The organism is Enterovibrio calviensis DSM 14347 (assembly GCF_000621165.1).
GTDB classification, from domain to species: Bacteria; Pseudomonadota; Gammaproteobacteria; order Enterobacterales; family Vibrionaceae; genus Enterovibrio; species Enterovibrio calviensis.
This window is the reverse complement of the sequence record NZ_JHZA01000020.1, coordinates 57,672-101,868: the sequence shown is the minus strand read 5'-3', so window position 1 is coordinate 101,868 and position 44,197 is coordinate 57,672. Positions and strand designations below refer to the sequence as shown.

Below are 44,197 nucleotides of genomic sequence, written 5' to 3'. Positions count from 1 at the left end.
CCACACAGATTGTATAGGTCAAATTGTTAAAGAACGTTGACTGTAGAAGCGTTTGCTTATCATCGTCAGGGCTGCGAATTGTACGCTGCCGGGCGATGAAGTCAAGAAGAAATTTTGAGATTTTTCAACGTTGCTTTCGCAACCTTCAAAACGTCTTATTGACTCCCTTCAACCGCGATAAGCACTGGGCTTTTCCGTTGAAGCAGGCGGGCATTCTACTGATTGAGTCGTTAACGTCAAGCGTTTATTTTCAATCAAGTTTGAAGCCGTTTTCGCCGTACTGATTGGGTGAGTAACACCTGAATGATGTGCCGCTCTCCGTGTCAGTGAGGCGGCATTATAGAGACTGAGATCACATAGGCAAGGCTTTTTATCTGTTTTTATTTCGACTGAACACAATTCAACCTAAACTTTAAAAAACACAACAAATTGCAACATTAGATAGGCGTCACATTCACTTACTGGCAATAACATCTCAATAACCGTAATATCGAACCGACAATTGTATTTATTTTAGTCAGCATTGATTTCGATCCTTCATGCTATATCTTCTAACCGACTTTTAAATTTAATGATTATGAAAACATCTATTAGTTTGTTAATTACCGCTGCCATTGCTTTGATTGGCTTTTTTATCCTAAACAGTTCACAAACCGTGATTACGAGCAACGGAGCGTCGTTTGCTTTAGGCGCTATTTCTGTTGGTATTGCCCTTTCTCTTCTTTCTACTAAGTCTGCGGGCGAGAGTTCATCTGAACTACCTACATCTACAAATAGTAAAACCATCTATGTCGGCAATTTGCCGTACCGTGCAAATGAAAACGACGTAAAAGAACTCTTTGCCAAGCATGGTGAAGTATTTGCTGTTCGCTTAATGAAAGACAAGCGCACGGGTAAACGTCGAGGTTTTGGCTTTGTTGTAATGGCAGCAGCCGATTCACCTGAAGCTATAGAAGCACTTAACAATGCAGAATATGGCGACCGAACTTTGAAGGTACGAGAAGCTAACGACCCTAGAAAGTCGGAGCGCGCTTAATCGGTGAGAAGCCAAGTTTCTGCATTTCTTGATTCAGAGCGATTTCACTTTCAACAACAGCACTACTAAAAACAGAATGCTGTAACTGACGATTCAAGGAGGTCTTTTGGCCTCCTTCTTCATTTAGTAAACCACTCACTCTGCTCGCAATGGCATGCCCCGAATCAATAACGGTACAATCGTTCCCCATCACCTGCTCGATCTCGCGTTTTAACAATGGAAAATGCGTACACCCCAAAACGATGCAATCCACTTGGCTAATGAACGGTGCCAGTATTGTTGAAAGTGAAGATTGATTAACTGGAACTCCTCTAAGTTTTGCTTCTCCCATTTGTACAAGCTCTGTTGAGCCAACCATAGTTACATGGCAGTCAGGGGCAAAATCTCTTACGAGCTGCTGGGTATAGTCGCGCTTAACGGTTGCGGGGGTTGCCAGTAGGCCAATGCGTTTGCGTTTACTGATCGCTGCCGCAGGCTTGATGGCTGGAACAACGCCCACCACAGGAATGGATAACCTTTCACGCAATGGCGGAAGAACAATGGTGCTTGCGGTATTACAAGCAATCACGACCAACGCAATATCATGTTCCGCGCACAACGCTGATACCATGCCACAAACACGGCTAACTAAAACATCGTCAGCCAATTCTCCATAGGGGAACGCTGCGTTATCGAATGCATAGATGATGTGCTGCTCAGGCATCGCTTTCGCTATTTCCTTAAAGACGGACAGCCCTCCGACGCCAGAATCAAATATCAGCACACTTTTCACTATCATTACCTTTTCTATGGTTTTCGTCGCAATGATACTTGGTGAAGGCGGTCTTTTAAATCTCCGGCTCACTCAGCCGGTAAATCTGATGATGAAAACGCCCTTCCAGTACCAACTTATCTACCTCTATCGCCAAAGGCCAAGAAAAGCACGGTGCATCGGTAACTAATGTATGAAATTCGCCGTCCTCCCCACAAGGATCACAGCTTTCCGGTAGAAGACCTAGGAGCGAATGATCATAACGCTTGCCTAAGAATGATGAATCAAGCTGGGTGGTATCAATTGTCGTAAGGTGAGTCACGATACCGTCTTCTATAATCTCGTGAGCTAATCGTTCACTCGACTGCCCTAACAATGGAAAAACACACTCCCACCCTTGAGGTTCTATATAGCTTCGGCGGTATGCTTCTATGCCATTGCAAAACATGTCTCCAAATGCGACTGCGTCAATTTCAAGACCACTCTCTTTTATGCCTTCAATAATAGCTTGTTGATAAACATTGTTGGGCGGGAACACTTGCTCTAATTCGATAAGTACTAAAGGTAAACCAATGCTCTTGGCTTGTGCCTTTACAATATCAATCGGTGTGGCTTGAAAAGGCACTTCCCCATCAACAAACGATGTATATAAGCCAACGACTTCATAGTCAGGATTTTGTTGAAGCCTGCAAAGAGTGAGTGTTGAGTCTTTGCCTGACGACCAACTCACGATGACACATTTTTTCATTAATGTTCTCGGATAAAAAAGCCGCCCGTGGGCGGCTTGCTCTCAACTTAAAATACAAAATCTAAGTTAACGTAGAAACTTCTTTCTAATGCAGGATATCCGCCTGCAGTTTCATATTCTTTATCAAATACGTTGGCCACCTTCCCTCGCAGCGTCACATGACTATTAACATCATATTGTGCGGTAAAATCCCAAAGGCTGTAACTTCCCAGAATATCGCCGCCAGAAAAATCTAGTCGCTCACTCTGGTATTGGTATTGCGTTCCCAATAACACATCTTTCACCCAAACAGAGGTTCGCCACTTGGCAACCTGTTTGGCACGGCGAGCTAGTTGCTCATCTTTGGAAACGTCTTTCGGATCTTTCAAATCCAACGATACTTGGTTATAAACAGGTCCAATATCGAAGTTAGCCATCAACTCGACACCACGAATTTCAGCTTCTTCAATATTTTCATTCGTACCTGTTGGCCATGAGCCAGTGTACATGATCAGGTTATCTATCTTGGTAATGTAGCCGTTTGCGCTCCAACCTACATTGTAGGTTGTCCCCTCAACACCAATCTCCAGATTTTCTGACTCTTCAGGCTTGAGTGTCGTATTACCGCCGGTTCCATAAAGAGAATCGAAGCCTGGTGCTTTGAATGCCGTACCATAGCTACTGAACACACGATAATCTGATGATATACTCCAGCCCAGTGCAATCAATCCAGTTCCGTTGCCACCGAACTGGTCGTTCTCATCGTGGCGAAGACTGCCTTCTAGCAAAACTGAATCAGAAACATTCCAGTTTGCCAGAACAAACGCGCCAATATTCTGTCTTGGGTTATCTACGATATTCTCAACCGAGATAAAGTTACCTTTTAAGTATTTTTCCCAAGATGAATCCAAGCCACCAGTTAGTGCTACATCTTCTGACACTTGAAAGCGAGTTGCTACACTGCCATACACCTGACGGATTTTGCTCGTTAGATCCGCATCTGTTTTAGATGCACCGTCGAAGTAGTCGTAATTTGACTGCTCGCCGACTTCAATACGCAATAATGTATTAGAGTTACCTGCACGAATTCCGGTGTCAGCGCCAAACGTTGTGTTTTCAATCCAACTTCGTTTCTTTGAGCCAAAACCATCGTAATCGACGTCATTTTGGAACCAGCGCGCTATCACATTTGAGGTGACGTTCTCAGTAGATTTAATGCCAACACGCGCAGAAAGGTTCTTACTTTCAAATCCATGCTCAGTACCGGGAGCCGCGTACTCAGGATGCACGTTATAACCATCGGTCTTTTCAAAACCACCAGCAAGCTGAAGGCTTACAGAGTCTGATACTTGCGTCGTCACACCTGCATTCGCCTGAACAAATCCGTCACTTCCTGCACCAAGGCCAAATCTCTTCGATTCAACATTATTACGGGTAATGATATTGATAACACCACCAATGGCATCAGAACCATAAACAGTCGCACCCGAGCCTCGAACAACTTCAATTCTTTCCACAGAGCTTAGCGGAAGCATATTGAAGTCCACCGACCCCATCATGGTTCGAGGAAGTCGAACGCCATCAACGAGCACCAATACATGATTCGATTCAGTCCCCCGAAGGAAAATTGACGCATTTTGGCCACGACCGCCATTCTGTCCAATTTCTACACCGGGCAAGGTTTTCAGAGCATCGACTAAACTTTTCGCTTGAAGCTCTTCCAAGTCAGAGCGGGTCAGTACAGAAATAGGTGCTAAAACAGTTGAGACAGGCTGTTCAAATCGAGAGGCGGTTACGACCATAGTGTCGTCGATAGAAGGGGTGGTTGTTTCGGCGTGCGCAAAGACAGCCATTGGCAGCATTCCTGCTACCCAATACTTATGAGACATATCAGATCCATTTTCGCGTGTATCTAATGATGTCAGGAAATCCTGAGACCATATTGTAACCCAGCTGATATTCGGACTTTGAGACGACCTACGATGACGACTTCCCATCCCCTATGCGACATAGGGCTACAGTGTCTGGCTTTTGCCGTGTCATTTTCGTTTCTCATTACCGCTGCGCGCCAGTTCTGGACTTACACCAGATTCCCAGCTGGAAGTAAAAAGCGCGCCGATTATAGATAAGTCAGCGCGCCTTTAATACTCGGATAATGAGATCTGTCCCTAATTAGCTTGGAAATGGCTCAGGAAAGAACATTCGGAAATTAGTAGTTGATGCTGATGTAATCCACTTCTTCGACATCCAGTTTCATCTTGATGTACACCGTCAATACAAAGAAGAAGTTAGCAAGTAAGTTAGCGAACCGAGGTAGTGTGGGTTCAAACGTCTCGCCTGACTCATCTAAACGATGAAGTAGACGGACGGTTTTCTTTGCACCAGTACGACATTGATGCAATGCCATCACAGCGACAGGGCCTCGTGGCAACACAAAACGCGAGACACGACCGCGACTTTCTTCGTTGTAATAGTCATATCGCGCATGCAGCCACTCTAAGTCTTCCTCAAATATGCCATTCTTGCCGCGGACAGAACCATTGAGATGGTAAATTTTAGGGTGAAGCGTTTCTAAATCTGCCACGACATCATCAAAACCCTCAGGCATCTGCGCCAAAACCATCCCTACCAAGCTGCAAAGCTCATCAGTATGGATTTCGTAATCACACGTGAGTGCAGATTCATAAATAAAGGGGTAACAAATCTCTTTGCGATTTTTCGACTTTTGAATACTCATTGGTCAACTCAGTCTCTTAAGGTTGTGCCAATCTTATCCTAACCGATATGTTTACGCTTCTGCTGGCGAAAAAGTCAGCGAAAAGGCTGGACAATATGGCTTGGCTACATACAATTTGCGCTCATTTTTAGTTATGCAGGTTAGGTAATATGAGCAACACCCTGATTGACACCAGCCAGTACCAGGCGCAACTGGACGAAAAGATTGCACGTATGCAATCGACATTTTCCGAGTTCAATGCCCCTGAGTTAGAGGTGTTCCCTTCACCAGACAAGCACTACCGAATGCGTGCTGAGTTCCGAGTCTGGCATGAAGGCGACGACCTTTACTACATCATGTTCAATCAGGAAACCAAGCAGAAGTACCGTGTGGATCAGTTTCCACAAGCAAGCCGCATCATCAATGATTTGATGCCACTGCTGGTTGACGCCATCAAGCCGATTGAAAGCCTGCGCCGTAAACTGTTTCAAGTAGACTTCCTGTCTACCATGAGCGGCGAAGTACTTGTTTCTATGCTTTACCACCGCCAATTGGATGAAGAGTGGGAAGCAAACGCTCGCATGCTAAAACAACGCTTAAATGATGAAGGGTTCAATCTCAACCTCATTGGTCGCGCGCGTAAGCAAAAAATCATCCTTGATCGCGATTACGTGTTGGAAAAACTGACTGTTGATGGCCGACCACTCACCTACCAGCAAATCGAAAATAGCTTTACTCAGCCTAACGGTAAAGTGGCTGAAAAAATGCTGGAGTGGGCAGTTGATTGCACCCAAGAAAGTACCGGTGACCTGCTCGAACTGTATTGCGGTAACGGTAACTTTTCATTGGCACTAGCTGACAACTTTGATCGCGTACTAGCGACCGAACTGGCTAAGCCTTCCGTTGAGTCGGCGCAGTTCAACATCGCCATCAACAACATCGAAAACGTACAAATCATTCGCATGTCTGCGGAAGAGTTTACGGAAGCGATGGAAGGGAAGCGCGAGTTTCGTCGCCTGCAACAAGCAGGTGTCGATCTCAAGAGTTACAACTGCAACACCATTTTTGTCGATCCACCGCGCTCAGGCATGGATGAAGGAACATGTCGTATGGTGCAAGCCTACGATCGCATCCTTTATATTTCGTGCAACCCAGAGACGCTAAAAGAGAACCTCGCGATCTTATCCGAAACGCACACTATTTCGCGCTTCGCATTATTTGATCAGTTCCCTTACACGCATCACATGGAAGCTGGCGTTCTACTGGAACGCAAATAAGCGAAGATGAAAGACAAAAAAAGGAGCCGATAGGCTCCTTTTTCAATTTTCGTCTTTGTGCAATGAACGCTAAACATTGAGAGGCTTTGTTTTTTCGCCCCCAACTAAGCGGATCTCTGCCTCCACTTACTCGCTAGCCGTTTCTTCTTTCTTCGTCATATTCAGCCAACCCATTTTGTGTACGACCCAGAAAGCCAGCAGCATGGTGACAATGATCGAGAAGAAATTACCGCCAAGATCCGGCACTTGCATACGAACAAATGCGGAATAACCAAATGCTCCCACAAGGAAACACGCAAACGCGATCAGCGGTGTGCCTTCTGTAAGAGGTTGATTAATGTGTTGTTGGTAAAAACAGTATACCGACAGCACGAATGCAATAACGGGGAAAATAGAGAAGGCAACGCTATCGATGAAAAACGTTGCGAGAGTCGCACTGCCGCACAAACCGGCGAGCACAGCGAGTAGAAGAAATTTACGCTCTGATTGGTGATTCTGTTCCATAATTTTTACCTGCCTGAAGACAACTTATCCTTGAGAGCATTACGTTCACGTTCTTTTCGATACCAATACGCACCTTTTGAAAGCATGCGAAGCTGAGTAACCAGTCGCTCTGCAAGCTCAGCACGGGCGCGTTTGTCCAAATCCAGTGCTTCAGCACCAGAACTGAACACCAAAGTCACACATGCTTCAGCTTGATTATAGGCCTCTTCACGCGTCAACCCTGCAGTTGCTTCGAAATATTCTGTCAGTTCCGCAACAAAATGTTGGATCTCTCGTGCGACAGCGGCACGAAATGCCGTTGACGTACCTGAACGTTCACGTAATAGCAGCCGAAGTACATTAGGGCTACTTTCAATAAATTCCATGAAGGTTTCCACCGACGTTCTTACTACACTGCCTTCAGTAGCAATACGTTGGCGAGCTTGACGCATTAATTGGCGCAGCAACAAGCCTCCCTCATCAACCATGGTCAAACCCAGTTCATCCATGTCTTTGAAATGACGATAAAACGATGTTGGCGCTATGCCAGCTTCACGCGCCACTTCACGTAAGCTGAGGTTGGAAAAGCTCCGGTCTGCGCTGAGTTGGCTAAATGCCGCATCAATCAGCGTTCGCCGAGTTTTTTCTTTCTGTTGTGCTCTTATTCCCATCGCCAGTGTTTACCTCATGAAATCTAAGAGCAAACTATACTCGCTTTTTTTCATCAGTTCAGTGCCTGTGAGTAGCACTTTTTGTAATCCTGAGTTGGATCACCCGATACCCAGCCCGAATTCCCCACAAAAGTCTGATTTTTACCGACCGTAGCGTGATCACCTACGCTGAATAGTAGAGAGTGTGTTCTCGTTACTTAACATGGACGTTACACTTGTCACCAAACAACCAGAATATAATGAAAACAAAAGGTCATACGGATATGAGCAAAGCGACCCCTACATCGTCCAGTCATTTTGATGTCATCGTGATCGGCAGCGGGCCCGGCGGCGAAGGTGCTGCAATGGGTTTAACCAAAGCAGGATTACGAGTGGCCGTTGTTGAAAAAGAAAGTACGGTAGGTGGAGGCTGTACTCACTGGGGTACCATTCCGTCCAAGGCATTAAGACACACCGTAAGCCGTATTATCGAGTTCAACCAAAGTCCGATTTATACTGGTGACAATCAGCATATCCACAGTACATTTTCTGCCATCTTAGGCCATGCGCAATCAGTGATTGGGAAGCAAACTCGCATGCGTCAGGGGTTCTACGACAGAAACCTATGTACCATTTTGCATGGCTCTGCGCGTTTTAGTAACACGCATGAAATGGAACTCACAACGGCTGACGGCACTGTCGACAAATACACTGCTGACAAGTTTGTGATTGCCACTGGCTCTCGTCCTTATCGTCCTAAAGATGTCGATTTCACCCATCCTCGCGTTTATGACAGTGACTCTATCCTGTCGCTACAGCACGACCCACGCCACGTTATCATTTATGGAGCGGGCGTTATTGGCAGTGAATATGCCTCTATTTTCCGCGGCTTGGGCATCAAGGTTGACCTCATCAATACGCGAGACCGACTGCTGTCTTTCCTTGATAACGAAATGTCAGACTCCCTCTCTTATCACTTTTGGAATAGCGGCGTGCTGATCCGAAACGACGAGACCTACGAGAAAATCGAAGGCACAAAAGAAGGCGTTATTCTTCACCTTCAATCAGGCAAGAAGATGAAGGCCGACTGCCTGTTATTTGCCAACGGTAGAACCGGTAATACCGACTCACTGAACCTAAAAGCAGTGGGGCTGAAAGCAGACTCTCGCGGGCAACTTAGCGTTAACGACAACTACGGCACCGCGGTTGAACACGTTTATGCTGTCGGTGATGTGATTGGCTACCCAAGCCTCGCTAGTGCAGCCTATGATCAAGGCCGAATTGTTGCTCAAGCGATTGTCGAAGGTCAGGCAAATGGCCGATTGATTGACCATATCCCTACTGGTATTTACACCATTCCAGAAATCAGCTCAGTGGGTAAAACCGAACAAGAACTCACTGCCGCCAAAGTGCCTTATGAAGTGGGCCGCGCTCAGTTTAAACACCTCGCTCGCGCACAAATTGCAGGCATGGATGTGGGCAGTTTGAAAATCTTGTTCCACCGCGAAACCAAAGAAATTTTGGGTATTCACTGCTTTGGTGAACGTGCTGCTGAAATCATTCACATCGGGCAGGCTATTTTTGAACAAAAAGGTGAAGGCAATACGCTCGACTACTTCATCAATACCACGTTCAACTATCCAACCATGGCGGAAGCGTATCGCGTCGCCGCATTGAATGGTTTGAACCGTTTGTTCTAACCCAAGCAAGAAACACCGCTTTAGAAACGAAAAAACGGAGCGAACGCTCCGTTTTTTTATGCCTTTAAACCGACGATCTATGGTCTCGAGTCTGGGCTTTTTAGCCTTCGAGGCGCACGATGTCACGCCATGGCAAATCTGTATCACCCATCACAATGAAGTTAGGGTTTTCTAACGAATCGCGCTCATTGTAGGAAAGCGGAGACAAGGTAGTATCGAGAATACGGCCACCCGACTCTTCCACAATGCACTGCGTTGCAGCAGTATCCCATTCACCCGTTGGACCGAGACGTAAATAGCAATCTACCGCCCCTTCAGCCACCAAGCACGATTTCAACGCGGCAGAACCCAATGGCACTAAGTTGTAGTTCAAACTTGGCGCTAAACGATCAGTAATCGCTTTGATGTTCTGACGTCGACTGATAGCTATAGACAGCGATTTTATGTCACCGTCATGTTTCATGATCGACAAACGAACCTTTTCACCATCAGGCATCACTTTCCACGCACCATGCCCTTTTGCAGCATAATACGACACACCGGAGACTGGGCCATAAACGACGCCCATGATTGGCTGATTATCTTCCACCAGCGCAATGATCGTGGCGAAATCGCCACTGCCTGCGATGAACTCTTGCGTACCATCTAGCGGATCGACCAACCAATAGCGAGTCCACGTTTCGCGTTCTTCGAGAGGGACAGACGCATCTTCTTCAGACAACACAGGGATATCCGGTGTCAGAGCACTTAAACGCTCTGTCACCAACTTATGTGCCGCCAAATCAGCACTGGTGACTGGCGTATCATCACTTTTAATGTTTTTTTCAAAATCGCCGCGCTGATAAATATCCAGGATCACTTGTCCTGATTCACGAGCAATCTCTATGACAGGTTGCAATAGCTGTGACAGCTCCATGCCTCACTCCTCTTGGGCTCTCACACTACGACTTTGCTTGGCTGACAATGGTCACGCGACAAACGTCACTGCTAGCAGTTAACGATTGTTCAGATGCCTCAATGCCAACATTAATGCAGTAATACTGCGAGCTTCCCCAAAATCGACGTGCGCTAATAATTCTTCTGCCTGCGCTAGCGGCCAGCGAACCAATTCCAATGGCTCGGGTTCATCGCCCTCGAGCTTCTCTGGATACAGGTCCTGCGCTAGTAGCAGGGTCATCTTGCTAGAAAAATACGACGGTGCAAGCACCACTTCTTTCAGCGGGATCATATGATTGGCACCAAAGCCAATTTCTTCTTTTAATTCTCGGTTGGCAGCTTCCAAAGCGGTTTCACCGGGATCAATGAGTCCTTTTGGAAAGCCTAGCTCATAACGTTCTGTGCCGGCGGCATATTCTCTGACTAACAACATATCACCATTGTCTGTCACAGGAACGACCATCACGGCGTTTCGTCCGCTTGGCTTCATACGTTCATACGTGCGCTCAACACCGTTACTAAAGCGAAGTTCTAACGCTTCAATTTGAAACAACCGCGATTTCGCGACCACTTTCGCATCAAGAATTTCTGGAGCTATTGTCTTTTGCGTCATCATTCTCTCCTGCAAAAGCCTAACCGTTGAAGCTCAATCGGTAGCGCCCTTCTCCATCTGGCGCACCCAACCAACCCAACTGGCCTTTGATACCCTGAGGCAAAGCATCACCGGGAATAAACCACCCACTTACGCTGTATTGTTGGTCCGGTGATAACGATAAATTAAATTCGGTTTCGAGTGCTTCCGAATCACTGTCTCCACTCACCAACACACTTCCGGTATCACACGTCAGTTGTGCCATTACCAAACCGGGTTCCACCGACCCCATTGGCGAGTCAACACTACCTTGCGACCAAGCCAGCGTGCCGTCAAGCACATCACAGAAAGGTTGCTGTAATTGGTAGTCACGAAGAGTGAGATCAAACTGGCCTTTTAAACTGACTGGCAGCGGGTAAGGAATAAATGATTGAACAAAATGTGCTGGCGCAGAGATCAGCAATTGGCTTGCATAGACCCCACTAAAACCATATCCAAGGTTGCCACGTGCAGAAAACCCAGGGACACCAGACACACGAACGCCAAGATCCGCTTTGCCCGTTAGCAATGCTAATGGATTAAACTCCCAATTTACTGCGCCAAGAGACTGACCTTGCCAGCGGAAGTCTGACGCCACTCCATTCCAGATGGTTCCCGAAACGCCATTCACTTCCAACCCGTTCACAGGTGGAATGTAGCGAAAAACAAAACTGGCAGGCGTATGCACCACAACGCTGGTCAACAAGACCAATACAAACACGATACTCATAAGGACTGTGCGTTTCATCTTACCCTCGTCCTAGTTGCAGGCGCTTTACTTCTACCAATCCCGATTTATCGGTCTTACCAATATCAATAAATTTCACCTGCACGCCGTGGCTAACAGACAAAAAGTCGAGCCAACTGAGAAGGGTATTGAATGGCATAGGCTTCAACCAAACTTGGATCTGCTCTTGTTGTGGCTGAAGACGCACAATTTCAAGGTTGTAGCGTTTAACACTGGTGGTCACAGACTGATTGAGCGGCAATGCACTCGCCTGTCCACGACTTCCCGCAGTAACGCGCAGTGATTGGATTTCAGCCGCTTTACCATTAACCCAAGCCAGCAGATTCTTTTCACTGTTCACACGTTGCTGAGCTTGCTCAGCTCGAGCTTGAAGTGGACTCACCACTCCCCAATACAGCCCGCCGAGAAGTAATACCGCTGTTGCAACGCCCATCAGACGTTGCTCTCGCTTAGATAGCCCTTGCCAATAAGCCAATATCGCTTTCATTTATGGCTCCTTTCGCAAGACAAATGCACCCGTGACGCTTTGCTGATCACGACTCAATTGCCCTAATTCTGTCGAATACTTCGCGGACAGCGCCTCACGCAGTTTTTCGAAATCACCAAAGTCTTTGCCGCGAGCATTCAATCGCAACTCACCACGATCACGATCGAAGCGCATGGCATCCAATTTGATGCCTGACGCGCCTTCCAAAATCGGGCCCAGTTCGGCAAGCCAAACCATGACACCTGAACTGCTTCCCGTTCCAGACAATCGTGTCACTTCGCTTTCGAGTATACGGCGCATATAACTGGTGGTAGGAATGCGTTGGTTTTGAGGCAACAGTGCACGCACTCGCGCCTCACTCTGGGCGCGATATTCATCGGCTTGCGCTTCCATTTGATAGATACCCGCCACTTGCTCAGCGCCAAGCACTGACAGTAACAAAGCAGCAGCAATGGCCACACTTCGCCAAGGCTTAAGGTGTCTATAAATTTGATTCTGAGGTTTATAGTGACCAACGAGCAGATTGTATCGGCTTGCCAACGCGCCTTGCGCAAGTAACAACATAACCAGTTCTGCTGGCTCGCTGCGCCAGTTTTCAGCAGCACCCTCTGGCAATTCAGAGTAGCTAACAACCGCTTTCATCGGTGCATCTGCGTCGTCTTGCTCGTGCAAGCTTCGCAGCCACACTGGCAGCCACAGCATTTCCGCCATACCACCAGAGGTTTCATTAACCCGCACTAGCCAACGATCATTGAGCGATGCGACGCTATAGGCGTCTTCATTCAATGGTAAACACAAGCAATCAGGGACAAGTCGACGCACCGTTAAGCCGGCGTCATCTAGTGCATCAAGCCACTGCTGCATGGTGCGCTTTTCAATCACGGCAACATGCGCGTGCTCTGCACTTTTACTGAGCAAAGTAATATGAACGTGATCCACATCCTGCGCCAAATCGTCTTCGAGCAGAAAAGGTAATACGTTTTCTAACTGACGCGCACTCCCCGATGGGATAGCCACCGTCGCTAGCGTTACGGCCGCGCTGTCAGCCAGCGCTACAACCTCTCGATCGACGGCATAGTCTGTCAACTGTGACAGACTGTCAGCTTCGCCTGACGCGATCACTTCCTGTTGGCTCGTTGACCACACCAACCAAGGTATGGGTTCCTGCGTATCGCAGTTAAGCCTTATTGTCAGGATCTCGCTCACTCATTCCTCCAAAGCGGCGACGAACTACAGTCACCGTACCATTATCATCCCTTTGCAACAGCGCTCGTAATCGTAACGACGTGCTGTCGAGGGTAATTTCCGTGTCCAACTCAAAATATCGGCTGCGCACATCAAGATTCTTTTGTAGCTTTTCTTTGTCTTCGTCACTAAGCCCTGAGAGCACAGGCTCTGCAATAAAGCTCGCGACGTCTTTCCAACCATCAACCGGATTTCGCTCGTTGATCAGCTGCTTGGCTTGATCTTCCGACAAATTCGGATGCAACAATGCGGTCAGGATCGGCGCATCATCTTCAGTGAGCGTATTGACGTTAACCACCAATTGGTTGCTAGGTATCGCACACAACAGCGGGCTCACTTTTTCATAAATCTCACGAGTCACACCGTGGATAGCTCGCCATTCAGAGATATCAGCAATCAAACCATTGGGTGCGACATGCGGTATTGACCGTGCTTCGTACTCACTGTCTTCAACGCCCAACGGCGATTGGACGTTGGTGTTAACGTCGACGTATTCCCACGTTGCTGCGGCGACTGTTTCCGCTTCGAAGCTATCAATGTCTTGCGATTCAATTAACTGCTGTAGCGCAATCACCAGAGCGGGATTCGTGCCATTCTCAGTTGGTTTAATATCTCGAAGCCCGTTGACGTTGAAACAGGCTTGGCGGTCAAAAACGTTACCTGTTGCTTGCCCGCCGTCTAGAGGATAAATCTGATCACGTACCGCCCAAGGCTGGCTTAATGTCACCGTGTCATCGTCACCAAAGCTTTCTTCAAGACCAAAGCGCGCGAGAGACTCTACCGACTGTGCATACCAATAAGCCTGCTGATAACGAATCTGGCTTTCGGCTCGGTCAAAGTTCACGAACATACGGCTTGCCATGTTCACGGACACCATGGTCATCAGCGCCATGATCAAAAGCACGACAAGCAGTGCAACACCACGTTGTGATTGTCGACTGTGCTTCTTCATCATCATTGCACGCCACCAGCGATTGGCGCAGGTAACACTTGCCCAGGCAGTAAATAAACTCGGGTCAACTCACCATAACGCTCGGTATCAAGGGTCACTCGAACAGCTTTAGGCATCTCAAGCGGCGAGTCCCAACTGGATTGCCAGCTCTCACTGCCTAGCACCTCAAATTTAATCTCTGCAACGCCTTCCATCACCGGCATCACGGCAGGGTCAACCGCCGAACTATCATCTGGGTACATCCAACGAACACGCTCTAACGTGTCATCTTGAATGCGATATCCAACCTTGACCACTTCACCGCGAGGAAACAAGGCTTGGGGGTTAATCCATCCACCACGAACAAAACGTATTCCCTGAGATTCCGATTCATTCACATCATCACCCATTTCAAGGAGTGCCTCTTGCGCTTCCTCACCACCATCACGGTATTGTCTCGCCATCATTTGGCGAAAGTCGCTGTCCATGATCAGCAGTGTGCGTTGCAAGGTTTTCAGCGCATCGCCAACTTCTTGTGTTTGCTTGTCACTGGCAATCACGTTACTGAATATTTGGTTAGCGGCAACGCTCAGCGTGGCGAATATCATTAGCGCCAATAGCACTTCAATGAGTGTAAACCCGCGAGTTCGGCGTTTAGTTTGCAGGAACATACGTTCTCACCGACACAATTGAACTGCGCTTGGTTTCGTCTTGCCAAACAATCACATCAACAGCGCGAAGCATGTTATCTGCCGTTGCCGTAGGTTTAATGGTCCAAAACCACTTTCGCCCCGCCATTTCTGAGTTGCCATTCTTTTCTGATGACAACGCTTTTCCTTCTAAGACAAACAACGCCAATTGATTATCTGCCACCATAGCGGCAAAGGTTTTCTCTTCTAGCACACCGAGTGTATTCACATGCTGTCCGGTGGCATTCAACACCGCTAGCGCAGCCACCGCAAAAACTGCCATGGCTACCAACACTTCAATCAGGGTAAAGCCGCGAAATCGCTTCACTCTTTACCCTCATTCAGCGCAGTAATTTCAAATGTTGCCACGTCATTTCCTTCCACTTGCCACAGGCGCTTCTCATTGGCTAAAAATGTCAGCGAAAATGGGATAATTTCGCCGTTACCCATTAACACCACTTGTGGCGGCTTTGGCTTGTCCTCTTCTTCGGCAAACATTTCCTCATCGAAGAGCGCTTCTCTATCAAACAGGCGATCTTCTTCTGCCACAAACCCCGTGACTTGCAAGTCAAGCTCGATGCCTTCAGGCATGGTTGCTTCAGTCACTGTGCGCCCCTTTTCAACAGGCACCCAATCTTCACGGGTTAAACGGACTAACTGGTAGCTATTGTCATTCACACGTAAACCAAAGGTTTGACCGCTCAACAATGCCTGTTCAGTCCAAAGCTGTACCAATTGATAGAAACGCTGAGCTTCCCCTTTGGCTTCATCACTTTGGTTTTGCGGAAGGTTGGGCACCACGATCACTGCACTGATAGCTAATAACAGCATCACAAGCAGGACTTCCAGCAATGTAAACCCGGACGGGCGCCCTCTCTTCATCGGTTACTTAAGATCTAACATGTTCCAGTTGCCAATATCCTGGTTCACACCTTCGCCGCCTTCTTGGTTATCAGCACCCAAGGAGAAAATATCCACGGAACCGTGTTCACCTGGATTAAGGTATTGATAATCATTGCCCCACGGGTCTTGCGGTAGACGCTTAATGTAGCCATCTTGACGATAGTTGCGTGGCTCTGGTGATGAGCTAGGCTTACTCACCAATGCATCCAAACCTTGGTCTGTTGTCGGATAAACACTGTTATCCAGACGGTACATGTCTAGCACACCTTCTAGTGAGCTGATGTCTGTGACGGCTTTTTGCTGATCCGCTTTGTCTTTGTTACCCAGCAGGTTTGGTACCACTAAACTTGCCAACACACCCAAAATAACGATGACAACCATGATTTCCAGCAGGGTGAAGCCCTGTTGACGTCGTTGCATGTTCTCTCTCCTGAAAAATTGCTGCTCCGCAGCTTATATTGAAATCAAACGCCCACAATATTGTTGAGCTGAATAATAGGCATTAATGTTGCCACCACAATGAAAAGTACGATTAACGCCATCACAATAATCAACAAAGGACCAAAAATACCAAGTGCAATATTCACTTGAGACTCAAAGTCCCTATCTTGGTTGTCTGCCGCGCGGGTCAGCATTTGTTCTAGCTCACCACTTCGTTCGCCACTGGCGATCATATGCAGCATCATCGGTGGAAACAGTTTCGATTTTTCCAACGACACACGAAGACTTGTCCCTTCACGAACTCGATCAGACGCTTCCAGTACTTTGGTTTTCACCCACGTATTGGTCATCACATCAGCTGCAACTTTCATTCCGTCCAATAACGGAATGGCGCTAGAAGTACAGATTGACAAAGTACGGGCAAAACGCGAGGTGTTGAGCCCTCGAGCTACGCGCCCTATCACTGGCATACTGAGCACATTCTTGTCCCAGCCCAGTTTCCGATTTGGATTTCGAAGCATCATCTTAGTCAGCACAAACGTCGCCACTAAGACGACTAACACTAGCCATCCCCATTGGGTAACAAAGTCACTGGCTGCAAGTAACACCTGAGTGATACCGGGCAATTCTGCGCCTGTTTTAAGAAATTGCCCGACGATATCAGGCACCACGGTCGCCAACAAAAATGCGACAATGGCGATGGCCGCCACCGTTAGCACAATGGGGTAAACCATGGCTTGAATCAGTTTGTTTTTCACCTGCTGTCGGTTTTCGACATAATCAGCCAAACGCTCCAACACCGGCCCTAAATGCCCTGACTTCTCCCCCGCAGCCACCATGGCGCGAAAAAGTTGGTCAAACACATGAGGATAATCCCCAAAGCTGTCCGACAGGGTATACCCCTCAACAACGCGAGCGCGCACTCCTGTCAGCATGTTCTTCAATCGCGGCTTTTCCGTTTGCTCCGCTACCGCCTTGATACATTCTTCAAGTGGCATGGCAGCTTGCACCAAGGTCGCGAGTTGACGGGTGATCAGTGCCAAATCATTGGTACTGATCCCACGCTTAAAACCTGCCGAGGGTTTGGCTTGGTTTTGCTGTTCTTTCTCATTGGTTTGCGCTATTTCCATCGGAACAAGCGCCTTTTCACGAAGCAGTTGGCGAGCCAATCGCGCGGTATCAGCCTCAATCACCCCTTTAACGGTGCGACCTTTGGCATTTAACGCTTTGTATTCAAACGCTGCCATTAGCCCTCCCGCGTCACACGCAGAACTTCTTCTAGCGTGGTTTGACCCTTACGCACTTTCATCAAGCCATCTGCACGGATACTTGGGGAAGATTCGCGAACATAACGCTCGATAGCTTGTTCACCCGCTTCGTTGTGAATCAATTCTTGCACGTGGGTATCCACAACCAACAGTTCATGAATACCCGTTCGGCCACGATAACCTTTGTGATTACAGGCTTTACACCCCTTAGCACGGTAGAGGGTCAAGGGCTCATGCTCTGCCAAATCAAACCACGCTTTGCTCTGTGTATCCGCCTCATAGGCTTCTTTACAATCAGGGCACAAAGTACGAACCAGACGCTGGGCTAACACGCCCAATAACGAGGAGGAAACAAGGAAAGGCTCAATCCCCATATCGCGCAAACGCGTGACAGCACCCACTGCGGTATTGGTGTGAAGGGTCGACATCACCAAGTGACCCGTCAACGAGGCTTGAACGGCAATTTGCGCGGTTTCTAAGTCACGGATCTCACCGACCATCACCACGTCAGGGTCTTGACGCAATATCGCGCGCAAACCACGGGCGAACGTCATATCAACTTTGGTGTTAACTTGTGTCTGACCAATGCCGTTGATATCAAATTCAATCGGGTCTTCAACAGTGAGTATGTTGCGCTCGGCGCTATTAAGTTCCGTCAAACCGGCATACAAAGTGGTCGACTTACCCGAACCTGTTGGACCGGTAACCAGCAATATGCCGTGAGGGCGTTTAATCAAGGTCTGGAAGTTGTCATGGACAGATCGCGTCATACCCAAACTTTCGAGATCCAACTGCGTGGCGTTTTTGTCCAAAAGACGCAATACGACGCGCTCACCATGAGATGACGGCATCGTGGATACACGAACATCAACGGCACGTCCGCCGATACGCAGCGAAATACGACCATCTTGAGGAACGCGTTTTTCAGCGATGTCCAAACGCGCCATCACCTTGATGCGAGAAACAAGCAGCGGCGCCAGCTTACGGCTCGGGCTTAACACTTCACGAAGAACACCATCGACACGGAAGCGAATCGATAAGCTTTTCTCGAATGTTTCAATGTGAATATCAGAAGCAGTTTCTTTGATTGCTTCCCCAAGCATGGCGTTAATCAATTTAATGATCGGCGCGTCATCTTCGGACTCGAGCAAATCTTCACTTTGCGGTAGCTCTTCCGCAAGCGCAAAGAAGTCATCACTGTCAGCACCGATGTCCTGCATCAGCTGCTGCGCTTCGGACGAATCACGTTGATAGAGCTGCGTGAGCTTGGGATCAAAATCTTCAGTGCGAAGTTGTATCGGCGTGAAGCTTTGCCCCAGAACCCTGCGTACTTCCATCAGTACCGCCGGTTTCGGTTGGTCACGGTAATACAATAACCAACCACTCTCGGTTCGCTCGACCACCACACCATGACGTTTTGCAAAGCCGAAGGGAAGGCGAGTTGCCGCCGTCACCACTTCCGCATCAATGCCGTCACCCATGATGTCACTATCAAACGAGTCTCGGTCAAAAGTATCGTTATCCAAAGGCTGTGTATCCATGGCGATTACCTCAACTCTGCCATGATAGCGCGGACTTCTGCAGGCATCGTCAAATCAACGCCGTATTCAGGTAACACGGGTTTTTTCACGCCTGGCATCAGCTTCACTTCTTCTTGCGAGTGATAAATTTGTTCAGCGCGAATGTAATTGTACTTACGCTGCGATATGCCATCTGCCGTCAAACCAGTACGAATAATCGTTGGCTTGATAAATAGCATCAGGTTACGTTTTGTTTTACTCGAAGAAGTCGACTTGAACAAATGACCAAGGAATGGAATGTCACCCAGCAATGGAACCTTTTGCTCACTTTCGTTGGTTTGCTCGTCAATCAAGCCGCTCAATACAATCATTTGACGGTCTGCAGCCAATACCGATGTGTTTAGCTGACGCTTACCAAAACGAATATCAACCGCGCCACTGGCACCCAATACGTTAGAGATTTCCTGCTCAATGTTCAGTTGAACAGAATCACCTTCGTTGATTTGAGGTGTAATTTTGAGCTTGATGCCCACATCTTTACGCTCAACGGTCTGGAACGGGTTGTCGTTGTTTGAACCCGTAGTAGAGCCGGTCACAACAGGGACTTCCTCACCTACGATAAACGAGGCTTCTTCGTTATCGAGAACCATCAAGCTTGGCGAAGACAGAATGTTGGAATCACTGTTCGACGATACGGCGGTAACCAATGCCGTCCAGTCACCAAACACAATACCTGCAGCAAGCCCACTCACTCCGCCGAGTACCTCTGCGATAGCGGTTGGATCACCGGATTCAGTGATTGGCACTTCGACCAAATTGTTGTTGTTATCGAAACGAGATTCCGTTGAGGTTTGATCCTTGGCTTCTTCTTGCGCCGCCAAGTAGTTGGTCACCGGCACGCCCGTATTACCAAACTGAATACCGCCACCGTCTAATGAACCCCACTGAACACCAAGATTTGCACCGTCACTTTCGGAGATTTCCACAATCATCGCTTCAATCAATACTTGCGCACGACGAATATCCAATTGAGAAATCACGCTTTCTAGCGCACGCATGATATCGGGTGGCGCAGTGATCACCAGTGAATTCGTTCCCTTGTGGGAGGAGATTTTCACGTCATTACCTGCAACCGCTCCCGCTTGGCGCTGACCGCCTTGCTTCTCAGCAATCAGGTTTTCTGATACGCCCTGCAGCACATCAACCACTTCTTCCGCTTTTGCATAGCGCAGGTAAATAACACGGTTATTGCCCGTGGTCGCCATTTCGCGGTCAAGTTGTGAAATCAGCTTACGGATGCGATCACGCACTTGCGGTTCGCCGGAGATCAATACAGAGTTGGTGCGTTCATCAGCCACAAAACTCGGCTGCAACAGTTGAGGGGTGTTCTTGCCATCGCCTTGCTTGTTCAAGCTCTCAACGATTCTCACCATCTCAGAGGCAGAGGCGAATTCGAGGTGAACCACATCCACTTCTTTGTTGCCGGCTTGGTCAACACGCTCAATGATGTCCGCCAAACGGTTAACCACGGCCGCACGGCCCGTGATCATAATGACGTTGGCTGGGTCGTAGTGAACCACGTTACCCGCACCGGCGTTATCGATAAGCTGACGCAATAACGGAGACAATTCGCGAACCGATACGTTTTTTACGGATACAACACGGGTAACAACCGCATCGCCTTGAACTTTGTCACCATCGCCAACCACAGGGATTGCCGATTGCTTGGCGTCTTTATCACGAATGACTTTAAGCACACCGTTTTCCATTTCGACCACGGCAAAGCCGTAAACGGACAATACGTTGAGGAAAAACTGGTAATACTGATCTTCATTGAGCACATCGTAACTACGCACGTTGACCTTGCCACGAACCGCAGGGTCAACAATGATCGTTTTCTCTAGGTTGCGTCCAACAATCTCGATGAACTCTTGAATATCAGTCCCTTTAAAGCTGGCGCTAAATTCTGCCGCCCATGCGCCCATGCTCTGCATGGCAAGCATGCCGGCAATCAACCACGTTTTACCTTTCATCCACGTCTTCACTGTGCTCTCCGTTTCAGTCTTACTTAGAGACCGATATAAATTTCGTGCAGTTCACCGCCGCGCTGAACGGTAATGCTGATTTCAGACGCATCAGACAAACTTTGCCAAATGCGATTCATCTCTGCTGGATTTGTTAAATCTGAACCATTAATTCCCACGGCAACATCACCGGGCTGTAGCCCTGCTTCTTTAAACAAGCGGCTATCACTCCCAGGACCAATGCGATAACCGATCAACCCTTCCTCTCCCTGCTCTTGAGAAAGCGTGATGTATTTCAATAGGGATTGAGGGTTGCTAAGAATTTCGGCTTTGACCTTCGTCAGGTCAGCACGTCCCGTATTTCTAGAGTTTGCAGCGGGACGCAACGCGGCAGGATTATTACGCTTAGGCTGTTGCGACGCTTTACTGTAATCCACACCCGCCAGCATTAACGCTTCATCATTGCCGTTATTACGCAAAATCACACGATCGTTCAACACTTGACGCAAAATAACGCGTGTTCCTTCAATTGCTTCACCCACACCGTATGTTTTTTGCGCGCCACGGTTTGCAATGACCGCCAAACCGCGTTCAGGTTCGGAACTGGCGACCAATCCAACAAGCGTAAGGTTTAAACGAGTACGAGGGGCGTCAACGACAGGTTCAGGTTTTTTCTTAACCGGCGCTGCTTTTTCACTGAAACGTCCGAAAAAGTGACGATTCGCTAAATCATTGAGCTGATAAGCGGGTGCTTGTTGCCCAGATTGCGTGATCACCGCCGCAGTCGATACTGTATCGACGGCAGGAGGCATGACCCAAGACCAAACTAGACGGCCCAATGTCCAAGCAAGCAAAATAATCAGCAGCCGTGTTGTCCACTTCGCCGCTTTTGCAGGGAATTCTTTCCCTAGCTGTGGTTGCACCCAATTGCTCAGGCGCTGTATCCCTAAATTCGCAGACATGTTCTTCCTGTCGTAGTACATCGCATTCCGTTGGCAGCCAGCAGATTGCCTTTTTTAGCGCCTAGGTGCAGGAATTATTAAATTGACTGTCCAATTTACCTTTTTTCCGCGCACTTGCCGATAAGTGAGAACCCATTTTTGTCTGAATGATTCCATTGCGGCTTGAAAGTTGGACGCTTGAACACCATATAAGAGCCATAATTGTGATGCTGATCGGATTACCTGATTGTGGTAAGTTTAGCCCGTCAAATGTAAAGGAGTGTTTAGTGGGTTCAAAACACGGAAATAATGACCAAGATTCACAGGTAAGGCTGGATAAATGGTTGTGGGCCGCACGCTTTTACAAAACTCGCTCCATCGCTCGAAATATGATCGATGGAGGCAAAGTACATTACAACGGCCAACGTGCCAAACCTAGTAAAGTGGTTGAAGTTGGAGCAGAAATTAAGCTCAGACTTGGCTTTGAAGAAAAAGTCGTGACGATTGAAAACGTCAGCGGCCAACGTCGCGGCGCTCCCGAAGCCCAGGCACTTTACAGTGAAACTCAGGAAAGTGTGGCACGCAGAGAAGCGCGAACGTTAGAGCGCAAACTTCATGCTCACAACCCAAGCCCCGAACGTCGCCCTGACAAAAAGCAGCGGCGCGATATTATCAAATTTAGAAACAGTAACGATTAACGCCGGAGAAGTTATCCCATGGCACAAGATAGTCTGCACCGTTACTTGTTCGATGGCGTGTCAGTACGCGGCGAACTGGTTCAACTTTCAGAAACGTATCAACAACTAACGGGTGGAAAAGACTACCCTGCACCGGTTAAGCAAATGCTTGGTGAGCTATTGGTTGCGACCAGCCTGCTCACGGCAACCTTGAAATTTGAAGGTAGCATCACGGTGCAAATCCAAGGTGAAGGCCCTGTGTCTCTGGTTGTGGTCAATGGTAATCACAACCAAGTCATGCGTGGCACTTCGCGCTGGCAGGACGAACTGCCTGAATCAGCAACGTTCAAAGAGCTGGTAGGCAAAGGCCAAATGGTCATCACCATTGAGCCAGAGAAAGGCGAACGCTACCAAGGTATTGTTGCGCTAGAAGCCGACACGCTGGAAGCCTGCTTGGAAGATTACTTCGCACGTTCAGAGCAGCTGAAGACCCGCCTATGGCTTCGTACTGGCGAATTTGAAGGACAAGCAAGAGCGGCAGGTATGTTGCTGCAAATCCTTCCTGGCGATGAAAGCAAAGAAGAAGAGTTTGACCACCTAGCGCAACTGACAGACACAGTGAAAAGCGAAGAGCTGTTCAGCTTGGAAGCACAAGACGTGTTATATCGTCTTTACCACCAAGAAGAAGTGAAAGTCTACGAGCCAGAAAGTGTCAGCTTCAAGTGCACGTGCTCACGTGAACGCAGTGCCTCAGCCATTGCCGCTATCGAGCGCCAAGAAGTTGAACAAATGGTTGCTGAAAGCGGAAACATCAAGCTTCACTGTGATTACTGTGGTGCAGACTATGAGTTTGATAGTGTTGATATTTCAGCCATTTTCGACCAAACCAACCCATCATCTGGCACAGTGCATTAATATTTTTCTCCGATAATTAACGGACTGAAAATAAAAAAAAACCGGCTTATTAGCCGGTTTTTTTTTATTTTTTTGCCAAATTCCCAATAAAAATACGCCCTTCTCTAACCTCTTAATTTTGTACAAATATTAACCAGTTCAATGTGGCGCAAGTACGCAACATGACGGTAATATAAATAGTACAAACTGATTAATTGTATTTTATAACCTTAAGAAGTTTGTGGTTATTATTTGAATTAACTCTCTGAATTGACTAATTCAGCTTGCTAGCATGGACGACAGTTACTTTACATCTTACCCAAGGAGCACCTATGACTGTCATGAACGTCGAAAAAAAGGTTGCACACAATATCGACTTGTCGAAACACGGCATTTTCGATGTTGAAGAAGTTGTTCGTAACCCTACCTACGAACAATTGTTTGTTGAAGAAACTAAACCGGAACTGAAAGGATATGAGAAAGGCACCGTCACTGAACTCGGAGCAGTGGCAGTCGATACTGGTATCTTTACAGGCCGTTCCCCGAAAGACAAATTCATCGTAAAAGATGACACCACGAAAGACACCCTATGGTGGTCCGATCAAGGCGCGAACGACAACAAGCCTATCGAACAACACGTATGGGATGATCTTAAAGAATTAGTGACACAGCAACTGTCAGGCAAGCGTCTGTTTGTCATTGATGGTTACTGTGGCGCAAACCCAGACACCCGTCTTAATATCCGTGTGATCACAGAAGTGGCTTGGCAAGCTCACTTCGTCAAAAACATGTTTATCCGCCCAACAGAAGAAGAGCTGGAAAACTTCGAACCTGATTTTGTCGTCATGAATGGGGCAAAATGCGTTAATGAGAAGTGGCAGGAGCACGGTCTGAATTCCGAAAACTTCACCGTCTTTAACCTGACGGAACGCATGCAACTCATTGGCGGTACATGGTACGGCGGCGAGATGAAGAAAGGCATGTTCGCCATGATGAACTACTTCCTTCCTCTGCAAAATATCGCATCTATGCACTGCTCTGCCAACAAAGGGACGGATGGTGACGTTGCCATCTTCTTTGGCTTATCCGGAACAGGAAAAACCACCCTGTCTACCGATCCTAAACGTGAACTCATCGGTGATGACGAGCACGGCTGGGATGACAACGGTGTCTTCAACTTTGAAGGTGGCTGCTACGCAAAAACCATCAAGTTGTCGAAAGAAGCAGAGCCCGATATCTACAATGCCATCCGCCGCGATGCGCTGCTAGAAAACGTCACTGTTCGTGGTGATGGCTCGATCGACTTTGATGACGGGTCAAAAACTGAAAACACCCGTGTTTCTTATCCGATCTATCACATCGAAAACATCGTCAAGCCCGTATCAAAAGGGGGTCACGCCAACAAAGTGATCTTCTTGTCTGCGGACGCATTCGGCGTATTACCTCCGGTGTCTAAACTGACTCCAGAGCAAACCAAGTACCACTTCCTGTCTGGCTTTACCGCTAAACTGGCAGGCACTGAACGTGGAATTACAGAGCCAACACCAACGTTCTCTGCGTGTTTTGGTAAAGCGTTCCTAACGCTGCATCCAACGCAATACGCGGAAGTGCTTGTTAAGCGCATGGAAGCCGTCGGTGCAGAAGCCTATCTGGTTAACACTGGCTGGAATGGCACAGGCAAACGTATCTCTATCAAAGATACACGAGGCATTATCGATGCGATCCTTGATGGTTCAATTGAGCATGCAGACACCAAAGACATTCCAATCTTTAACCTGACGGTTCCAACCAACCTACCAGGCGTCGATCCAAGCATTTTGGATCCACGAGATACCTACGTTGACCCATTGCAGTGGGAAAGCAAGGCGGAAGACTTGGCGAAGCGTTTCATCAACAACTTTGTTGAATACACCGACAACGCTGAAGGTAAAGCGCTGGTTAAAGCCGGCCCACAACTCGACTAAATCTGCACACCGATCATAGCCCCCAACATTGGGGGCTTTGTTTTTCTCAATCCCGCTTCACGTCATCTTTTATTACCGCTTGAATAACGTCACTTTTTGCGCCAACCTCAACACATCTGCGGTGTATCCCTATCTTCCGCGCGCTTAACCAAAGAGAGAACTTCGCCAAATGCGTTTGATCATCAAGCTGTTTGCTTCATTGCTGATCGTGTTTGTGGTGACATTAGCAACCAGTTTGATTGTACTCAGTACCAACTTTGGGCTGCCTATGCTGAAACAGGCGGTGAGGATCATTACGCCCTATCAGTTGAATGCCGAGTCACTCGATTACTCAGTGTTAACGCCATTTTCTGTGGCACTGTCTGCACCAAGACTGACTCACGATGCCGACCCCGCGAAGAATCGTTCCGCCGAATTTATCTCTTTCCGCTTTGCGCCTCTGTCATCACTGCTTGGTGAATGGGCATTTGCCAGTGTGGTTGTTCGCGGTGTCGATCTGGACAAATCCGTCAAACATACATGGCCAGCATCGCTTTCCATCCGCCACTTTGCCTTAGATGACGTTAGTTATCACAGTGACACCCTTTCGTTTGACCACGCAGACATCCAATTGTCAGATTGGAAAAACAGTTCAGCGACGTGGGGGGATTGGCAGGGGAAATTCCAGTTATCGTCTCCCAACATCAAGTTTGAAGGCCAAGTACTCACCCATGTCTTACTCGACAGCGAATACCGAGATGACGTTTGGGAGATATGGGGATTGTCACTCAACAGTGGCTTCGGCAATGTCACTGGCAGTGCCACCTTGCACCCTGGTCGCCATTGGACGGTCCATCAACTGACCTTATCAGATGCCCGCATTGAACCATCCAAACAGCTGCAGCGTCTCTCTGGGCAATGGGAAACCTTTAGCCAAGGCAACGATATTCACATTAAGCGACTGGATTTATTGAACGTGAGTGCAGCCTTAGAGGAGATAACGGTAGAACACCTGAATTTCTCTGCGCAATCCGTTCACCTAAAAAGAGGCGAGCTAGTGTGGGCACCCAATGCGGCTTCTTCTCTTTTGTCGTTCAACGCCAGTTTGTTCAATGTCGAACAATGGCTGCTGACTGATTTACTCGCTGAGTTGTCCTTATCTCCCAAACGCGTTGATGTCAGCGCATTTTCTGCCAAAGTGAATGATGAAGGCTTTGTGTCTTTTTCAGGGGAGATGGACGCATCATCACTGGCCCTTGAGACGCTGATCGCCAATGGCCTAGATATCGAAATCGACACAGAAGATGTTGGCCTGTTTCGCCATGAGTGGGAAAAATTTGATACGGTTTCTATCGATCAGTTATCCGTAAAACATACCAATATCGTTCTGCCCGACCCCGCGCTTCCTTTGCAAATCATCAGACTCAACCTGCGTGGTCGAGACGTGGTTCTTCGCCAAGATGCACAAGATGGAATGTGGCAAGGTTCGCTCACCGCCAGTGCGGCGGCCGCGAGTATCAATCGCATCCCTGTCTCTGCGCCCTACGCCAACATGCGAGTGGAAGAAGATGGGGAGTGGCACTTAGATCCGCTCAGCCTCAATTTCCCGCAAGGCCAACTGTCAGCAAAAGCTCAAATCCAACTCCAAAGCCCGAGCCGTCCATGGACAACCACGATCAGTGGTCTTCGCATTCCGAACTCGCTTTACCAGCATTGGTTAGGTGCGCCATTGCCTTTGCTTGGCGAGCATGATGTCGATATTCAGTTATCTGGGCTCGCCGCTAACAAAGACAGCTTCGCGTATAGTTTGAGTGGCAAAGTGATCGCAACGCCCCACCAAACGCAACTGGCCACTCAACCCGATCAGTCTCTCGCCCAAAGTTTGTTGACTCTGTTCGTACCACAGAAACACAGTGAACCTGCGGTTTCGATACCCTTGAAAGTCGGAGAGGTGAAGATAGTCGCAGACAGAGGCCGCATTGCTTTAACACCAGTTAGTGTAGAAGCAACGACGGAGGCGGCATCTCTATCAGGAAATTGGGATTTGGTGACAAAAGAAGGAGCGTTAACGAATCAGACTCGTTAAGCGGTCAACTAACCAAACAGCAAGGTTTGGTTTTGCATGTCATCGGCCGCACTTTGATTGGCTTCCGGCATTAACACAAAAGTGCCCGTGAATGTGCCGGCTTCTTCCTCACCACTGAATAGCGTCACTTCCAGCTTTACACGCGCTCGGCGTCCATTAGCGAGACGATCTAAGTCGCCACTTAGACTGTCTAAAGACACAGCAGCACGGGGACGCTCTGTGATCGGTTTACGATAGCGAATATGGCTGTCGGCCAAAACAATGCTCGCAGAAAGCTGTCGCTCTTTCATCAGCAGCCATACCATGCCCCACCCAGCCAATGTCGCCATACTGAATACGCTGCCAGCAAACATGGAATCGTGCGGGTTAAGGTTGGCATTCAGCAACGCTGATACTTCAAAGCGATAGCCGGAGAACTGAGTAATCCGAACGCCCATTTTGTCACTGATCGGAATTTGCTGCTGCCAGCGTTGCTGAAGTTCATGGCACCATTCCGGTCGACGAACAACATCCGACATGGGATCTAGCAGCTTCAGCATTTGTTGGTGCTGCACGGGACCGCGCTCTTCGCTCAATTCTCCTTGGTTGATAAAGCCATTGGTGCTGTAAAAGCCAATCGCATCTTCACGGGCATTACACACCAAACGCTTCGCACCTTCTTGGCGCGCTAATGACTCTAGTGCCATCAATACCAACGCCCCTAACCCTCGGCTGCGATATTGTGGTGCAACGGCCATATAGCGAATCTGACCGTCATTATCAGAACTAATATAAAGTCGCCCAATGGCGATAGGTTCACCTTTTGCGTCGACAATCATGCGATGATGCGCACCCACATCGTACGCATCTCGCTCCGACCCTTCAGGTTGACGCCAAGGCTCACGGAGCATCCTCCAACGAAAGTGGAAATAGGCGTTTAGCTCGCTTTCCTTCGTTGGTGTGATTAATCGAAACATGCTCGCTCCTTTCCTTGTGAACCCAATAACTGACTAGTGTTAGGCTTGCAACCAAAACGTGACAGGCCCGTCATTGGTTAGGCTAACTTTCATGTCAGCCGCAAATATGCCGTTTTCTGTTTGTACGCCGGTATCTCGGCAGTATTGAGAGAACAGTTGATACAATCTGTCTGCCTCTGCAGGTGGCGCCCCATTAAAACTAGGACGCATTCCTTTTTTCGTATCGGCGGCGAGCGTAAATTGCGACACCACCAGCACCTGACCACCTGCTTGCTGAACATTAAGGTTCATTTTGCCTTCATCGTCAGCAAAAATTCGATAGCCCAATACTTTTTCATGTAAGCGATGTGCTTTCTTGTCGTCATCGCCTTTTTCAACACCCAACAGTACCAGCAAACCTTTGCCAATAGCCCCTACCACTTGGCCATCAACAACCACATTCGCTTCACTGACTCGCTGGATTAGCGCAATCATATCAGTTCCTTTCTTATCGTCTTAACTATCAGTAATTTGATTTTGTTCTGGTTTCGATTCAACGAACCACATCGCACGCTCGCCTAATGACGCCGTTATTTCAGCGCCTAACAGCACAATACACCAACTGAGATACACCCAAACAAATAGCAGTGGCACCACGGCTAACGCGCCGTAAATGAGTTCATATGAAGGGAAATTCGTCGCATAAAAGGCAAAGCCTTTTTTACTAAATTCGAACAGCACACTGGCCGACATGGCACCGACTAATGCATGACTCACACGGATTCGGCAGTTCGGCACTAAGGTGTATAGCCCCCAAAAAGCGAGTGCGGTTAGCAAAAAGGGTAAACCGCGAAGTAGTGTCGGTGCCCACATTTCACTGCCTTCAAGATCAAGCAAGTTCAATGAGCCAAGGTAAGAACTGACACCAATGCTGCTGCCAACCAACACAGGGCCTAAGGTTAGCACCATCCAATATATGGAGAACGACACCACAGCAGCCCGCTTATGTTTCACGCGCCAGATGTAATTTAAGCTCTTATCGATGGCTGAAATAAGCATCAAGGCCACCACGAACAGGAAAGCGACGCCGACGGCGGTCATCTTGCCAGCATTGGCGACAAATTGATTGAGGTACTGTTCAAGTGCATCACTCGATGCGGGAACAAAGTTATGCAACACGAAGGTGCGTATCTCATCACCCGCTTCGGCAAAACTGGGAAAAATGGATAATGCTGAGAGCACAACCGTGATCAATGGCACTAATGACAACAAAGTCACGTAAGCCATGTAACCTGCGCTGACCGTGAGGCGGTCATGAACAATACGGCGAACAAGATGCCGTAAAAATGCGAATAAAATCTGCCCTATCCTGGGCATTAAATGCTTGAGTCGTTCCATTCCTTCAACCATAGTCTCTTGTAAAGAAGGTTTATCATAACGTAAAGGAGTATACCGTGCGTCTTCTCTCTACCCTGTTTCTGGTTTTCACGCTGGTCGGTTGCCAGTCCGCTTATTACGCCACCATGGAGCAGGTTGGTATTCACAAGCGTGACATTATGGCTGATCGTGTCGAAGCGGCATCTGAAGCACAGCAGGAGGCCAGTGACCAATTCACCAGCGCGCTTGAAGCGCTCACTGAGCTGACCCAATTCGATGGTGGTGAACTTGAAGCCATGTACAACACCATCAACGATCAGTATGAAGAAAGCGAAACCGCTGTCGACAACGTTCGAGATCGCATCCAAGGCGTCGAAGACGTGTCTGATGCGCTATTCGACGAATGGCAAGAAGAGTTAGACCTCTATTCCAGCGCCAATCTCCGCCGTGAAAGCGAGCGCAAACTCAACGCCACCAAGCAAAGTTATCGACAAATGCTCTCTGCCATGAAAAAAGCAGAAGGCAAGATGACACCAGTGCTCGACACATTGCGTGATAACACCCTGTATCTTAAACATAATCTTAATGCGGCGGCTATTGGTGCTCTGAAAGGCGAATTTTCAGGTTTAGAACAAGAAATTAACCGTGCAATCAAAGATATGCAGCTTGCTATCGATGAGTCTGAACGCTTCCTGACTACCTTGAAGAACTAAATTAGCTTTCGATGTTTCTCATACATGAAACACCTTGAGTGAGACAATTTCCCTTATCGTTTGCGCAGGCAAATTTCTGCCTGCATTCAACGGTATGAAAACCGTCTCTCAACATGGAGGAGAAACAAATGGGCATTATTTCATGGATCATTCTCGGGCTACTCGCTGGTATTTTGGCGAAGTGGATTATGCCAGGGAAAGACGGTGGTGGTTTTATTATGACCACGCTGCTAGGTATCGCGGGTGCGGTCGTGGGTGGCTGGGTCAGTTCACTGCTTGGCATTGGTACTGCGGGCGGTCTAAGCCTAGGTAGCATTGTGATGGCAACCGTTGGCGCACTGATCTTGTTGTTCCTATACAACCGATTCGCCAAGTAAGCCATCCACTCCATCGCTGTTTCTTGCGTCATATGGCGTTGATAAACTCGGGGAATAAATCGTTAGACACAAAAAAGCCTCCAATATGGAGGCTTTTTTATTCGCTACCGTTTCACGATAGCGTTAGCGTTGGTAAATGAATTACCCGCGGCTTGCGCGTTTACGCTCGTTCTCAGTAAGAAGTTTCTTACGGATACGGATGCTTTCTGGTGTTACTTCTACCAATTCATCGTCATCGATGAATTCTAGTGCTTGCTCAAGCGTGTACTTGATAGCAGGTGAAAGTGTTTGAGCTTCGTCAGTACCAGATGCACGAACGTTGGTCAGCTGCTTGCCTTTCAGACAGTTAACAGTCAGGTCGTTAGAACGGTTATGGATACCGATAACTTGACCTTCGTAAACTTCATCTGCGTGTTCAGCAAACAAACGGCCACGCTCTTGCAGGTTAAACAGTGCGTAAGTCAGTGCTTTACCTGTTGCGTTAGAAATCAATACGCCATTTTTACGCATACCGATAACGCCAGCTTTCATTGGACCGTAGTGATCAAACGTGTGGTAAATCAAACCAGAACCTGACGTCAACGTCATGAACTCAGTTTGGAAACCGATAAGACCGCGTGAAGGCATGACGAAGTCCATGCGAACACGGCCTTTGCCATCTGGAGACATGTCAGTCAGTTCGCCTTTACGAAGACCGATTTTCTCCATTACGCCGCCTTGGTTTTCTTCCAATACGTCGATGGTCACAGTTTCAAACGGTTCTTGTTTCTCGCCGTCTACGTCTTTGATGATAACTTCTGGGCGAGATACCGCCAGCTCGAAGCCTTCACGACGCATGTTTTCGATCAGGATAGACAGGTGAAGTTCACCACGGCCTGATACGCGGAAACGATCCGGGTTGTCGGTTTCTTCAACGCGCAATGCAACGTTGTGTACCAATTCTTTTTGCAGACGCTCAAGGATGTTACGTGAAGTTACGTACTTACCTTCTTTACCTGCGAAAGGAGAGGTGTTCACCTGGAACGTCATGGTTACTGTAGGTTCGTCAACTGACAAAGGTGGCAACGCTTCAACCGCGTTCACATCACAGATGGTGTCAGAGATTTTCATCTCACCAAGACCTGTGATTGCAACGATGTTACCAGCGTGTGCTTGATCGATGTCGTGACGCTCAAGACCAAGGTAACCTAGTACTGTACCGACTTTACCGTTACGGGTTTTGCCGTCAGCACCAATGATGGTGACCTGTTGGTTAGGCTTAACCGAACCACGGGTTACACGGCCTACACCGATAACACCAACGTATGAGCTGTAGTCCAACTGAGAGATTTGCATCTGCAGTGAACCGTCAGAATCAACTTCTGGCGCAGAAACGTTATCAACGATAGCTTGGAACAGTGGTTCCATGTTCTCGCCAGTTTCGCCTTCTTCCAAGGTTGCCCAGCCGTTTAGTGCTGATGCGTAAACCACTTGGAAGTCAAGTTGTTCATCGGTTGCGCCAAGGTTGTCGAACAGGTCAAATACCTGATCCATAACCCAATCAGGACGAGCGCCTGGACGGTCAATTTTGTTGATAACAACAATAGGCTTCAAACCGTGACCGAACGCTTTTTGCGTTACGAAACGGGTTTGTGGCATTGGGCCATCCACGGCATCAACGATCAGAAGAACAGAGTCAACCATCGACATGATACGCTCAACTTCACCACCGAAATCGGCGTGTCCTGGAGTATCGACGATGTTGATACGGTAGTCATTCCAGTTAATAGCGGTGTTCTTCGCCAGAATGGTAATGCCACGCTCTTTCTCGATGTCGTTCGAGTCCATGACGCGTTCTTCGTGCTCGCCACGTGTTTCTAGGGTGCCAGACTGCTGAAGCAGCTTATCAACCAGCGTAGTTTTGCCGTGGTCAACGTGCGCGATGATCGCGATATTTCTTAGTTTATCTAACTGTAAGGTAGACATGGGTACTCTTTCACTCAAAAAAGATGTGCCGCCAAAGGCAACTAGCAAACCTGCTAGGAGCACTCACCGCCACTTGATTAAAATCCGGTCGTAATTTAACAGATTTTTACTCAAAACCCACCAACAATGTGACTCAGGATCAATTTATATTCAATTCACCTTATTCATGACACACATTTAGGTGAATAAAAAAGCAGCTCAATCCCTTATTTTCCCCAGATAACGGGTGATTTTTGCGCCACAACCGCTAAACCCTCTATATTTCGATCGAGTTCACAGCTCCAACATTGCGTGTTCATTCCACGGTATCAGTGATTGACAAGGCCTTCTTCGCACTGCTGAATGATTCAATTGGTTATGCAATCCCTTCCATGCACCATAATGGTGCGGACGCGCACCAAAGTTGATCGCGGCACTGCCCGTTTTCAACGCAAACTCGCCTAATTACAGGCATTAACGGGAATTTTAAACTTGGCACGCTTTTCGCTTAAGTGTGCTCAGACCAACTTTTTGGTTGAGCGCATTAAAGCAGCTTTACCAATTTAGAGAACAATGACACCGGAGGTTTATTCACATGTCAGTAGAAAACGTACTCGCCTTAATCCAAGAGCACGAAGTGAAATTTGTTGATCTGCGCTTCACCGATACCAAAGGTAAAGAGCAACACATCTCAATCCCAGCTCACCAAGTTGATGCAGACTTCTTTGAAGACGGCAAAATGTTCGATGGCTCTTCAGTTGCAGGCTGGAAAGGCATTAACGAATCAGACATGGTGATGATGCCTGACGCGTCTACTGCAGTGTTGGATCCGTTCACAGAAGACAGCACACTGAACATTCGTTGTGACATTCTTGAGCCAGCAACCATGCAAGGCTATGACCGCGACCCTCGCTCTATCGCGAAGCGTGCGGAAGAATACATGCGTTCAACTGGCATTGCAGACACGGTACTTGTCGGTCCTGAGCCAGAGTTCTTCTTGTTTGACGACGTGAAGTTCGCAACTAACATGTCAGGTTCTTTCTTCAAGATTGATGACGTAGAAGCAGCATGGAACTCAGGTTCTGATTTCGAAGGCGGTAACAAAGGTCACCGTCCAGGCGTAAAAGGCGGTTACTTCCCAGTCGCTCCTGTTGATTCATCACAAGACATCCGTTCAGCGATGTGTCTAGTTATGGAAGAGATGGGTCTGGTTGTTGAAGCACACCACCACGAAGTAGCGACTGCGGGTCAGAATGAAATCGCAACGCGTTTCAACACGTTAACGTCAAAAGCTGATGAAATCCAAATCTACAAGTACGTTGTTCACAACGTAGCACATGCATTTGGTAAAACAGCAACCTTCATGCCTAAGCCACTTGTTGGTGATAACGGTTCTGGTATGCACGTTCACCAATCACTAGCAAAAGACGGTCAGAACCTGTTTGCGGGTGACAAGTACGGCGGCCTTTCAGAAATGGCGCTTTACTACATTGGCGGTATCATCAAGCACGCACGTGCAATCAACGCATTTGCTAACCCAGCGACTAACTCGTACAAGCGTCTTGTACCAGGCTTTGAAGCACCTGTTATGCTTGCATACTCTGCACGTAACCGTTCTGCTTCTATCCGTATCCCAGTGGTACCAAGCCCGAAAGCACGTCGTATCGAAGCTCGCTTCCCAGATCCAGCAGCAAACCCATACTTGGCGTTTGCATCATTGCTGATGGCTGGTCTTGACGGTATTAAGAACAAGATCCACCCTGGCGATGCAATGGACAAAGACTTGTACGACCTACCGGCTGAAGAAGCGGCAGAGATCCCACAAGTTGCTGAGTCTCTACAACAAGCACTTCAAGCACTTAGCGATGATCGCGAGTTCTTGACTGCTGGCGGTGTATTCTCTGATGACTTTATCGATTCTTACATCGGTCTTAAGTCTCAGGACGTTGAGAAAGTCAACATGACCACGCACCCATTGGAATTCGAACTGTACTACTCAGTGTAATAAATCGAGTTTCATATCAAATCAAAGGGTTCGCTCACAAGCGAGCCCTTTTTCTATTGTCTCTCTGATACTTAGGCGCAGAATATCCTTTTACGCTTAGGGCTCACATCATGCGTCGACTCTGTCTCCTGCTCCTTCTTGGTGCACTTTCAAATACGGCTCATAGTGATGAGTATTACCGTTGGGTCGATGAAAACGGCACGCTGCACCTCAGTGATGCTAAACCCGAGTTCAGTATTGAACTAGGGGTCGAAGTGGATGTGCTCACTCAACCCAAATCTAATCGTATCGAGACCCCCGACACACCACCTGCACCACCAACTCCTTCCGAACCCGAGACACCAGCCGTTGCTTCTCACGTTGAACTCTTGTCGCCAAGCGACGAAGCCACCCTTAGAGATAACCAAGGCAACATTCATATTGAGATGTCCACGGATTTGCCACTCGGCAGCAACCAACGCGTTCGTGCTGTCATCGATGGAAAACCACAGAAATCACAACGCAGCTTAGCGCTAGCACTGAATAACGTTGATCGCGGCAGTCACACCATCAAGGTGCAGCTATTAGAAGGTGGCAAGGTTATTGCAAACTCATCTTCAATAACTGTGTTCCTGCATCGGGCAATTCAACGAAAAGCCCCGTCAAAAGGGAAGCCAACCCCTAGATAGCGCATTCAGGGTCACCATGTGTAAGCAATTGAGCGCAAAGCACGTTTTCATCGCTGCACAACCATGCACAATCAAGTAAACTTGATTGCACCATAACGGTGCAGCCAAATAGGAAGGTGATGTGGCCACTCTGACCGAAACTGTAATGGATAACCTGATCACGGCAATCTTGGTGCTCGATAGCGACCTCGTCGTCACGTATGCCAATCCTGCCGCGGAGCAGCTTTTGTGCCTAAGTGCACGCCGATTACGCGAACACCCTCTCTCGGATGTTATTCAGCACTGCTCCATTGATTTGGCGCATGTGAAAGAGACGTTAGCCAATGGACAAGGGCTGACTGACAGTGATGTCACTTTGGTGGTCGATGGACACCAAAGAAAAGTTGAACTGAGTGCCAGCCCGCTGATGTGGCAACGCAGCCCATCCATGTTGCTTGAAATTAAAGCGATAGGTCACCAGCAGCAGATCAGCAAAGAGCTGCAACAACAAGCGCAACAGCAAGCCGCTAAAGAGTTAGTACGCGGGCTTGCCCACGAAATCAAAAACCCACTCGGAGGGCTTCGCGGCGCGGCGCAACTGCTGGAAAAAATGCTGCCAGACCCTAGCCTTGGCGAATATACCCGCATCATCATTGAGCAAGCTGACCGTTTAAGAAACTTGGTAGATCGCCTACTTGGCCCACAACGACCGGGGCATCGCCAACAAGAAAATATTCACGTGGTGTTGGAAAAAGTGCGCCTGCTGGTAGAACTCGGCAATACCGACGTCGACATCATTCGAGATTACGACCCAAGCTTGCCTGATATCGATATGGATCCAGAGCAAATGGAGCAAGCGGTGCTGAACGTAGTCAGCAATGCCGCACAGATATTGGCAGACACCGCCAATGCTGAGATCACGGTGCGTACTCGCACTGAGCATCAAGTCGTGATTGGCGGTAAACGCCACCGTCTCGCGGCTCGCATTGACATATCAGACAACGGTCCCGGTATTGCCCCTGAACTTCAAGACACCTTGTTCTATCCCATGGTGTCAGGCCGACCGGGTGGCACAGGATTAGGTTTGTCTATTACGCGGAATCTTATCGATCAGCACAAAGGCAAAATCTACGTCAACAGTTGGCCAGGACACACCACCTTCACCATTTTGTTACCAATTCGACGCTAAGGGGAGAACATGAGCAAAGGACTAATCTGGGTCGTTGACGACGACAGCTCTATCCGCTGGGTGTTAGAACGCACATTGAACGCTGCTGGTATGGCGTGTGAAACATTTGCCGATGCCGATAGCGTATTAGATGGCCTTAATCGAGAAGTACCGGACGTCTTGGTCTCGGACATTCGTATGCCGGGTACGGACGGCTTTACGCTTTTGAATCGTCTGCAAGACGAATATCCCACCCTGCCTGTCATTATCATGACAGCGCACTCCGATCTCGATGCCGCAGTTAGCGCCTACCAAAAAGGGGCGTTTGAATACCTGCCAAAACCGTTCGACATTGACGAAGCGGTCGCCTTAGTTGAGCGCGCGGTATCCCACAGCCAAGAACAAAAACGCCAGCGCTCGCCTAAAGAATCAATGGAAGCGGCTCCTGAAATCATCGGTGAAGCGCCTTCCATGCAAGAAGTGTTTCGCGCGATTGGCCGTTTATCCCGTTCTTCCATTTCCGTATTAATCAATGGTGAGTCGGGAACAGGTAAAGAACTCGTCGCGCATGCGTTGCACCGTCATAGCCCACGTTCAAGCAACTCGTTTATTGCACTGAACATGGCAGCCATTCCAAAGGATTTGATCGAATCAGAACTGTTTGGCCACGAAAAAGGCGCATTCACCGGTGCGAACAGTGTGCGCCAAGGTCGCTTCGAGCAAGCCAACGGTGGCACCTTGTTTCTGGATGAAATTGGCGACATGCCGTTAGACATTCAAACCCGTCTGTTGCGCGTATTGGCTGATGGTCAGTTTTATCGCGTGGGTGGACATCAAGCCATCAAGGTAGACGTACGCATCATCGCTGCTACGCACCAGCACTTAGAGCGACTGGTGGCAGAAGGCAGTTTCCGTGAAGATTTATTTCACCGTCTTAACGTTATACGAGTTCATCTTCCAGCACTGCGAGAGCGCCGTCAGGACATTGGACAATTAGCCAAACACTTCCTAAAACGTGCCTCTGACGAGCTAGATATCGAGGTGAAGTCGCTTCATTCGACCACCCTAGATCTGATTTCTGGCCTGCCTTGGCCGGGTAACGTCAGACAACTGGAAAACATTTGTCGCTGGTTAACGGTGATGGGCAGTGGCAAAGAGATTCTGCCTGAAGATTTACCGCCCGAATTAATGCAGCCTGAGGTTAACGCCGCTGGCGGTGACGTCGACTCTTGGCAACAAGCACTGTCCCAATGGGCACGCTCTTCACTTGTTCAAGGGGATGACAATCTATTGCGAGAAGCCCTGCCTGAGTTCGAGCGTATCTTATTGCGTGAAGCCCTGAATCATACTCGGGGCCATAAACAAGAAGCCGCCAAACTGCTTGGTTGGGGCCGAAATACCTTAACACGCAAACTCAAAGAGTTGCAGATGCCTTAGCTCAGCCTGAATTTCAACAGTTTTGGTTAACAATGATAACAAAACCGCCTCATTGGCGGTTTATGTTTATTTGCCATACTGACGAGCTACTCGATAGCTCGTATAATTGCCAAAAGTTGATTTAAGGATATTCAGATGATCGCAACCCACCTTCCTTTGACGGATCTTCACCGTCACCTTGATGGCAACATTCGCATTAACACAATCTTGGAGCTGGGTCAGAAGTTCGGCATGACACTGCCTGCCGACACTGTCGATGCACTGCGTCCGCATGTTCAAGTGATGTCCAACGAACCTGATCTGGTTGGCTTCTTATCGAAACTAGACTGGGGCGTCGCAGTCCTTGGCGATCTCGACGCAGTTCGCCGTGTGGCTTACGAAAACGTAGAAGATGCACTCAATGCACGCATTGATTACGCGGAACTGCGCTTCTCCCCTTACTACATGGCGATGAAACATGGCCTGCCAATCCAAGCCGTGGTTGAAGCCGTGATCGATGGTGTACAAGCCGGCAGCCGTGATTTTGGTGTAAAAACCAACCTGATCGGCATCATGAGCCGCACCTTTGGTGTGGAAGCGTGCATGCAAGAGCTTGATGCGTTGCTGGCACTGAAGCAGCACCTAGTGGCAATTGACTTAGCAGGCGACGAACTCGGCCAACCGGGACATCAATTCAATGACCACTTCGCTAAAGTGCGTCAAGCCAACCTCAATGTGACTGTGCACGCAGGTGAAGCAGCGGGTGCTGAAAGCATGTGGCAAGCCATTAACGAGCTTGGCGCAACTCGCATTGGTCATGGCGTGAAAGCCATTCAAGACCCAAGCTTGATGGATTACCTTGCGAAACATCGCATTGGTATCGAATCTGCACTGACATCAAACGTGCAAACCAGTACCGTTGAGAGCTTTGCGAGCCACCCAGTCAAAGCTTTCCTCGACCATGGTATCTTGGCTTCGCTTAATACCGATGACCCTGCGGTATCTGGTATTGAGCTACCTTACGAGTACGAAGTGGCTGCCCCACAGGCAGGTCTAACGCAGGAACAGATCACCTTGCTACAACAAAATGGCCTTGAGATAGCCTACTTGTCTGACAGCGAGAAAGCGGAACTCAAAGCAAAAGCGTTGGCTCGCGGTTAAACACCCAAACCCGCTAATTGTGAAATTTAAAAACACCAGCAAAAGCTGGTGTTTTTTTGTTCACAAGTCACGTACAATGCCGCCGAATTTTCGCACTATGGCGGCGACAACGCCTTGGTCATCACACGCAGTAAGAGACGTATAATGTTCGATGCACTGTTCACCCTAAATGAAATGGCAGCAGCCGGTCCAGGTCAACTGGCAGCCGCAGCCCTTGCTGTTGTCTTGGCGATATTTAGCCTCAGCAGCGGCGCATAAGCGCTAACGCCAGATACCAAAAAAGCCGCTACTGCGGCTTTTTTCAGTTTTACGCTCAACAACTTCTCAGTGATTAGATCACACGAGAAAACTGTTGCTGTCTTGCTCGGTCACGCAAGTAAGTGTCAAAGCACATGCAAATATTGCGGATCAACAAACGTCCTTTCAACGTTACTTCAATGTGGCTATCGTCCACAATCACCAGCTCGTCATCAATAAAGCACTTGAGCAACGCCAAATCTTCGGCAAAGTACTCATTAAAGACAACACTGTAATCACGCTCAATCGCTTTCTTGTCTAACGAGAAATTACAGATCAGGGATTTAATCACTTCTCTACGCAACAAATCGTTGCTATCGAGCATCACACCTTTCCACAGCGCATGACGTTTCTCATCGACCTGAGCGTAGTACTTCTTCAGCTCTTTTTGGTTTTGAGCATAGCAATCACCAATCATGGAAATCGCTGACACGCCCAAGCCCAACAAATCACAATCGCCTTGCGTGGTATAACCTTGGAAATTGCGGTGCAAAATACCTTCACGTTGCGCCATTGCCAACTCATCGTCAGGCAATGCAAAGTGGTCCATACCAATGAACTGGTAGCCCGCCCCCGTCAATGTGCCAATGGTTTGCTCAAGCATACCAAGGCGCTCTTGTGGTGATGGCAAATCAGCATCTTTGATTTTGCGCTGTGCGGCAAACAAGCTCGGCAAGTGTGCATAGTTGAAGACGGACAGTCGACCCGGCTTCATTTCTAGCACTTGCGCGAGCGTTTTTGCGAACGACGCACCATTTTGGTGCGGAAGGCCGTAAATCAAATCAAGGTTTGTAGAACGGAAGCCAAGCGCCTTCGCACGCACTACTAACGCCTTGATGAAATCTTCATCTTGCTCGCGGTTAACCGCTTTCTGGACGTCTTTATCGAAGTCCTGCACGCCAATACTCAGACGGTTAAACCCTTCAGCACGAAGGTGGTCAAGCATGTCGAGTTCAATCTCGCGTGGATCTACCTCAATACTGATTTCCGCATCTTTGCTTAAGCGGAATTCTTGACGAAGCAAACCCATCAGTCGGGATATTTGAGGCTTGGTTAAGAAAGTGGGTGTACCGCCGCCCCAGTGCAACTGAGTCACATTGCGATCGCCTAGCATGTAGGCACGCTGGCGGATCTCTAGCTCAAGCGAATCTAGGTATTCATCGGCTTTGTGCGCATGGCGAGTAATCACCTTGTTACAACCACAGTAGTAACAAAGGGTGTGACAGAACGGAATATGTACATACAAAGACAAGTTACGCTCAGGATACTGCGCACACGCCATATCAAATTCCGCATCAGTGAACACTTCGTGAAATTCTAATGCCGTCGGATAAGAGGTATAACGAGGCCCTGAGTAGTTATACTTCTCAATAAGCGCCTGATCCCAAATGATTTGCTGTGTAGACATTTGCGTTCCCGCCAAAAATGAACAACCGGAAAGCGGTATTTTGACACACTCTCCGGTCGCGGATGAATCTTTCCCGTATTGTTGAAGGGAAAACTGTTGGTTTGATCGTAGCAATTAGCTCGCTAAAGTACGGATAGGGGTCATTTTTGCCCCTGTAAACGCGAGGATCTCTTCCAGCTCAGTATGAATGGCTTTCTGAAGACGCGATTCCGCTTTCATGCGGATCATGTTGTCTTGCATACGTGCTTTCTTTTCCATCGCTTGACGTGCCTCGCCACGAGGCATGTCTTTGATGACGTCGTAAAGCTCATACAATGCTGGGAAGCGCGTTGGATAATCAACGCGCTTATCGCCTTGCAGGTGGTCCATGATCATATAAAGGCGAATGGCAGCTTCAGATATATCACACTGCTCTTGCAGGGTGGCCATCGCTATCACATCCACACTCTCTATGATTTTAAGGTTACGTTGTTTAATCGCAGCATCCATCTGCGCAGCCTGCACCTTGGTTTGATGGCGTAGTTTTGCCAACAGCCAACCTGCATAAATCGCTAACCCCAAAATAATGGCACCGCCTAGTGCCAGAACACCTAAAGGTAGAGTCTCCAACATTTACTCCTGATCAAATTTGACGTTTTCAAACTCCGCCAGCAGATCATCATCGCCACGGCGTTTTGCTTTCTTCGGCGCTTCAGTCGCTTCTGGTTCTTCTTGATCGAACAAGCCCAGTTGCTTCATCAGCACTTCAAGACGGTCGAGTTTCTCATCCACATAGCTTTGCAAGCCTGCACCGAGCTTCTCTCCGTTTTCAATACGGTCTAACAACACATTTAGTTGTGCGTCGTTTTCCAACATCTCCAATTCTTTCTCAGCACTGATGCGGCGCACTTTTTTGCCCGCAGCTGATTTAGGATGTGGTTTTTGCTCAACAATCAAAGGAACCGCTGTTTTGCTACCCAAACGCGGGTCACGCTGTGCGTGTACTGCGCGTTGTTTCTCAACGGTACCATCTGAATGGCGTGAGCCTGCTTTCAGACCTTTACGTCTGTTTTTACGCTTTGCCGCCAATGCTGCAATGTCGTCTGTGCTCAATGAACGATCTTTGTATTGCGCTGGACCTTCAGAGCCGACTTTGCGAGCTTTCTTCTTGCGGGTCATGGATTTTTCTTCCTCAGTAAAATTACGTCGTTACCAACAAAGTCCACGTCAAGACCATCTCGGTCTGCCAAAAAACAGAACGTTTCGCGACTAAAAAAACTCACGTGGGTTGGGTCATTCTTGTAATGCCAATGCTTAAACGCATCCGCATCAATAACGAGCTTGGTCATGATTGCCAACCAGCCTCCAGGCTTAACCAGACTCAGTAACAGTCCCCATTCCTTGTGAGGCAAATAAAAGTGTTCAATCGCTTCGGTACAGGTAACGAAATCATATTGCGTCTCCAACACAGTCGCGTTGGGTGAGAAATACGGATCGTAAATCGACATAACATGCCCTTTATCCGCCAGCATGCTGGCTAACACGGGGCCGGGTCCACACCCAAAGTCTAAGCCTTGCTTAGAAGCCATACCAAGCTTTTCGCTCAGTGGTGTGGCAACACGGCTCAGAAATCGGCGATAGCCTTCATCCTCCGCCGTATTCTCATGCAGGTCGTAATGCGCTTTCTCTTCTTCCGGTGAAAGCCGGCTAGCTGGGTCGGCGAAAACCAGTGAACAAGGTACACAACGGAAATATCGGCGACGTTTATCCTGCTCAAAGTCGACGATTTCTGTCGAACGACAAAGCGGGCAATCAAGGGTCATTGGAGATTTCTACACCAAAGTGAATGGCGGAAATGTAACAGAAAGATGGATAAGAAAAAAGCGACAGGCTAAGCCTGTCGCTCTAGAGCGTTCTAATGAACGGATTGTACCGCTTTAATCCCTAACAGTAATGCCACATCCCAGTGAACAAATTTCCGTTTGTAATAGGGGCGTCCTGCCATTTTTTATTTGAGTTAAACTCGCAACGTCCTGTTGTCTTCGCCGTCCTGGCGCGTGTCCTTGCTACCGTCCTAGTAGGTGTCCTTCTAACACGTGATTCCTTCACGCTGTTGGTCATCCTGACGCTACACATCCGAGTGACTATGGCTTTTCCTAAGCCTAAATCCGTTTGAATCCTGTGGCAGCCCTGCCTAAGTCGTCCTGACTGTCCTTTATCCGTGTCATGTATCCTGTCGACAAAAATAATTCTACGCCAATCCTAATCACAAAATAGGCGCGAACTCACAATTCCAATATAGTTGAAATCATCAATAACAATATCTAACTGAAAGATAGGCGAAAAAAATAAAAACGGGCAAGTATTTAGGCAAGAAACTCACCGCAGGATGGACAATCACTTACAGCGCATTGAGAAAAACGGTATTACTGAACGTAAAAAAGGCAGCTTGCGCTGCCTTTTCGACTATTTCACGTGCTAACACACTGGTTAATTAGTGCAGTCCGCCAACATATTTTGAAATAGCATCAATTTCTTCGTCTGACAGTTTGGCTGACACAATACCCATCATGCCGTTCAGATCGTTGTTTCGAGTTCCGTCGCGGAAGGCCATCAATTGGGCTTTCACATAGTCAGCATGCTGACCGGAGATTTTAGGGAACCCTGATAATGATGTGCCATTGCCACGAGGACCGTGACAAGCAATGCATGATGCAATACCACGTTCGGTGTCACCCGCGAGGTAAAGCTGCTCACCCAATTCAATGGTCGACTCAGGCGTGACGCCCGGTTTTGCCGTTTGAGTTGCGTAGTAAGCGGCTAAATCTGCCATGTCTTGCTCAGACAGTGCTGCGACCATGCCAGCCATTACTGCGTTGTAACGACCTTGTTCACCACCTGTCGTCATACCGAGCTTAAATTCTTTAAGTTGCTTAAACAGGTATTTTTCGTGTTGACCTGCCAGAACGGGGTTTGCCGGAATTAAGCTGTTACCGTCAGGACCGTGACAAGCGGCACAAGTGGTTGATTTTGCTTTACCTGCTTCTGCATCACCCTGTGCATAGG

43 protein-coding genes and 1 riboswitch (1 of these 44 running past the window's edge) are annotated in these 44,197 nt (G+C 48.2%); of the genes, 14 read left to right on the top strand and 29 right to left on the bottom strand.

All coding sequences use genetic code 11. The features are described 5' to 3' along the window. The first annotated feature begins 577 nt into the window (after positions 1-577). Positions 578-1,036 carry an RNA recognition motif domain-containing protein gene (locus tag Q365_RS0116125; RefSeq protein WP_028024320.1) on the top strand — a complete coding sequence of 153 codons (459 nt, stop codon included), beginning with the start codon at positions 578-580 and terminating at the stop codon, positions 1,034-1,036. Here Q365_RS0116125 and murI read toward each other — a convergent pair. From murI to Q365_RS0116105, 4 genes are all read right to left on the bottom strand, one after another. Beyond that, on the bottom strand, positions 1,014-1,814 hold the full coding sequence (gene murI / locus Q365_RS0116120; protein WP_028024319.1) for a glutamate racemase: 801 nt from the start codon (positions 1,812-1,814) through the stop codon (positions 1,014-1,016). The genes Q365_RS0116125 and murI overlap by 23 nt on opposite strands. Before the next feature lie 49 nt (positions 1,815-1,863). Beyond that, positions 1,864-2,535 (bottom strand): Dph6-related ATP pyrophosphatase, encoded by a 672-nt coding sequence (locus tag Q365_RS0116115; protein ID WP_028024318.1) that lies wholly within the window; start codon positions 2,533-2,535, stop codon positions 1,864-1,866. A 47-nt stretch (positions 2,536-2,582) separates the two neighbouring features. Continuing rightward, positions 2,583-4,403: a TonB-dependent receptor domain-containing protein gene (locus Q365_RS0116110; protein WP_155859021.1), complete on the bottom strand. Its 1,821-nt coding sequence runs from the start codon at positions 4,401-4,403 to the stop codon at positions 2,583-2,585. A gap of 45 nt (positions 4,404-4,448) precedes the next feature. Further along, positions 4,449-4,649: riboswitch (cobalamin riboswitch) on the bottom strand. Between the two features lie 74 nt (positions 4,650-4,723). After that, on the bottom strand, positions 4,724-5,251 hold the full coding sequence (locus tag Q365_RS0116105) for an ATP--cob(I)alamin adenosyltransferase (protein ID WP_028024316.1): 528 nt from the start codon (positions 5,249-5,251) through the stop codon (positions 4,724-4,726). A 149-nt stretch (positions 5,252-5,400) separates the two neighbouring features. Here Q365_RS0116105 and trmA point away from each other — a divergent pair, with 149 nt between their 5' ends. Continuing rightward, on the top strand, positions 5,401-6,507 hold the full coding sequence (gene trmA, locus Q365_RS0116100; protein WP_028024315.1) for a tRNA (uridine(54)-C5)-methyltransferase TrmA: 1,107 nt from the start codon (positions 5,401-5,403) through the stop codon (positions 6,505-6,507). Between the two features lie 126 nt (positions 6,508-6,633). Here the strand turns inward: trmA and Q365_RS0116095 are convergent, their stop codons facing one another. After that, positions 6,634-7,011, bottom strand: a complete 378-nt coding sequence (locus Q365_RS0116095) for a YijD family membrane protein (RefSeq protein WP_028024314.1) — start codon at positions 7,009-7,011, stop codon at positions 6,634-6,636. Positions 7,012-7,016: 5 nt separating this feature from the next. Continuing rightward, positions 7,017-7,661 (bottom strand): HTH-type transcriptional repressor FabR, encoded by a 645-nt coding sequence (fabR, locus tag Q365_RS0116090; protein WP_028024313.1) that lies wholly within the window; start codon positions 7,659-7,661, stop codon positions 7,017-7,019. Positions 7,662-7,924: 263 nt separating this feature from the next. Between fabR and sthA the strand changes: the two genes are divergently transcribed. Further along, a complete protein-coding gene (sthA, locus tag Q365_RS0116085) occupies positions 7,925-9,340 on the top strand; it encodes a Si-specific NAD(P)(+) transhydrogenase (RefSeq protein ID WP_028024312.1) in 1,416 nt (471 codons plus the stop codon). 100 nt (positions 9,341-9,440) lie between these two features. On the opposite strand, the gene cysQ is transcribed toward sthA, so the two are convergent. From cysQ to gspC, 14 genes are all read right to left on the bottom strand, one after another. Continuing rightward, positions 9,441-10,256, bottom strand: a complete 816-nt coding sequence (cysQ, locus tag Q365_RS0116080) for a 3'(2'),5'-bisphosphate nucleotidase CysQ (RefSeq protein WP_028024311.1) — start codon at positions 10,254-10,256, stop codon at positions 9,441-9,443. Between the two features lie 78 nt (positions 10,257-10,334). Continuing rightward, on the bottom strand, positions 10,335-10,889 hold the full coding sequence (gene nudE, locus Q365_RS0116075; RefSeq protein ID WP_028024310.1) for an ADP compounds hydrolase NudE: 555 nt from the start codon (positions 10,887-10,889) through the stop codon (positions 10,335-10,337). 19 nt (positions 10,890-10,908) lie between these two features. Continuing rightward, a complete protein-coding gene (locus Q365_RS0116070) occupies positions 10,909-11,655 on the bottom strand; it encodes a type II secretion system protein N (RefSeq protein WP_028024309.1) in 747 nt (248 codons plus the stop codon). A gap of 1 nt (position 11,656) precedes the next feature. Further along, positions 11,657-12,142 (bottom strand): type II secretion system protein M, encoded by a 486-nt coding sequence (locus tag Q365_RS0116065; protein ID WP_028024308.1) that lies wholly within the window; start codon positions 12,140-12,142, stop codon positions 11,657-11,659. After that, the gene (gene gspL, locus Q365_RS0116060; protein WP_028024307.1) at positions 12,143-13,348 is read right to left on the bottom strand and encodes a type II secretion system protein GspL; all 1,206 of its coding nucleotides are present in this window, start codon (positions 13,346-13,348) and stop codon (positions 12,143-12,145) included. Next, complete coding sequence (gene gspK, locus Q365_RS0116055; RefSeq protein ID WP_028024306.1) at positions 13,320-14,345, bottom strand: type II secretion system minor pseudopilin GspK; 1,026 nt, start codon at positions 14,343-14,345, stop codon at positions 13,320-13,322. Before gspK ends, gspL begins: the two co-directional genes overlap by 29 nt. Continuing rightward, positions 14,342-14,989: a type II secretion system minor pseudopilin GspJ gene (gene gspJ / locus Q365_RS0116050; protein ID WP_028024305.1), complete on the bottom strand. Its 648-nt coding sequence runs from the start codon at positions 14,987-14,989 to the stop codon at positions 14,342-14,344. Before gspJ ends, gspK begins: the two co-directional genes overlap by 4 nt. After that, positions 14,973-15,335 carry a type II secretion system minor pseudopilin GspI gene (gspI, locus tag Q365_RS0116045; protein ID WP_028024304.1) on the bottom strand — a complete coding sequence of 121 codons (363 nt, stop codon included), beginning with the start codon at positions 15,333-15,335 and terminating at the stop codon, positions 14,973-14,975. Before gspI ends, gspJ begins: the two co-directional genes overlap by 17 nt. Beyond that, a complete protein-coding gene (gene gspH, locus Q365_RS0116040) occupies positions 15,332-15,889 on the bottom strand; it encodes a type II secretion system minor pseudopilin GspH (protein ID WP_028024303.1) in 558 nt (185 codons plus the stop codon). Before gspH ends, gspI begins: the two co-directional genes overlap by 4 nt. Positions 15,890-15,892: 3 nt before the next feature. Then, the gene (gene gspG, locus Q365_RS0116035) at positions 15,893-16,330 is read right to left on the bottom strand and encodes a type II secretion system major pseudopilin GspG (RefSeq protein WP_028024302.1); all 438 of its coding nucleotides are present in this window, start codon (positions 16,328-16,330) and stop codon (positions 15,893-15,895) included. A gap of 44 nt (positions 16,331-16,374) precedes the next feature. Beyond that, a complete protein-coding gene (gene gspF, locus Q365_RS0116030) occupies positions 16,375-17,598 on the bottom strand; it encodes a type II secretion system inner membrane protein GspF (protein ID WP_028024301.1) in 1,224 nt (407 codons plus the stop codon). Further along, positions 17,598-19,100: a type II secretion system ATPase GspE gene (gene gspE / locus Q365_RS0116025; RefSeq protein ID WP_028024300.1), complete on the bottom strand. Its 1,503-nt coding sequence runs from the start codon at positions 19,098-19,100 to the stop codon at positions 17,598-17,600. The genes gspF and gspE overlap by 1 nt, the downstream gene beginning before the upstream one ends. 65 nt (positions 19,101-19,165) lie before the next feature. Beyond that, on the bottom strand, positions 19,166-21,184 hold the full coding sequence (gene gspD / locus Q365_RS0116020) for a type II secretion system secretin GspD (RefSeq protein WP_028024299.1): 2,019 nt from the start codon (positions 21,182-21,184) through the stop codon (positions 19,166-19,168). 23 nt (positions 21,185-21,207) lie between these two features. Next, positions 21,208-22,125, bottom strand: a complete 918-nt coding sequence (gene gspC, locus Q365_RS0116015) for a type II secretion system protein GspC (protein ID WP_028024298.1) — start codon at positions 22,123-22,125, stop codon at positions 21,208-21,210. Between the two features lie 266 nt (positions 22,126-22,391). Here gspC and hslR point away from each other — a divergent pair, with 266 nt between their 5' ends. From hslR to Q365_RS0115995, 4 genes are all read left to right on the top strand, one after another. Beyond that, positions 22,392-22,802 (top strand): ribosome-associated heat shock protein Hsp15, encoded by a 411-nt coding sequence (gene hslR, locus Q365_RS0116010; protein WP_035025183.1) that lies wholly within the window; start codon positions 22,392-22,394, stop codon positions 22,800-22,802. 18 nt (positions 22,803-22,820) lie between these two features. Further along, a complete protein-coding gene (gene hslO / locus Q365_RS0116005) occupies positions 22,821-23,696 on the top strand; it encodes an Hsp33 family molecular chaperone HslO (RefSeq protein WP_028024296.1) in 876 nt (291 codons plus the stop codon). Between the two features lie 311 nt (positions 23,697-24,007). Further along, positions 24,008-25,639 (top strand): phosphoenolpyruvate carboxykinase (ATP), encoded by a 1,632-nt coding sequence (gene pckA / locus Q365_RS0116000; RefSeq protein ID WP_028024295.1) that lies wholly within the window; start codon positions 24,008-24,010, stop codon positions 25,637-25,639. 169 nt (positions 25,640-25,808) lie between these two features. Continuing rightward, positions 25,809-27,704 (top strand): AsmA family protein, encoded by a 1,896-nt coding sequence (locus Q365_RS0115995; protein ID WP_028024294.1) that lies wholly within the window; start codon positions 25,809-25,811, stop codon positions 27,702-27,704. An 8-nt stretch (positions 27,705-27,712) separates the two neighbouring features. Here the strand turns inward: Q365_RS0115995 and Q365_RS0115990 are convergent, their stop codons facing one another. The 3 genes from Q365_RS0115990 to Q365_RS0115980 are packed head-to-tail and all read right to left on the bottom strand — an operon-like array spanning position 27,713 to position 30,049. Next, the gene (locus Q365_RS0115990) at positions 27,713-28,660 is read right to left on the bottom strand and encodes a bifunctional GNAT family N-acetyltransferase/hotdog fold thioesterase (protein WP_028024293.1); all 948 of its coding nucleotides are present in this window, start codon (positions 28,658-28,660) and stop codon (positions 27,713-27,715) included. A 39-nt stretch (positions 28,661-28,699) separates the two neighbouring features. Further along, complete coding sequence (gene dtd, locus Q365_RS0115985; RefSeq protein ID WP_028024292.1) at positions 28,700-29,134, bottom strand: D-aminoacyl-tRNA deacylase; 435 nt, start codon at positions 29,132-29,134, stop codon at positions 28,700-28,702. A gap of 21 nt (positions 29,135-29,155) precedes the next feature. Next, complete coding sequence (locus Q365_RS0115980) at positions 29,156-30,049, bottom strand: virulence factor BrkB family protein (protein WP_028024291.1); 894 nt, start codon at positions 30,047-30,049, stop codon at positions 29,156-29,158. Positions 30,050-30,093: 44 nt separating this feature from the next. Here Q365_RS0115980 and Q365_RS0115975 point away from each other — a divergent pair, with 44 nt between their 5' ends. Next, complete coding sequence (locus Q365_RS0115975) at positions 30,094-30,729, top strand: DUF2959 domain-containing protein (protein WP_028024290.1); 636 nt, start codon at positions 30,094-30,096, stop codon at positions 30,727-30,729. Between the two features lie 128 nt (positions 30,730-30,857). After that, complete coding sequence (locus Q365_RS0115970; protein WP_028024289.1) at positions 30,858-31,106, top strand: GlsB/YeaQ/YmgE family stress response membrane protein; 249 nt, start codon at positions 30,858-30,860, stop codon at positions 31,104-31,106. A 141-nt stretch (positions 31,107-31,247) separates the two neighbouring features. On the opposite strand, the gene typA is transcribed toward Q365_RS0115970, so the two are convergent. Beyond that, positions 31,248-33,071, bottom strand: a complete 1,824-nt coding sequence (gene typA, locus Q365_RS0115965) for a translational GTPase TypA (RefSeq protein ID WP_028024288.1) — start codon at positions 33,069-33,071, stop codon at positions 31,248-31,250. A gap of 574 nt (positions 33,072-33,645) precedes the next feature. On the opposite strand from typA, the gene glnA reads away from it, so the two are divergent. The 5 genes from glnA (at position 33,646) to add (ending at position 39,447) form a co-directional block, all read left to right on the top strand. Next, positions 33,646-35,055 carry a glutamate--ammonia ligase gene (gene glnA / locus Q365_RS0115960; protein ID WP_028024287.1) on the top strand — a complete coding sequence of 470 codons (1,410 nt, stop codon included), beginning with the start codon at positions 33,646-33,648 and terminating at the stop codon, positions 35,053-35,055. 110 nt (positions 35,056-35,165) lie between these two features. Further along, entirely contained in the window at positions 35,166-35,723 is a 558-nt protein-coding gene (locus Q365_RS0115955) for a DUF4124 domain-containing protein (protein WP_028024286.1), read from the top strand. 145 nt (positions 35,724-35,868) lie between these two features. After that, positions 35,869-36,891: a nitrogen regulation protein NR(II) gene (gene glnL / locus Q365_RS0115950; protein WP_211254262.1), complete on the top strand. Its 1,023-nt coding sequence runs from the start codon at positions 35,869-35,871 to the stop codon at positions 36,889-36,891. 9 nt (positions 36,892-36,900) lie between these two features. Beyond that, positions 36,901-38,307 carry a nitrogen regulation protein NR(I) gene (gene glnG, locus Q365_RS0115945; protein WP_028024284.1) on the top strand — a complete coding sequence of 469 codons (1,407 nt, stop codon included), beginning with the start codon at positions 36,901-36,903 and terminating at the stop codon, positions 38,305-38,307. Positions 38,308-38,442: 135 nt separating this feature from the next. Then, the gene (gene add, locus Q365_RS0115940) at positions 38,443-39,447 is read left to right on the top strand and encodes an adenosine deaminase (protein ID WP_028024283.1); all 1,005 of its coding nucleotides are present in this window, start codon (positions 38,443-38,445) and stop codon (positions 39,445-39,447) included. A 331-nt stretch (positions 39,448-39,778) separates the two neighbouring features. On the opposite strand, the gene hemN is transcribed toward add, so the two are convergent. The 5 genes from hemN to Q365_RS0115910 all read right to left on the bottom strand — a co-directional run. Further along, positions 39,779-41,152, bottom strand: a complete 1,374-nt coding sequence (hemN, locus tag Q365_RS0115930; RefSeq protein WP_035025181.1) for an oxygen-independent coproporphyrinogen III oxidase — start codon at positions 41,150-41,152, stop codon at positions 39,779-39,781. Between the two features lie 114 nt (positions 41,153-41,266). Continuing rightward, complete coding sequence (locus Q365_RS0115925; RefSeq protein ID WP_028024281.1) at positions 41,267-41,764, bottom strand: DUF2489 domain-containing protein; 498 nt, start codon at positions 41,762-41,764, stop codon at positions 41,267-41,269. Further along, the gene (gene yihI / locus Q365_RS0115920) at positions 41,765-42,310 is read right to left on the bottom strand and encodes a Der GTPase-activating protein YihI (protein WP_028024280.1); all 546 of its coding nucleotides are present in this window, start codon (positions 42,308-42,310) and stop codon (positions 41,765-41,767) included. Next, positions 42,307-42,954: a class I SAM-dependent methyltransferase gene (locus Q365_RS0115915; protein WP_028024279.1), complete on the bottom strand. Its 648-nt coding sequence runs from the start codon at positions 42,952-42,954 to the stop codon at positions 42,307-42,309. Before Q365_RS0115915 ends, yihI begins: the two co-directional genes overlap by 4 nt. Positions 42,955-43,625: 671 nt before the next feature. After that, a protein-coding gene (locus tag Q365_RS0115910) for a c-type cytochrome (protein WP_028024278.1) crosses the window boundary here: on the bottom strand, positions 43,626-44,197 show its 3' portion. 46 nt of this gene lie beyond the right edge of the window; 572 of the gene's 618 nt are visible here — the last part of the coding sequence; the start codon falls outside the window, past its right edge; it ends in the stop codon at positions 43,626-43,628.

Bases quoted from the DNA above. Each gene is read 5' to 3' on its own strand.
- Q365_RS0116125 (WP_028024320.1), top strand. From the start codon at position 578: ATGAAAACATCTATTAGTTTGTTAATTACCGCTGCCATTGCTTTGATT.
- murI (WP_028024319.1), bottom strand. From the start codon at position 1,814: ATGATAGTGAAAAGTGTGCTGATATTTGATTCTGGCGTCGGAGGGCTG.
- Q365_RS0116115 (WP_028024318.1), bottom strand. From the start codon at position 2,535: ATGAAAAAATGTGTCATCGTGAGTTGGTCGTCAGGCAAAGACTCAACA.
- Q365_RS0116110 (WP_155859021.1), bottom strand. From the start codon at position 4,403: ATGTCTCATAAGTATTGGGTAGCAGGAATGCTGCCAATGGCTGTCTTT.
- Q365_RS0116105 (WP_028024316.1), bottom strand. From the start codon at position 5,251: ATGAGTATTCAAAAGTCGAAAAATCGCAAAGAGATTTGTTACCCCTTT.
- trmA (WP_028024315.1), top strand. From the start codon at position 5,401: ATGAGCAACACCCTGATTGACACCAGCCAGTACCAGGCGCAACTGGAC.
- Q365_RS0116095 (WP_028024314.1), bottom strand. From the start codon at position 7,011: ATGGAACAGAATCACCAATCAGAGCGTAAATTTCTTCTACTCGCTGTG.
- fabR (WP_028024313.1), bottom strand. From the start codon at position 7,661: ATGGGAATAAGAGCACAACAGAAAGAAAAAACTCGGCGAACGCTGATT.
- sthA (WP_028024312.1), top strand. From the start codon at position 7,925: ATGAGCAAAGCGACCCCTACATCGTCCAGTCATTTTGATGTCATCGTG.
- cysQ (WP_028024311.1), bottom strand. From the start codon at position 10,256: ATGGAGCTGTCACAGCTATTGCAACCTGTCATAGAGATTGCTCGTGAA.
- nudE (WP_028024310.1), bottom strand. From the start codon at position 10,889: ATGACGCAAAAGACAATAGCTCCAGAAATTCTTGATGCGAAAGTGGTC.
- Q365_RS0116070 (WP_028024309.1), bottom strand. From the start codon at position 11,655: ATGAAACGCACAGTCCTTATGAGTATCGTGTTTGTATTGGTCTTGTTG.
- Q365_RS0116065 (WP_028024308.1), bottom strand. From the start codon at position 12,142: ATGAAAGCGATATTGGCTTATTGGCAAGGGCTATCTAAGCGAGAGCAA.
- gspK (WP_028024306.1), bottom strand. From the start codon at position 14,345: ATGATGATGAAGAAGCACAGTCGACAATCACAACGTGGTGTTGCACTG.
- gspJ (WP_028024305.1), bottom strand. From the start codon at position 14,989: ATGTTCCTGCAAACTAAACGCCGAACTCGCGGGTTTACACTCATTGAA.
- gspH (WP_028024303.1), bottom strand. From the start codon at position 15,889: ATGAAGAGAGGGCGCCCGTCCGGGTTTACATTGCTGGAAGTCCTGCTT.
- gspG (WP_028024302.1), bottom strand. From the start codon at position 16,330: ATGCAACGACGTCAACAGGGCTTCACCCTGCTGGAAATCATGGTTGTC.
- gspF (WP_028024301.1), bottom strand. From the start codon at position 17,598: ATGGCAGCGTTTGAATACAAAGCGTTAAATGCCAAAGGTCGCACCGTT.
- gspE (WP_028024300.1), bottom strand. From the start codon at position 19,100: ATGGGTGACGGCATTGATGCGGAAGTGGTGACGGCGGCAACTCGCCTT.
- gspC (WP_028024298.1), bottom strand. From the start codon at position 22,125: ATGTCTGCGAATTTAGGGATACAGCGCCTGAGCAATTGGGTGCAACCA.
- hslO (WP_028024296.1), top strand. From the start codon at position 22,821: ATGGCACAAGATAGTCTGCACCGTTACTTGTTCGATGGCGTGTCAGTA.
- pckA (WP_028024295.1), top strand. From the start codon at position 24,008: ATGACTGTCATGAACGTCGAAAAAAAGGTTGCACACAATATCGACTTG.
- Q365_RS0115995 (WP_028024294.1), top strand. From the start codon at position 25,809: ATGCGTTTGATCATCAAGCTGTTTGCTTCATTGCTGATCGTGTTTGTG.
- Q365_RS0115990 (WP_028024293.1), bottom strand. From the start codon at position 28,660: ATGTTTCGATTAATCACACCAACGAAGGAAAGCGAGCTAAACGCCTAT.
- dtd (WP_028024292.1), bottom strand. From the start codon at position 29,134: ATGATTGCGCTAATCCAGCGAGTCAGTGAAGCGAATGTGGTTGTTGAT.
- Q365_RS0115980 (WP_028024291.1), bottom strand. From the start codon at position 30,049: ATGGTTGAAGGAATGGAACGACTCAAGCATTTAATGCCCAGGATAGGG.
- Q365_RS0115970 (WP_028024289.1), top strand. From the start codon at position 30,858: ATGGGCATTATTTCATGGATCATTCTCGGGCTACTCGCTGGTATTTTG.
- typA (WP_028024288.1), bottom strand. From the start codon at position 33,071: ATGTCTACCTTACAGTTAGATAAACTAAGAAATATCGCGATCATCGCG.
- glnA (WP_028024287.1), top strand. From the start codon at position 33,646: ATGTCAGTAGAAAACGTACTCGCCTTAATCCAAGAGCACGAAGTGAAA.
- Q365_RS0115955 (WP_028024286.1), top strand. From the start codon at position 35,166: ATGCGTCGACTCTGTCTCCTGCTCCTTCTTGGTGCACTTTCAAATACG.
- glnL (WP_211254262.1), top strand. From the start codon at position 35,869: ATGGATAACCTGATCACGGCAATCTTGGTGCTCGATAGCGACCTCGTC.
- glnG (WP_028024284.1), top strand. From the start codon at position 36,901: ATGAGCAAAGGACTAATCTGGGTCGTTGACGACGACAGCTCTATCCGC.
- add (WP_028024283.1), top strand. From the start codon at position 38,443: ATGATCGCAACCCACCTTCCTTTGACGGATCTTCACCGTCACCTTGAT.
- hemN (WP_035025181.1), bottom strand. From the start codon at position 41,152: ATGTCTACACAGCAAATCATTTGGGATCAGGCGCTTATTGAGAAGTAT.
- Q365_RS0115925 (WP_028024281.1), bottom strand. From the start codon at position 41,764: ATGTTGGAGACTCTACCTTTAGGTGTTCTGGCACTAGGCGGTGCCATT.
- yihI (WP_028024280.1), bottom strand. From the start codon at position 42,310: ATGACCCGCAAGAAGAAAGCTCGCAAAGTCGGCTCTGAAGGTCCAGCG.
- Q365_RS0115915 (WP_028024279.1), bottom strand. From the start codon at position 42,954: ATGACCCTTGATTGCCCGCTTTGTCGTTCGACAGAAATCGTCGACTTT.